Raw genomic sequence first — 55,551 nt, 5'->3', positions numbered from 1 at the left:
CGCAAGTACGGCCTCGTGATCTCGGACTGGAACATGGAGCCGATGACGGGCTACGAGCTGCTCCGGCACGTGCGCGCCGACGAAAATCTGCGGACGACTCCGTTCATCATGGTCACGGCCGAATCGAAGACCGAGAACGTCATCGCCGCCAAGAAGGCCGGCGTGAACAACTACATCGTCAAGCCGTTCAACGCGGCGACGCTGAAATCGAAGATCGAAGCCGTCTGCGGCAGCTGATTGGGATCGATGAAACGCGCCCCGCGCCGTCCGGCCGCCTCGCCGATGCGTCGGAAGACGCCCGCTCGCGGCGCAGGCGATCCGGACGGCGGCCGATCTCAGGAGAACAGCATGTCGTTAGCCGTCCCCCGGCAGTCCGAAGTGCGACTCCGGGAACCCCAGGCCGTCATCGCCGAGTTGAGCGAGATCGCCGAATATATCGCCCATCTCCGCGAAGAGATCGGGGCGCTCCGCGCGAACGAGATGAGTCGCGACCGGATCCCCATGGCGCATGAGGAGCTCGGCAGCGTCGTCGCGGCGACAGCCGGCGCCACCAACACGATCATGGAGGCGGCCGAAGCCATGCTCAGCCTGCCCGATGGGCCGGGCTACCGCGAGGCAGTCGAGGAGCGCATCAACACGATCTTCGAGGCCTGCGCGTTCCAGGACATCACCGGGCAGCGGATCGCCAAGGTGGTCGAATCGCTGCGGCTGTTCGAGCAGCGCCTCGCTCGGTTCGTGGGCGCCGTGAAGGCGCGCGACGCCGCCACGACCGACCCGGCCGAGCGTGCCCGGCGGGCCCGCGCGGAGGATCTGATGCTCAACGGCCCCCAGGCGGACGGCGAGGTTCCGTCCCAGGACGACATCGACGCGCTGTTCGGCTGACGCGAATCGGGTCGGCGGACCGTCGACTTGCCGGCTCCGCACCGGCTACAGGATTCCGGTGCCCAGTCGCCCTCCGGCGGCAGGGGGGAGGTCCCGGCAGGCATGGCGGCGCGGTTCTGGTCCGATTTCACGACGGATGAATTGCGACACCGCGACATGCGGCGCGCGATCGCGGTCCTGCCGGTGGCCGCCATCGAGCAGCACGGCCCGCATCTGCCGCTCGCCACCGACACGATCATCGCGGAAGGCTACCTCGCCGGCGTGCGCGAGCGCAGTCCGGACCATCTCGACGTGCTGATCCTGCCCGTGCAGGCGATCGGCAAGTCCGACGAGCACGATGCCTTCCCGGGCACGCTCTCGCTGGAGACCGGGACGGCGCTCGCGGCCTGGACCGGGATCGGCGCCGCCCTCCACCGGGCGGGCTGCCGCAAGATCGTGATCGTCACGAGCCATGGCGGCAACAGCGCCGTCATCGACCTCGTGGCGGCCGAGCTGCGCGCCCGGTACGGCCTGGTGGCGGTCACGACCGCCTGGGCGCGGTTCGGCTATCCGGAGGGCTTGTTCCCGGCCGACGAGATCGCCCACGGCATCCATGCCGGCGGGGTCGAGACTGCGTTGATGCTGGCCCTGCGGCCGGATCTGGTGCGGACCGACCGGATCGCCGATTTCCCGCCGCGGACGCGCGCGATGATCCGCGATTTCACCCATCTGCGCGCGGGCCGACCTGCCGCCTTCGCCTGGAAGGCCGGGGACCTCCATCCCTCCGGCGCCATCGGCGACGCGCGGCTCGGCACCGCCGAGGCCGGCCGCGCCGCCCTGGCATACGGGGCGCAGGCCTTCGTAGCCCTGCTGCGCGACGTGGACGGGTTCGAACTCGACGGGGCCGGCCCGGCGTAACCGCCGCTACCTCGGAGCGAAGAGGCCGGTACGCCGGGTCGATCCGCCGGCGCGCAGGATTCTTGCCCATGCGCCCTGTCGTCCCGCTCGCCCTTGCCCTCGCTCTGCTCGGTGCCGCCTTCGGGCCGGTCGCGGCGGCTGAACGCCCCGTGGTCGTCGAACTCTTCACCTCGCAGAGCTGCTCCTCCTGTCCGCCCGCGGAGGCGCTGATCGGGCGCCTCGCCCATGAGGATAGCGAAATCCTGCCGCTCGCGTTCCACGTCACCTACTGGAACCACCTGAACTGGCGCGACCCCTACGCGCTGACGGAAGCGACCGCGCGTCAGGAGGCCTACGCGGCCCGGCTCGGCGGACCCGCCTACACGCCGCAAGCCGTGATCGACGGCACGGTCGGTCTCGTCGGATCCGACGAGGCGGCGTTGCGCGGTGCCGTCGCGCGCGCGCGGGGAGCCGGGCCGGACATTCCGGTGGCGCTGGCCCGCGAGGGCGACAGCTTCGTCGTGCGGATCGGCTCCGGAAATGGCGTTGCGCATGTCCTGCTGGTGGGCTTCGATCCGAGCCACACCACCCGGGTGCTGCGCGGCGAGAATGCCGGGCGGACCCTGGAGCAGGCCAACGTCGTCCGCGCGATCCAAGACCTCGGCCGATGGTCGGGGGCCGCCGCGACCTTCACGGCTGCGCGTCCGGAGGGTGACACGGCGGCCGTTCTGCTTCAGGCAGAGGATGGGCGCATCCTCGGCGCGGCCCGCCTCGGTCGGGACGGTGCGCACCGGGAGGCGCTGCGATGATCCTCGCGGTGCCGGCCGGGTGCGGCTGGTCGCTGGCACCGGGCTCCGAGGCCGGGCAAGATGCGGCGCGGGCCGGGGGGCGGAACGGCGGCGGAGCCCGGATGGTGCTCGAAGAGGAACTCGCGGGTCTGATGGCGTCGGCGCAGCGCGGCGACGCGGCCGCCTATCGCGCGCTGCTGAAGGCCTGCCTGCCCGTGGTCTCGGCGATCGCTCGGGCACAGGGCGTGCGCGGCGAGGCGGTGGACGACGTCGTGCAGGACACGCTGATGACCGTTCACCGGGCGCGGGCGAGTTACGATCCCGCCCGTCCGTTCATGCCCTGGCTGCGGGCCATCACCCAGCGTCGGGCGATCGACCGGCTGCGCCGCGCGGGCCGGCGCCCCCGGGAGGTCAACGATCCCCTCGCCTACGAGGCCGAGGTCGATCCCGGCCCGGCGCCCGGACAGGGTCTGGAGGCGCGCGACCGCGCCGCCTCCCTCGCCCGCGCGGTGGCGTCCCTGCCCGAGGGGCAGCGGCAGGCGGTGGAGCATCTTGGCCTGCGCGAATTGTCGCTTGAGGAAGCCGCCGCGCTCACCGGCCGCAGCAAGGGGGCGCTCAAGGTGAATCTGCACCGGGCGCTGAAGGCACTCCGGACCAGCCTGACGCGGGAGGCGGAGTGATGGCCGAGCGCGCCGGCTGCGAAGCCTCCCGTCACGACCGGCTCGTCGAAGCGCTTGCGGGTGGGCTGAAGCCGATCCGGCCGCTGCCGGCGCCGGGGGTCCGCGCGGCCCTGTGGCTCGGCGTGGCGTTGCTGGCCGGGCTGTTCCTGGTGGCGGAGGTCGGCGCGACGGGTTTCCTGCTGCGCATGCACGTGCCGGATCTTGCCCTGGAGGCGATCGGCGCCGTCCTGACGGCGGTCGCCGCGGCCTACGCGGCCTTCGCGACCAGCGTGCCGGGCCGCTCCGATCGATGGGCGCTGCTGCCGCTGCCGCCGTTCGCCCTCTGGATCGGCGCCAGCGGGCTGGGCTGCCTGCGGGAATGGATCGCCCCCGGAGCCGACATCCCCGGCGCCCACACCATCACGGGCTGCTTCAGCTTCCTGATCTGCGTCTCTGTGCCGCTGTCGGCGCTGATCGTCATCATGCTGCGCCGCGCCTGCCCGCTGCGGCCGAACCTGACGGCGGCGCTCGGAGGGCTCGCGGTGTCGGCGGCCGCGGCGGCACTCCTGATGCCGGTCCACCCGCACGACGCCACCGCGACGGATCTGCTGATGCACGCGGCGGCGGTCGCCATCATCATCGCGGCGAACGGTCTGGCCGGCGGACGGCTGCTCGCCCCGTCCGCGCGCGCGGACTCGGATCCTGTCTGACCGGGGCCTCGGGTTTCCAAAGGGCTCAGCCCTTTGGCGGGTTCTCAGGGCAGAGCCCTGAGATGATGACCAGGGCTCTGCCCTGGACCCACGAAAGGCCTCGGCCTTTCGAAACCGGGACTGATCGGTCCACTCGGATGGATCCCCGTCTTCAGCCGGCCTGCGGATCGCGCGCCGGCCAGTCCACGATCCGGTCCGGGTATTCCTCCTCCGAGAACTCCTCCTCGTTGCCGGCGAGCCGGCCGCGCACCGAGATGCCGGCCTCGTGCACGCTCGCGGCCCGGCCTGAGACCAGAGGATGCCAGGGATAGAGCGGCTCGCCGTCCCGCACGAGGCGGTAGGCGCAGGTCTGCGGCAGCCAGGCGATGGTCCGCACCGCCTCGGGCGTCAGCCGGACGCAATCGGGCACCCGCTTCTGGCGGCGGGCATAGTCGCGACACCGGCAGGTCAGGCCGTCGAGCAGCGTGCAGCCGATATCGGTGTGGTGGACCTCGCCGGTATCCTCGTCCTCGAGCTTCAGGAGGCAGCACCGGCCGCAGCCGTCGCACAGGCTCTCCCACTCGGCGGGGGTCATGGCGTCGAGCGTCTTGGTGCGCCAGAACGGCTCGGCCGCCCCGCGGCGCACCGCCTCGGGCTTGGGCATCGATGAGGTCTCTCGATCGGAAGGGCGTCTCTCTGCCCGAGCCGCGCCTGTGGATCAAGCGTCGCCGGGGCCGCGATCGTGCGACCGGATCGCGGTTGCACGCGTTAAGTCCAAGCTCGTCCGCGGCGATTCGCGAGACTGCGCAGAGCCTCGCCCGCGGTTCCGGATCCTGCTATGGATGAGGATGCCGTGCGGTGCCTCGGCCGCAGGTCCCGTGTCTGCGGTGCGGTCGCTCCACCATTCGCCGCAGAGGCGCTCGACAAGCCGGGTTCGACATCGTGCGCCTGCCGACGCTCACCGAGATCAAGGTCCACCTCGAGCGGGCCGCCCTCGCCTTCGATGCCTGGGTCAACGCCAGCCTGTACGACAGCGGCCGGTCGACCGGCGAAGCCTACGAGCGCTTCCGGCGCTTCATGGGCCGCTTCGCCGTGCGCGGCTGGAAGCGCGCCGTCCTCGACCTCACCAGCGAGGCTGTGACCATCGGGACCGGCGGCGCCGTGCTGATGCTGGCGCTCGCCCAGCCCGCCTTCCAGCTCACCAGCGAGAACTGGCTGAAGCAGCAGGATCTGGCCGTCACCTTCCTCGACCGCTACGGCACCGAGGTCGGCCGGCGCGGCATCAAGCACGACGACTCGCTCAAGCTCGACGAGTTTCCCGACATCATGATCAAGGCGCTGGTCTCCACCGAGGACCGGCGCTTCTACGAGCATTGGGGCATCGACCCGATCGGCACCCTGCGGGCGCTGGTCAACAATTCCCGCGGCGGCAACGGCACCCAGGGCGGCTCCTCGATCACCCAGCAGCTCGCCAAGAACCTGTTTCTGACGAACGAGCGCTCGCTTGAGAGAAAGATCAACGAGGCGTTCCTGGCGCTCTGGCTGGAGAGCCACCTCACCAAGAACGAGATCCTGAAGCTCTACCTCGACCGCGCCTATATGGGCGGCGGCACGTTCGGTGCCGTGGCGGCGGCGGATTACTATTTCGGCAAGCCGCTCAAGGACATCAGCCTCGCCGAGGCCGCCATGCTGGCAGGCCTGTTCAAGGCGCCGACCAAATACGCCCCGCACGTCAACCTGCCGGCGGCCCGCGCCCGGGCGGCGGACGTGCTGCACAACATGGTCGAGGCAGGCTTCGTCACCGAGGGGCAGATCCAGACCGCCCTGCGCAATCCCGCGACCCCGGTGACCCGCACCCGCGACATCACCGCCGACTACTACCTCGACTGGGCCTTCGGCGAGATCAAGGCCATGGCGGATGCCGGCAAGCTCCGCAACGACCGCGTGCTGACCGTGAAGACGCCGCTCGACCTCGCTATCCAGAAGCGGGCCGACGAGGTGGTGGCCGACATCCTGCGCAAATCCGGCGATGCCTACGACGTGGACGAGGCCGCGATGGTGATCCTCGATCCCGACGGGGCGCTGCGCGCCATGGTGGGCGGGGCCGATTACGGCGAGAGCCAGTTCAACCGCGCCACCGACGCGCTGCGCCAGCCCGGCTCCTCGTTCAAGCCCTACGTCTACTCGGCCGCCCTCAATTCGGGCCTGTTCAAGCCCGATACGACGGTCGTCGACAGCCCGGTCTGCATCGGCAACTGGTGCCCGCAGAATTACGGCCGCTCCTATGCCGGGCGCGTGCCGATGTGGCTCGCCGTGGCGAAGTCGATCAACACGATCCCGATCAAGATCTCGATCGCGCTCGGCAAGGGGATGGGCATCACCCACGAGGCGAAGGCCGCCAAGGCCGGCCGCGCCAAGATCATCGAGCTCGCCCACAAGATGGGCATCACCTCGAACCTGATCGACACGGTCTCGATGCCGATCGGCTCGGACGAGGTCACGGTGATCGATCAGGCGGCGGGCTACGCGGTGTTCGCCAATGGCGGCTTCCGCGCCAAGCCCTATGCCGCCATGGAGGTGAAGAACTCCTCCGGCGAGGTGATCTACCGCCACGCCGACGAGGCGCCCGAGCGGGTCCTGTCGCCCCAGGTGGTGGCCGATATGAACTTCATGCTCAACAAGGTTGTCGAGGAGGGCACCGGCAAGCGGGCGCAGCTCGAGGGCGTGAAGGTCGCCGGCAAGTCCGGCACCACGAACGCCTACCGGGACGCGTGGTTCGTCGGCTACACGGGCAACTACGTCGGCGCCGTCTGGTTCGGCAACGACGACCACACTTCCACCAACAAGCTGACCGGCGGCTCGCTCCCGGCCCAGACCTGGCACGACGTGATGGAGCCGGCCCACCAGGGCATCGAGATCAAGCCCCTCCCGGGCCTGAAGGAGAGCCCCCGCGCCGCCCAGCAGCAGGCCTCCGGCGGGCCCACCGCCCCGATCGATCCCAACGCCAGCGCCTACGGCAAGCTCTCGCGCCGCTCCTTCGAGGTCATCAGCGGCCTGAACGGCCTGTTCCGCACGGTCGAGCGCGTGCCGTCCGCCGAGCCGGCGAACCGGTCCGGCGCGGGCGACGCGCCGAAGAGCACCGCCAAGCCGGGCGACCGCGCCTCGGCCAGCCCCCTCGAGAGGGCGCGGGCGATGGCCGCGGGCGAGCGCGCGCCCGGCGGCTTCGTCGAAGTCCGGTGAGCGCATGAGGGAGGCGATCCCGGTGTCCGGCAGCCACGCGGCCGCGTCCGAGACGGCACCCCGCCGCGGCGTGATCCGGTTCGTCCGGCGCCTGTGGCGCAAGAGCTCGATTGCGGGACTTGCCGTCTACGCCCTGGCGCTCGGCGGCGCCCTCGGTCTCGCCAGTGCCGACTGGGCGACGAGCGGCGGCTATCCCTTCGGCGGCGTGCAGGTCGGCGCCTGGACGGCCTGGCCCCGGGCCGGCGCCGCGAACGCCGACCCCTATACCCGCGCGGTCAATGCCCGCCGGGGCGAGATCCCCCTCGCGGTGGGCGAGGGCCTGCTCCTGACCGCGGCCGTGGACGATGCCGGCCAGGCGCTCGACGCCACCTGCACCTACCGGATCGGGGGCGGGACGCCGCCGGCCCGGGCCTGGACCATCACGGTCGCCGGCCGCGGACCCCGGGAGCCCGGTCGGCCGATCCTGCGCGAGGGCTTCACCTCCACGGAGGTGCTCCGCTCGGCCGACGGACGGTTTGCGGTGATGCTGGCGCCCGACGTCCAGCCCGGCAACTGGCTCCCGAGCCCCCGGGCGAGCGGCCCGGTGCGGCTGGCTTTGCGCCTCTATGACACGCCGGCGGCCGCCAGCGTCGGCTCCCTCGACCGGGCCTCGGTGCCGGCCATCACCCGCCTGGGATGCGCCTCGTGAGCCTGCGCTTCGTCTACGCCACGCTGATCGGCCTCGTGCTGGCCGGGATCGTCCACATCGTGGCGGTGCTGGCGATCCCGGTCCTGTCGGAGAAGGACGCGGTTTCCCGCGCCCGGACCAGCGAGAGCCTGGACCATCCGCAGCCGATCTACACGGTGGCGACGGGCGACGACCCCTCCCCGCCCGAAGCGTGGCTGCCGATTCCGGACCCCGCCGTCGCGGTCGGCGTCTGCGCCTACGATCTGGCCGACGGGCCGATGCGCGTCTCGGCGCGGACCGGGTCGCTCGCCCTGTCGCTCGCGGCCCATGCCCGGCGCGGCGCCTTCTACGCGGTGACCGATCAGGCGGCGGTGCGGGGCGCGCTGGACCTCGTGATCCTCACCCGCGCCCAGTATGATGAGGCGCTGGCCGACGACGAGAACGACCCGAGCCGCGACGTGCGGATCGTGGCGCCGGATACGCGCGGCTTCGTGGTGGTTCGGGTGATCGCCGGCCTGCCGAGCCAGCGCCCGGCCGCCAACGCCGCGATCCAGGCGGTGTCCTGCACCACCGACACGGCCACGGACGATGCACCCACGGGGAAGGATTCTTCGGGTAAGGGTGCGGGGCGGTAGCGGGCCGCGGCCGGACGCATCGAAGGGCGTGACCGGCTGCCTTCGATCCTTCTCAGACCAGAGCCCCATCAGGTATCGTGACTTGAAGCCGCCGTTCGGCCCGATCGATTGAGCAGGGCGGCGATTCAGTCGAGGATGAGCGCGATCCCTGCGCAGTCGCTCTACACCTATGTCGCGCCTCTCGTCGCCAGGATCGCCTCGGCTGCCTCGACGAACCCGACGCCTCCGGGGCCATGTGCGATCCAACGCGGTGGAACCGGGATCTGATCGAGATAATCGATGACCGTGCTGACGCCCACTGTGTGACGGAAGAAGGAGAACATCGGCGCGTCGTTCGCGGAGTCGCCCACGTACAGGACGGCATCGGCGTCCTTATCAATATCGAGAGCATACTGGTCCAGGAGGATACGGCGTGCCATCGACAGCTTATCGTAGCCGCCAAGCCAGCCGAGGATCCAGAGATTGTTGATCGTGGCATCGGCCCCCTCCGCGCGAAGGGCCTGGAGGATCGCTGCCTGGGCGCCGTCTTCCTTGGGAAGAGCGAAGGCGATGCTAGTCTGGCGGAACGGCTGGTCATCGGCGAAGCGCAGCGCCGGCTTGGCCCTCTGAAGCTTCAGTGCGATGTGGTGTAGCCGGTCCTGCGCCATCTGGCGATCACGATCCGCATGCCAGAAGGATCGTTCCAGTTCATGCGCCGCCTCGGTACGGCGAAAGAACAGGCCGCCATTCTCCCCGATCACTCCGTCTATGGGCCAGAACCGAGCCATCTGATCGCACCAGCCCGCCGGCGCGGCAGTTACCGGAAGGACCGTGACGCCGGATTGCTGCAAGCGCTCCAGCGCGTGGTACGTCGCGGCCGCCAACCTGCCCTTGTAGGTCAGCGTCTCGTCCATGTCGGTCAGGACGAAACGCACGCCCTCGAAGGTCGAGGCCTCGGCTGTTCGAAGTGATTGCATGCGATGGCCCAAGGCTTCCGGGTGGCGGCCAGAATGGTACGGCGGCGCATACGCTGGAAGGTCGGCCTGTCCAAGTCCCTCAAATGGAAGTGCACTGGAAGCTCTTTACCCGAGCCGGCTGTCCCGCGCTCCGCAGGGATGGGTTCCCTTGCATGCACCGTCCGTCATGGAGTGCGCGACGGGTCCGACTGGCCCGAAGGCCTTGCCGCCGCCACCGCAGCCATTCAATCCTTCACGACGAGCGGCCCAGCCTGGGCGACCGGCAGCGGCGCGGCCTCCAGCCCGCATCGGGCGGCGGCGTCCGGGGGCAGGAGCGGGTCGAGCAGGTTGCGCCGGGCCGCCAGCATCAGGATGGCTCGCTCGGCCGAGACCGATTCCTGCGCCGGCGCGGCGGCGAACAGGTGTTCCAGGGCGAAGCGGTAGCGCGCCAGCCGCCGGCCGGCCTCGATCCGCACCCAGGCGATCAGGCAGCGATTCTCGGCGACGCGCTGGGCGGCATCCCGCACATCCGCCACGTCGAGGGTCTTGGCGAAGGGCAGGCTGCGCAGGCGCGCGGCATCCGCGTCGATCACCCGGGCGGCCAGCGCCGCGAAGAGCGGGATCAGCCGGGCATCCGCCGTGGCGTCGTCGCCGAGCTGCCGGTAGCGGGAGACCGGCGAGCGCGCGGGCGCGGCGGTCAGGGTGTCGTAATAGGCGCCGACCTCCTCGAAGCGCCAGGTCGGCGGCATCGCGTGGGCGCTCGCGAGGCCGAGCACCAGATCCTGGAAGGCCGAGAAGGTGCTGGCGGGCTGCACGAACCGCCACGCGCGGTCGCGCAGGGTCAGTTCGTCGTCGGTGAGCCCCGAATCGAGCAGGAGCCGCCCGCGATCATGGGTGCTGAAGCTGCCGGTCGTGTCGATCAGGCCGTTCCAGACCCCCGTCCGCGGGCGGCCGAAATCACCGCTCTGCGTGCAGGCGACGAGCAGCGCCAGCGCCGCACAGGCGGGCAGGAGACGGGCTGGCGCGGGCACGGCGCGTCGCGGCTCGGGCATCCTCCGGATACCGTCAGGACGCGAGGCGCTCGTAGCGCACGCCGAGGAACAGCAGGATCTCGCCCCGGGGCTCCCCCGAGCGCGGGATCCGGCCGGCCCGTCGTGCCTCCGGTCCCGGAAAGGGGATCACGATGGCGTGCGCGGCCGGTGCGGAAGGGCCCGTCGCGCCGACCCGGATGCGCGGGTGGTCGGCGGTCTCCTGCGGTTTGAAAGGCGTCATGGTCTCCGGCTCCTGTCGGCTGTCCGAGCATCCGGCCCGGGCCCAGCGAGGGCGTCGGCAAGGGCTACGAAGGCAATCCATCACGGGGTGGTTAACGGACTCTTTCCGTCCGATCGACCGGTATCGGGATCGTTAGACAGGTTGGCGTGCGACTTGCTTCGTCTCGTCGCCCATGGCGGGCGTTTCCTCCCTTCGACTTGCGGCCCTGCCCGATTTCGGGTGGGGCCTTTTCTTATCGGGCGAGCCCGCAGGCGGCCCGATCCGTCTCTGCGGCGCCGCGGCCACACTGCCGCGAAGCCGTGCTGCGACGGTGCTGCGCGGCACTCCGTCAAACCCCCGGCGCTTGCCTAGCGCCCGGCGCGACCGATATGCCGGATGCGGGTGGAGGGGGGACCGCCGCATCGGTTCTCCGCCCGAACGAGATTTGAGGACACCGCTGAATGCGACTGGTTCCGGAACGATCCCTGCACGCCGTCCGCCGCTGTGGGCTGTCTGCGCTGGCGCTGCTGGTGCTCGCCGCCGGCCCCGCCTACGCCCAGCGCGACGACCAGGGCCTCCAACTCGGCTGTGCGAACGACTATTTCCGCCTCTGCGCCGGCGTCGATCCGAACAGCCCGGACGCGGAGAAGTGCATGACGCGCAACCGCAAGCGCCTGTCGCCCGAGTGCCGTTCGGCGATCGGCGATTACGACAAGCGCACGGGCAGCAAGTCGCTGTCCGACGATTGAGCCGGCATCCGGACGCAATGCGCGTCGCGGACGAGGGGCGTTTCGGATGGGCCTGACCGTCGCCGTTCAGATGGACCCGATCCAGAACATCCGGATCGCGGGTGACACGACCTTCGCCCTGCTGCTGGAGGCCCAGCGGCGGGGACACACGCTCGTGTACTACACGCCGGACCGGCTCTCGATGCAGGGCCGCCGGGTGACGGCCCGGGTCGAGCGGTTGACCGTCCAGGACGTCGAGGGGGCGCATTTCACCCTGGCGCCGCCGGAGCGGATCGACCTCGCCGAGGCGGACGTGGTGCTGATGCGCCAGGATCCGCCCTTCGACATGGCCTACATCACGGCCACCCACATGCTGGAGCGGATCCATCCGGAGACGCTCGTGGTGAACGACCCCTTCGAGGTGCGCAACGCGCCCGAGAAGCTGTTCGTCCTCGACTTTCCCGAGCTGATGCCGCCGACCCTGATCAGCCGCGACAAGGCGGAGATCGAGGCGTTCCGGCTGGAGCACGGCACGGTGGCGATGAAGCCGCTGCACGGGCATGGCGGCGCCGCCGTGTTCAAGGTGACCGAGAAGGATCCGAATTTCGGCTCGATGTTCGATCTGTTCGCCACCACCTTCCGGGAGGCCTGGGTGATCCAGCGCTATCTCGACCGGGTGACCGAGGGCGACAAGCGCATCATCCTGGTGGACGGCGTCGCGATGGGCGCGGTCAACCGCGTGCCGGCGGCCAACGACATCCGCTCCAACATGGTCCGGGGCGGCGCCGCCTCCGCCTCCGAGCTGACCGAGCGCGAGCGCGAGATCTGCGCCACGATCGGCCCGGAACTGGCGCGCCGGGGGTTGATCCTCGTGGGGATCGACGTGATCGACGGCCATCTGACCGAGATCAACGTCACCTCCCCCACCGGCATCCGGGCGATCCGGCGGCTCGGCGGCCCGGACCTCTCCGTGGCGGTCTGGGACGCGATCGAGGCGCGGATCGCGGCGCGCAAGGGCGTGTGATCGCGCCCTCTCACGTCTCCGCCTTCGGCGTGGCGCTGAGTTCGGCCCAGTCGAACTCCTCCTCCAGCAGGTAATAGGCGTCGTCGCCGATCCGGCCGCCGCGGCGCAGGGTCAGCACCGCATCGCGGGCCGCCTCGACGGCCCGGCGCCGGGCGGCATCGGCCGGCAGGCTTTCCGGGGCGCGGCCCTCCTCGTGCTCCTCGGCCTCCGCGAGCGCCGCGCGGAACTCGGCCCGCAGGGCGTCGGTCGCCGGCTCGTCCTCGGCCTCCGCGAGCGAGTCGAGGGCGGCCTTGTAGGCGGCCGCCCGGGCGCGCCCCGTCTCGCGCCCCACGGGATCGTCGTCCTCCAGCTTCAGATGCGCCAGCAGCGGCCGCAGGGTCAGGCCCTGCACCACGAGCGTGCCCAGCACGGTGACGAAGGCCGCAACCACGACGAGATCCCGGCGCGGGAATTCGGCGGGCAGCGCCAGGGCGGCGGCCACGGTCACGATGCCGCGCATCCCCGCCCAGGAGAGCGCGAGGCCCGGTCCGAGCCGCGCCCGGGCACCCGCCTGCCGCAGGCCGAAACCGCGCAGGCCGGTGGTCGGCATCACCCAGGCGAGCCGGGTCACCACGACGGTCGCGAAGGTGGCGGCCGCGAGAATCAAGGCCTGCCACGCATCCGCGCCGGACAGCCGCTCCTGGATCGGGCCGATCTGGATGCCGATCAGCACGAAGGCCAGGACGTTGAGCACGAACACCGCCGTGTCCCAGACCGCGTAGGAGATCACCCGGGCGCGGGGCGCCGTGACTCCCGGGGCCTTGCGCGCGACCGTGACCGCGAAGGCCACGATCGTCAGGACGCCGGACAATTCCAGCCGCTCCGCCGCCAGCCAGATCCCGAACGCGACCACGAACTGCATCACGATGGCGCTCGCCGGGTCGGTGACGCGCCGGGTCAGGGCGACGAAGAGCAGGCCGAGGCCGGGTCCGACCAGGAGGCTCGCGACGACGCCGAGCAGGAAGGCCGGCGCCACCTCGGCCGGGTGGAAGCTGCCCGCCATCGCGGCGGCGACGGCGAGCCGGTAGATCAGCAGCGAGGCGGCGTCGTTCAGCAGGCTCTCGCCGCGCAGGATCGTGGCGAGCCGGTGGGGCATCGGGGCGTGCTTGAGCACCGCCAAAGCCGCCACCGCGTCGGGGGGCGCCACCACCGCGCCGAGGACGATGCAGGCGGAAAACGGCATGTCGGGCACGATCAGGCGGGCCACGATCGCGACCGCGAGCGTCGTCACCACGACCGCACCGACCGCGAGCCCGAGGATCGGGCGCCAGTTCACCTTCATGTCCCGCACCGAGGCGTCGAAGCCGGCATCGAGCAGGACGGGGGCCAGGAACAGCGCGAGGGCGAGTTCGGGATCGAGCCGCAGGTTCGGTACGCCCGGCACGAAGGCGAGGCCGATGCCGCCGAGCGCCAGGAAGGCCGGGTACGGTGCCCCCAGCCGCCGTGCCAGCCCCGCCAACAGGACGGCACCGAACAGCACGCCCACAACCCACTCGAAGATCAGCATCCTGTTGAAAGACCCGGCGTGCGGCGACCGTTCCAGTCCACGGCCCGGCGGAATGGGTGCCCCGCGCGCGCGTCCCGTTGCGGACCGGCTTTGCAGACGGCGCCGGCTCGCCTAACCCTGCAACTGGCACACCACAGGATCCCCGATGCCCGAGACCCCCGTCTTCACCGCCGCCGCCGTCGCCGCGCCCCACAGCCTCGCCGCCCAGGCGGGCCAGACCGTGCTCGCCCAGGGCGGCAACGCGATCGAGGCGATGGTGGCGATGGCCGCCTCCATCGCGGTGGTCTACCCGCATATGAACGGGATCGGGGGCGACGGCTTCTGGCTGGTGCGCGAGCGCGGCGGCCGGGTGCGCGGCATCGAGGCCTGCGGCCCGGCCGGGCGCCTCGCCACGATCCGGCGCTACCGCGAGAAGGGTTTTGACGCGATCCCCGCGCGCGGCCCCGACGCGATGGTGACGGTGGCCGGCGCGGTCGGCGGCTGGCGCCTCGCCCTGGAGCTGGCGCGGGCGCTGGGCAGCCGCCTGCCCCTGGAGACGCTGCTGGCGGATTCCATCAAGCAGGCGCGGGAGGGCGTGCCGGTCTCGCCCTCCGAGGCGCGCTACGTGCCCCAGGAACTCGACACGCTCCACGACGCCCCGAATTTTTCAAAAACCTTCCTGAAGGACGGAAAGCCCTACCCGGAAGGCGAGATCCGCGCCCTGCCCCGGCTCGCCGCCACCCTGGAGCAGCTCGCCCATGCGGGCCTCGGCGACTTCTACCGCGGCGATATCGGCCGGGAGATCGCCGCCGATCTGGAACGCCTCGGCGCGCCGGTGACCCGGGCGGATCTCGAAGCCTTCGCGGCGGCCGAGCGGGCGCCCCTGTCGATCCGCCGCCGCGACGCGACACTCTACAATTTCCCGCCCCCGACCCAGGGGCTCGCGGCGCTGCTGATCCTCGGCATCTTCGACCGTCTGAATGTCGCCGAGCCCGAGACCACCGCCCATTACCACGGGCTGATCGAGGCGACGAAGCGGGCCTTCGCGATCCGCGACCGGGTGGTGACCGACTTCGACCGCCTGCGGCACGACCCGGCCGCCTTCCTGACGCCGGACCGCCTCGCCCGGGAAGCCGCCCTCGTCGACATGGGCCGCGCCGCCCGGGTGCCCCTGCCCGATCCCGGCCATGGCGACACCGTCTGGATGGGGGCGATCGATGGGGACGGTCTCGCGGTCTCCTACATCCAGTCGGTCTATTGGGAGTACGGCTCCGGGACCGTGCTGCCGGCCACCGGCATCTGCTGGCAGAACCGGGGCATGTCGTTCTCCCTCGACCCGAAGGCCGTGAACCCGCTGGAGCCGGGACGGCGCCCGTTCCACACCCTGATCCCGGCGCTCGCGGCCTTCGACGACGGACGGGTGATGAGCTACGGCAGCATGGGCGGCGACGGCCAGCCGCAATTCCAGGCGCAGATCTTCACCCGCTACGCCGATTACGGGCGGTCGGTGGCGGATGCGGTCGACGCCCCGCGCCTCCTCTACGGGCGGACCTGGGGGGCGCCCTCGCTCAGCGTGAAGGTGGAGGACCGGTTCGATCCGGCCTGCATCGCGGCCCTCGGCCGCCTGGGCCACGAAATCGAGGAGCTGGGCGGGTCCTATATCGACTCGCTCGGCCATGCGGGGATGCTGGTGCGCCATCCGCGCGACGGGCGGATCGAGGCCACGCACGATCCGCGCTCGGATGGCGGCGCGCTGGGGCTCTGAGAGAAGGACAGGAGCCGCTTCGCGGCACGTCCTGTGCTGGTTCCCGGATCAGGTTCCGCTGTCGCTTCACCCGTCCGGGAAGGGCGGTTCAGGATCAAGCGCCCCCTTTCCCGGGCGCATGCAGCGCCAGCGGAATGCGTCCCGGGACCCAGCACACGAAGGGCCGCGAAGCGGCTCGAAGCCGAACCGCGGACGCCGCTCACGCAGCCTGAACGAGCCAGCACGCCGCGCGCAGATGCACCGTTCCACCCTCCGCGTGCCGGCGCAGGGCCTCCGTCACCGCCGCCTCGGCCCGCGCCTGGAGGTCCGGTTCGGCCTCACGGACGAGGTGAGAGGTCGGGCCGAGGTTCAGCGCCACATGAGCCGCCGCCTCGGCGGCGGCGGCATCGGTGTCGCCCCGGCCGAGGGCGACATCCCGGTCGACCGCCTCACAGGTGACGGTCTCGAACCCGGCGCCCCGCAGCAGCACGCTCAGCGCGTCCCCATCGGCGAAGCGGAACGGTCCCGGCGTATCGGGCGCCGGGGGCGGGGGCACCTCCGGCAGGAGCGGCATCACGGCCTCGCGCGGCACCTGCACCCACAGGTTCTCGGGGAGCGCCCGCCAGCACAGGAAGGTCAGCTGTCCGCCCGGCCGCAGCATGCGGCGGATGTTGGCGAAGGCGCGCCGCGAATCGGGAAAGAACATCACGCCGAAGCGGGACAGAGCCGCGTCGAAGCTGCCGAGATCGGCCCGCTCCACGTCGGCCTCCACGAAGGTGACCGGGGCGCCACCGGAGGCTTCGCTGCCGACGCGAGCCCGGGCGACCGCGAGGAGCGGCGCCGAGATATCCGCGCCGGTAACGCTGCCGGCCGCCGCGACCCGGCGCGCGGCCTCGACGGTCGTCGCGCCCGAGCCGCAGCCGATATCGAGCACCCGAGTCCCGGATTTCAGCCCCGCGCGGTCGAACAGGGCGTCGGTCAGCGGCGCGAACACGGCGTCGAGCACCGCCTGATTGCGGGCCCAGCGCGTGCCGACCTCGCCGTTCCAGTACTCGGCCTGGGTGATGCCGCCCGCCATGGCCCGATCCCCTCAGGCCGTGGTGGCGGCGACCGACAGCTCGGGCTTGTGGTTGAGCGTCTGAAACACCACGCAGTAGCGCTCGGTGAGCTTCAGGAGCTGCGCCAGTTTCTCCGCCGACGCATCCGTATCGAGCTGGAAGAACAGGCGGATGTTGCGGAAGCCGACCGGCGCCTCCTTGTCGACGCCGAGCGTCCCGCGAAAGTCGAGATCGCCCTCGGCGCTGACCGTGCCGGCCCGCAGCGGGATCTCTAGCGCCGTCGCCACCGCCTTGAGCGTGACGCCTGCGCAGGCGACCAGCGCCTCGAGCAGCATGTCGCCCGAGCACAGTTCCATCCCCGAGCCGCCCGTCGCCGGGTGAAGACCGGCTTCCGCGATCGCCCGGCCGGTCTCGACCTTGCAGGCGATCTTGGTGTCGTCGAGGGTGCCCTTCGCCTTCAGGGTGATTACCGCCGCGTCCGGATTCGACCGGTACTTGTCCTTGATCGGAGCCTGGAGGGTTCGCAGCGCGGTGGCGTCCATGGCGTCGTCCTCTCGATGATTGCGTCCCGATCTCGGGCGCGCCGGATCGGGTTTTCGCTGCGTGAAACACGTCAGACCAGCGGTATAGGGGCGGGTCGGGCGGACGGAAAGCGCGCCGCGCTCAACCGATGAGGGCCGCCAAGGCTTCAGCGAGGCCATCGACCTGCGCCGCGTCGTGCGCCGCCGAGAAGGCGACCCGTAGCCGCGCGGTCCCGGCCGGCACGGTCGGCGGGCGGATCGCCACCACGAGGTACCCTTCCGCCTCCAAGGCCGCCGAGATGTCGAGCGCCCGTTGCGCCTCGCCGACCAGCACCGGCACGACGGCGCTCTCGGCCTCGGGCAGGCCCAGGCGGGCGGTGAAGCGCCGGGCGAGGGCGAGGGGCCGGGCACGCCGCTCCGGCTCTTCTTCCAGGATTGCCAGCGCCTCCAGGGCGGCGGCGGCCGAAGCCGGCGGCAGGCCCGTCGTGTAGACGAAGCTGCGGGCGCGGCTCACCATCAGGTCGATCACAGGCCGCGAGGCGCAGAGATAGCCGCCATAGGAGCCCAGCGCCTTCGACAGGGTGCCCATCTCCAGGGGCGCCCGCGGCCCGTCCTCGACCACGCCGATCCCGTGGGCATCGTCCACCAGCGTCCAGGCATCGTGCGCCTCGGCGACCGCCAGGATGTCGGCCAGCGGCGCCCGGTCGCCGTCCATGCTGAAGACCCGCTCGGTCAGCACCAGGGTGCGGCCGTGCCGGGCGCGGTGCGCCGCGAGCGTCGCCGCGAGGTCGGCCGGGTCGTTGTGGCGAAAGGTCAGCACCCGCGCCCCGGACAGCCGCGCCCCGGCCCACATGCAGGCGTGGGACAGCTCGTCCAGCAGGACGAGATCGCCCCGGCCCGCGAGCGCCGGGGTGATGCCGAGATTGGCGAGATAACCGCTGCCGAAGACGAGCGCCGCCTCCTTGCCCTTGTGCCGTGCGAGCCCATCCTCGAGCGCGCCGAGATAGGGATGGTCGCCGGTCACGAGGCGGGACCCGCCCGCCCCCGCGCCGTAGGACGCCGCCGCCGCCTGGGCGGCCGCGATCACCCGCGGATGGTGCGACAGGCCGAGATAGTCGTTGCAGGAGAACGAGACGAGCGCCCTGCCCCGCCGGGACGCGGCGGCGCCGGCCCCACGCTCGGTCGGCACGAGGCGGCGGCGCAGGCTGCCGGCTTCCAGGGCGTCGAGTTTGGTGCGGGCGAAGGCGTCGAGGCTGTCCATCCGGTGGGGATGAGGCCGCGGGCCGGGCGGGTGTCAAGCCGGTGGGCGACCCGACACCACCGCCCCCTCCAGAGCCGTGCCCGATCGCGTTGCAATCGAGCGCGGCTCTAAGCCTTTGTTTCGACGCGCTCTCTTGCGCCGAACCGGCGGAGAGCGCTCTACGGGGCGATCCGGTGGCTATTGCCGGGCCCGAGGGTTTTCCGATCGTGCCACCGCGTGCCGCGCGTCGCCGTCACGAAGATGAACAGGCCGGCAGCGAGCGCGAGGATCGGGCCCAGCGCCATGAGATAAAGGTCTGACCCGCTCATTCCCGCAGGCTCCCGAGCAGGTACCGTGCTGCGAGATGTAAGACGCCGCCCCGTCACAAGCCGAGCAAGCGCGAACAGCGTCGTCGTCAATGCACCGCGGTCGGCCGAGCCCGGGACGTCGAAGGAGATGGCGGCCAGCGGCGTGATGAAGCCGGCGGCGATCGATGCCAGCGCAGTCCCATTCAGCGCCGTCGCCGGGAGCTTCGTCCGCTCGTTGTGGATCAAGCTGATCGTCGGTTGAGTCGGTCGGGAATCAGGTTTGCCGTGCCGGCACGATAGCGGAGCGACGCCCGCTTGACCCGCCCCATCCCAGCCGCGCATCCCCTCGGCATGACGTTCGATCGTTCCCGCACCCGTCTCTGGCGCCCCTACACCCAGATGCGCCACGCCGCCCCGCCCCTCGAAGCGGTGGCGACGCACGGCAGCCGCATCGTCCTCGCCGACGGCCGCGAACTCGTGGACGGCATCGCCTCCTGGTGGACTGCGGTCCACGGCTACAACCATCCCCACATTGCCGCCGCCGTCGCCGACCAGCTGGCGCGGATGCCTCACGTGATGTTCGGCGGCCTTACCCATGCGCCGGCCGAGCGGCTGGCGGCCCGGCTCGCGGCCCTGCTGCCGGGCGATCTCGACCACGTTTTCTTCAGCGATTCCGGCTCGGTCGCCGTCGAGGTCGCCCTCAAGATGGCCGCCCAGATGTGGCTCAACCGTGGGGTGAGCGGCCGCACGAAGGTGCTCAGCTTCCGCGGCGGCTACCATGGCGACACGATGGGGGCGATGTCGGTCTGCGATCCCGAGGAGGGCATGCACCGCCGCTTCGGCGCCTACCTGCCGACGCAGGTTTTTTGCGAGTTGCCGCGCAGCCGCGCCGACACCGAAGCGCTCGACGCCGCCCTCGCCGCCCATCGGGAAACGCTGGCGGCCGTGATCGTCGAGCCGCTGGTCCAGGGGGCGGGCGGCATGCGCATGCACCCGCCCGAGGTGCTGGCCACCGTGGCAAGCCTCGCCCGCCGCCACGGCCTGCCGCTGATCGCCGACGAGATCTTCACCGGCTTCGGCCGCACCGGCACCCTGTTCGCCTGCGAGCAGGCCGGGATCGTGCCCGACATCCTGTGCCTGTCGAAGGCGCTGACCGGCGGCACCATGGCGCTCGCCGCCACCATCGCCCGCACGGAGGTGTTCGAGGCGTTCTGGTCCGACGATCCCGCGGCCGCGCTGATGCACGGCCCGACCTTCATGGCCAATCCGCTGGCCTGCGCGGCCGCCAATGCCAGCCTCGACCTGTTCGAGACCGAGCCGCGCCTTGCCGAGGCCCGCACCATCGAGGCCCGGCTCGCGGACGGGCTTGAACCCTTGCGCGGCGCGCCCGGTGTCGCGGATGTCCGGGTGCTCGGCGCCATCGGGGCTGTTCAGTTCGCGCAGGCGCCGGATCTTGCCGGCCTCAAGGCCCGGCTGATCGAGCGGGGCGTCTGGGTGCGGCCGTTCGGCGACATCGTGTATCTCACGCCCGCGCTGACCATCGGGGCGGCGGATCTCGATCGGCTGATCGATGGCGTGTCGGCGGTGGTTCAAGGGGCATCCGCGGCGGTCTGAGCGCAGGATGCCGCCACCTGTCAGCACCCGCGGCGTCGGGCTGCAACCCGGAACCGTTTCTGCCGTTGGACCTCAGGCTGAAGACGCGTGCGGCGGCCCTCGCAGCCGGACGTTGCCGGAGGGAGTGCACAGTGGCGAGTGAGCAGACGGGTTCGGGTGGCAATCGGCCGGTGATCCTCATCGTCGAGGACGAGGCCCTGACGATCATGGACCTCGGCGACGTGCTGGAGGAAGGCGGCTACGACACCGTCCAGTGTGCCTCCGCCGAGCGGGCGCTCAGCATACTTCAGGTGCGCCCCGACATCTGCGGGCTCGTGACCGACGTCCAGCTCTCGGGCAAGACGGACGGGTTCGACCTCGCCAGCTCGGTCGCGGAGGCGCGTCCGAACCTGCCGATCCTGATCGTGTCCGGCCGCGCGGCACCCGACCCGGCCCGCATGCCCGAGCATGCCGACTTCATCGCGCGCCCCTGCACCGGCCAGGATATCCTCGATCGCCTCCAACGCCTCATGCACTGCTGAACGGGCGCGGGCGCGAACCCGTCATCTCACCGTCACCGGCCGCAGCCACAGGGTCCTGGGCGGTCGGCGAGGGGAGTGGATCGTGCAGACTCTGGATCTCCCGGCGGCCGCCGGAACAAACGCGGGCGCTCCGGTGGGCGACAAGCAGAAACGTGATCGTCAGGACAGCGAGGCGGCGGCTCAGGAGCTGACGTCCAAGAAGATGCGGCCGCCCGGCGTGCGGAGCGTCGGCTGGGCTCTCGTGCAGGCGGCGCGCCTGCATCGCGCCCGCACGGGCGATCGTCTCGCCAAGCTCGGCCTGTTCGCCGGGCAGGAGCAGGTGGTGCAGGCGCTCGCCAGCGCCGGCACGATGACGATGGGCGATCTCGCCGCCCTGCTCCGGGTGCGGCCGCCCACGGCCTCGAAGACCGTGACCCGGCTCGCCGCCCTCGGCATCGTCGAGCGCCGGGCCGAATCGGGCGACGGCCGCGTGGTCCGGGTCCAACTGACCCCGGCGGGCCTGGCGAAGGCCGAGGCGATCGAGCGGATCCAGGAGGAGGTCGAGGCGGAACTGCTCGACCATCTCGACAAGACCGACCGCCGCCGGCTCCGCAAACTCCTGCGCAAGGCCGCGCGCGGCCTCGCCGAGGCGGCGGGTGCCGCCGGCGAACCCACCGACATCGATGCCGAGATCGAGGCCGAGGTGGACGACGAGGCCGAGGCGCTGCCGACCTGACACGCGACGCACGAACGACGCCGCCCGCATCTCGGCGTCGCGAGCGGGACAGCTTGGCCGCACCGGCAGGATAGCGTGCCGGCCGCCTCGGTGGGTCAGCCGGGGCATCGTACCGCGTCGGGGGCTTCGCGATTCCCGAGCTGGCTTGCAGACGCGGCAGATCCGCGGCCGGTATCGATGCGAGGCGCGCTTCGCCCGCTTGCGGTCGCCGATCCGTCGCGAGGGACGGATCGGCGCAGGCAGAATTTGGCGCGTCACGGTGTTGCAACGATGTAACGTTGCCGATCCGCGTGTGCGACGTGGATGATCTTCGATTGCCTCTCCAGCGCGGAGCTCCAGAATGAAATGATATAACACTCGGTGAATCGTGATGTCTGCGCTGCGTCTGCCCGGTCTGCCTGCCGGAAGCATCCTGTCCTACATCCTCGGCGCGAGCGTGCTGACCGCTCCGGCGGCGCAGGCCCAAGAGGCCGTCACCCTCGACCAGATCAGCGTCACCAGCCCGAGCCCGATCCAGGCGCCGCCGGCGGCGGTCGCGGCCGATGCCGCCGTGCCGATCGGCATCCTTCCGGTGGCGACCAACACGTTCTCGCCTGTCACAGTGGTGACCCAGGAGCAGATCGCCCGCGACCAGCCGCGCACCCTCGGCGACGCCCTGTTCGACCGGCCGGGCATCTCCGGCACGACCTACGCGCCCGGCGCGGCGTCCCGGCCGATCATCCGCGGCCTCGACAACGCCCGGGTGCGGATCCAGGAGAACGGCATCGTCAATGGCGGCGTGTCGGATCTCGGCGAGGATCACGCGGTGCCGGTGAATCCGCTGGTCGCCGACCGGATCGAGGTGATCCGCGGCCCCGCGACCCTGCGCTACGGCTCCGGCGCCATCGGCGGCGTGGTCTCGGCCGACAACAACCGGGTGCCGACCTTCATCCCGGCGAACGGTATCCAGGGTCAGGTGACCAGCGGCTTCTCCAGCGTGGATAACGGCCGGCTCGGCGCCGCCACGGTCGATGCCGGCGGCGACGGCATCGCGGTCCACGCCGACGGGTTCAGGACCGCCAACGACAGCTATGCGATCCCCGGCGGGATCCAGCGCAACTCCTACAACGAATCGCAGGGCGGCGCGGTCGGCATCTCGGCGATCGGCGACCGCGGCTTCGTGGGCATCTCGTTCAGCCATTACGATGCGGTCTACGCGATCCCCGGCGGCGTGGCCGAGCAGGACCGGACCCGCCTCACCCCCAACCAGGACCGCGTCCTGTCGCGCGGCGAGTACCGCCCGCTCGACGGCCCGTTCGAGGTGATCCGCTACTGGGCCGGCTATTCCGTCTACCGCCACAACGAGGTCGGTTTCGGCGAGGATGGGATCGAGGGCGTCCAGGCGATCTTCAAGAACCGCGAGGCGGAAGGGCGCCTGGAACTCCAGCACGTGCCGGTCTTCACGGAACTCGGGAAACTCACCGGCGCGCTCGGCTTCCAGTCGGACCGGCGCGTGATCAACACGCAGCTCGAATCCTTCCTGCCCCAGACCGAGTCGCGCGCCAACGCGGTCTACCTGTTCGAGGAGCTGGAGCTGCGCCCGGGCACGCGACTCCAGGCGGCCGGGCGCTACGAGGTCGACCGGCTGTCGAGCACGGCGGCCCGATTCCCCACCGACTATGTGCCGGTCGACGGGCAGGAGCCGTTCCAGTACGCCCGGACCCGGCGCTTCGCCCCGAAGAGCGCCAGCCTCGGCGCCCTGCAGGACCTTCCCTCCGGCTTCGTGGCGAGCCTGACCGGCTCCTATGTCGAGCGCGGACCGACCGGCTACGAGCTGTTCTCGCAGGGGCCGCACGACGCCACCGCGACCTTCGAGATCGGCAATCCGGACCTCAAGAAGGAGCGCGCCCGCACGGTCGAGGCCAGCATCCGCCGGGCCGAAGGACCGTTCCGCCTCGACGCCACCGGCTATTACACGCGCTACACGGGCTTCATCTACCGCAACTACACGGGGCTCACCTGCGACGACGATTTCGCCTCCTGCGGCATCGGAACCGACAACCGGCAGATCGTCTATCAGCAGCAGAACGCCACCTTCTACGGCACCGAGATCATCGGCCAGTACGACCTCGTTCCGGTGGGCAACGGTTTTGCGGGCATCGAGGGGCAGTTCGACTTCGTCCGCGCCAAGTTCGACGACGGCACCAACGCGCCGCGGATCCCACCCTATCGCCTCGGCGGCGGCGTGTACCTGCGGGCCGATGGCTGGTTCGCCCGGGTGAACCTGCTCCACGCCTTCAGCCACGACGCCACGGCGGTCTACGAGACGCCGACTCCCGGCTATAACGACCTGCGGGCCGAGCTGAGCTACACCAAGGCCGTCGATCCCGCCGTCTACGGCGCGAGCGCGATCACCCTCGGGGTGCAGGGCCGTAACCTCCTGAACGACGCCATCCGCAACGCGACCTCGTTCAAGAAGGACGAGATCCTGCTGCCGGGGCGGACTGTGCGGGTGTTCCTGACGGCGCGGTTCTGAGCAGGTTTGCGTCGGCGGGCCGATGCTTCATCCGCGCAGAGCCTTGGGGCCCCGCAGGGTTCCGCCGCAAAACCGGCGGCCGCGCCTGCGGAATCGGCCGTCTTCGAGCCGGATGCACGCCGACACTCACTCATCGGCGAGCCGATCGGGCAAAAACTGATGTGGATCAATTGACCCGTGCGGTTTCGCCCCCTTCGTGGAGAGATGGCACAGGTTGGCACGCAATGGCCCGTCGGCGACGGCGAGATGGCCGGACGCATCCGTGATTTCGATTGGGCGTCGACGCCGCTGGGACCGATCGCGCGCTGGCCGCAGAGCCTGAAGACGATCGTCGACCTGATGCTCGGCTCGCCGAGCATGATGAGCCTGGTCTGGGGACCGGAGGCGATCCACCTCTACAACGACAGCTTCACCGAACTGCTTCGAGAGCATCGCACGGTGGCCTTGGGCCGGTCCGCCTACGAGACCTTTGCCCGGTCGCGCGCCGTCTTCGAGGGCGACCTCGCCGCCGGCATGGCCGGGAGGTCGTCGCGGCTGCCGGCGCAACGGTATCCCGTGCTCCGGCAGGGCCGGCTGGAGGATGCGTGGTTCGATGCGGATTATGCGCCGATCCGGGACGAGGCCGGGGTGGTTGCCGGCGTTCTCTGGACCCTGAAGGAGACGACAGCACAACACTTGGCGGAGCAGGCGCTTCGCGCGAGCGAGGCGCGGCACCGCCTTCTGATCGAGAGCTGGACGCAGGCCGAGTGGGAGACCGACGCTGACGGCGTCGTCGTCACCGACAGCCCGAGCTGGCGAGCCTATACGGGGCAGACCCTGGAGGAGTGGCTTGGCTACGGTTGGTTGGATGCGATCCACCCTGCCGACCGGGCCTTTGCCGAGCGGCAGTGGCGAGAGGCGACCGCGGGGCGCGGGCTGGTGAACGCCGAGTTTCGCCTGCGTGCCCCGACGGGGGCTGGCGCTGGACCAACGTCCGCGCCGCTCCGGTCCGCAATGCGCAGGGGGCCATCGAGACGTGGGCGGGGATGAACATCGACATCGACGCGCGCAAGCGCGCCGAGGCAGCCCTGCGTGAGAGCGAGGAACGCTACCGGGCCCTGTTCGAGTCGATGGATGAGGCTTACGCCGTCGTCGACGTGCTGAAGGACGAGGCGGGCGCCTGGGTCGATTTCCGCTTCGTCGAGGTCAACCCGGCGTTCATCGCCCATACCGGCATGCCCTGGCCGGTCGGCCGGACTGCCACTGAACTGCTCGGCAAGCCCAATCCCCGCTGGACGCAGCTCTACGGGCAGGCGGTGGACACCGGCCAGGCGATCCGCGTCGAGGAGGCTGAGCCGACGCTGAATCGCGTGTTCGACCTCAACATCTTCACGCTCGATCGCGACCGCAATCGGGTGGCGGTTCTCTTCACCAACATCACCGAGCGCAAGCGCGCCGAGGTGGCGCTGCGCGAGAGCGAGGAGCGCAACCGGCTGATGATCGAACTCGTCCCCGCCATGCTGTGGTCGATCGATCCCGAGGGGCGTATCGTCATCGCCGATCAGGAATGGCAGCGCCACACAGGCCAGCGAGCGGATGAGGATCACGCCTTCGGCTTGCTCGACGCCATCCACCCCGACGATCGGGACGCGGCGTTGGCGGCCTTCGCGCACGCCCTCGCGACCGGCGAGCCCCTGGAGCGCCAGCAGCGCAACCGCCAGCAGGAAGGCGATTACCGCTGGCACCTCGTCCGCCACGTGCCGGTCCGGGGCGCGGATGGTGCGATCACGCGCTGGTTCGGCGCCGCCATCGACATCCACGAACTGCACGACTTGCAGAGCCGCCAGGAGATCCTCGTCAACGAATTGCAGCACCGCTCGCGCAACCTCCTCGGCGTCATCACCGCCGTCGCGGACCGGACGGTGAAGCAGGGCGGGTCAGTCGAGGCGTTCGAGGAGCGGTTGCAGGCCCTGAGCCGGGCCCAGGGGCTGCTCAGTCAGACGGGCAGCGACACGGTCGAAGTCGGCGCACTCGCGCGCGCCGAGCTGGCCGCGCACGCGGATGGAGCGGACGATCGGATTACGATCTCGGGGCCGACGGTCCATCTCACGGCGCGGCAGATGCAGAACTTCGCGCTGGCCCTGCATGAGCTGACCACGAATGCGGTGAAGTACGGGGCCCTGAAGAGTGACACCGGCCGGCTCGTCATCAGCTGGGATAGTGTGCTGGACCGACGCGAGCGTCGCCGGCTGGCGCTGAATTGGGTCGAGAGCGGCGTTGCGATCGAACCGGACAAGATCACGCGCCGGGGCTACGGGACGGAGCTGATCCAGGAAGCGCTGGCCTACGCGCTTGAGGCGACGGTCGATTACGCCCTGGGCCCGGACGGCGTGCGCTGCCGGATCGAGATGCCCTTGGCCTGACCGGAGCGAACATCATGGGGCGTGGCGGGATTGACCCGTCGAGCACCCAGGGTTCCGGAGGGGTCGTGCCCGACGCTGTTCCGCCACTCGCCGGCCATCGCATCCTCGTGGTGGAGGACGAGTACCTCATCGCCACCGAGGTGAAGCGCTGGCTTCAGGCCGCCGGCTCCGAGGTGCTCGGGCCTGTCCCGACCGTGGAACGGGCTCTCGATCTGATCGACCAGGGGCGTCCCGACGCTGCCGTGCTCGACGTCAACCTGGGCGGCGGTCACACCGTGTACCCGGTCGCCTCCGAACTGGACGCTCTCAAGGTGCCGTACCTGTTCGCCACAGGGGACGTGAAGATGGCCGGCGCGGACGTCTGCCGCGGCCACCCGCGGCTGGAGAAGCCGTACTTGAAGGCGGAACTGGTGCGAGCCGTCCTGAAACTGCTATCCGGAGTCGCGTAGCCCGGCCAGGGACGCTCAAACGATCCGGGTTGGATCGGGAGCGACCGGAACAGCGAACTCCGCTTCGGGGCCCGCGCGGCTCGGAAGCGGACCGGCCGTGAGCCACCCTGAGCCGAAGGTGGCGGTTGACCGGCGGCTTTCTGCACGGCCTCGATCGGACGCAGCCACGGCGCCGGCTCCGATCACCCGACAACACCTGCGTCACCGCCTTCGCGCGACGAGGATCCGCCGCAGCCGGCGCCAGCCCGCAACGAGGCCCGTCACCACGATCCCGGCTGCCAGGAGGTTCAGGATCCACTGGGCCGCATCGTGCAGGTACCGATTGCCGGTGAGCCCTGGCAGGTCGAGCCGATGCGGGGCGTCGAACAGCCAGCGATTGATGCGCCCGGAGCGGTCCAGGCGCTGGAGGATCGTGCCGTCCCGGGGATCGACGTGGAGCCACGTGGCTGCCCGGTCGCCGAAGCGCAGGCGCAGCACCGGAAGCGGCCGGAGATCGGTCCCGTGCGGGTACCAGTAGGCGTCGTAAGCCGTTAGCCGGCGCATCGATCGCAGGGGAGCGTCCGCGAAACCCTGTGCGGCAGCCGCGATGGTGCGCGCATCGAGGGCGGTCGCCCCGTCTTCCCCTACCGCGCGAGGTCCGTCGATCTCTTCGGCGATGACCCACCAGCGGCTGCCGATGGCCGCAAACCGCAGGGCGCGCGTATCCGGCACGGCGAAGTCACGCAGGCGCCCCGGGTCGAGCCCCAGGGCCGGCGGGGTTCCCGCATAGGCGGCGCGCAGCTCCGCGGGCGGGCTGGATGCGGCGAACCAGCGGTTCGGGTTCATCGAGATCCAGCCGCTGACGATGAACGTGCTCAGCCCGAGACCGCCCGCGAGGCCGAACAGGTGATGCCAGCGCGCGAGCCCGCGATAGGGCGTCACCGACCCGCCCGCGTAGCGCCGCCGGAGGCGCAGGCGCCAGATCCCGATCGTGAGCCCGCTCAGCGCGCCGAGGGCCGCGAAGCCCGAGAGCCACAGAAGCACCGTTCGCCACAGCTCCGCGCGGGCGCGCAGCGGCGTCAGGTAGATCCAGTGCGTCACCGCGCCGACCCAGTTCCAGGCCCGTTCGGACCGGGTCGTGTCGAGAGCGATCGCGCCGGTGACCTGCGAGACGTAGAGTTCGGTCCCGGCCGCATCCCCGAGAGCGACTTTCAGGAACGGCCGGAGCGGGTCGTAGCGGGCCGTCACGGTCCATTGATCGCGCTCGACCGTCTCGACATGCGCCTCCGGTGCCCCGCCGGCCACGAGATGCCGCGCCTCTGCGGGCGTCAACGGGCCGAGGTGGGCGCCGGTCCGTGCCGAGACCGTCGCTCGGGTGCCGTCGTGGCCGGCGATCCGATAGACCGGCTCGTCGGCCCGCATCTCCAACCCGAATTCGGCCGGCACGCCGGCGAGCCCTCCGCGGCGGAGCGCGTCATCCGGCGCGACCGTGACCTGATCCCACGCGATCGGGGCGAGCCGCGCCAGGCGCTCGGGCTGGGTAAGCGCCGGGAACGGCACGGAGAGCATCACCAGCCCGGAAAAGACCCACAGGGCGAAGAACAGCCCCGCGGTGATCCCGGCCCAGCGGTGGATCAGGAGCAGCCAGCGCCGCCCCGCCTTGCCGAGCTGTCGCCTCACCACGTCACGGTATAGGCGACCTCGACCGAGCGCGGTCGCCCGAGCAGCCAGTTGGTGCCGATTCCGTTCGCGGCGTTGCCCGAGATCGCGTAAACCTTGTCGAACAGGTTGTAGACGCGCACGGACAGGCGTGACTCCGCCGTGACCTGATGGTCGAGCACGAGATTGACGAGATTGTAGGCCGGCCGCCGCGCCGTGTTGGCGAAGTCGCTGTAGACTTGGCCGACGTTCTGGAGCCCGACCCGCGCGGTCCAGTCGCGGTCGAGGTCCCAGGTCAGCCAGAGGTTGGCCACCCGCTCGGGCACGTCGATCGGCTGGTTTCCGGCATACGAGACGGTGGCGCCGTTCGCCGTCTGGCTGAACGTGTCGTACTGCGCGTGCAGGAGCGCCAAGTTGCCGTCGAGCCGCCAGCCCGGAGCGAAATGCCAGCCGAGCGCCAGCTCGAACCCCTGCGACGACTGGCTGCCCACCTGCGCGGAGAGCGTCGGCTGTCCCGGCACGGCCGAGATCAGGTTGTCCTTGACGATCCGGTAGCCGGCAATCGTCCAGTCCAGCGCGCCGTCGAGGGCCAGCCCCTTGGCGCCGATCTCGATCTGATCGCCGGTGGCGAGCCTGAAGCCCGCGAGCGACTGCGACAGCGTGATCAGGCTGTTCACCGGGTCGGCGGCGACGCTGTACTGGGTGTAGAGCGCGCTGTCCGGCGTCGGGTTGTAGACGAGGCCGAACCGGTAGCCGAGCGCGCGGTAGGTCTTCGCGAACCGCGAGCCGGTCTGCAGATCCTCCCGGTTCAGCGTCGGCACGTCGAGGCGCACGCCCGTGAGGAGCGAGAGGTTTTCCGCGAGGATCACCCGGTCTTCGGCGAAGACCGAGGCCTGATTCGTCTGCGTGGCATAGGCCGGACGCGCCCGGCCGTTCTGCGGGAAGAAGCCCGGATCGTAGCCGGTGAGCGGCACGCTGGTCGTCTGGCCGAAATTGAAGTTGTTGGTGTGCCGGAAGTCGATGTGGTTCACGTCGAAGCCGGCTACGAATTGGTTCGGCAACCCGAACAGGCTGCCCCGGACGGTCGCGTCGAGCCGGTCCCCGACCTGCTCCTGGCCGTGATAGATCTCGAGATAGTCTCCCCGGTCCACCAGCCCGGTGCCGCGGTTGTAGGAATACTGCTCGGCATCGAGCCAGTGGCGCCGGCTGGTGAGCCGGTAGGCGGTGTTGCGGATCGTGACGTCGGCCGAGGGGGTCCACTCGGTCTTGAACTGGGTCCAGTTGTCGGCCCAGGTAATCTTTGGGTCTCGGACGTTGTAGTTGCGGAACCGGATCAGGTCCGGGATCCGTCCCTCGACCAGCGGCGTGCCCCAGTAGCGCGTGGGCTCCTGATAGCCGATATCGTGGCTCAGGGTGAAGGCGAGGTCCGGGCTCGGCTGGAACAGCAGGGCGGCCGAGACCGCGAGGTTGCGGAAGTCGCCCTCCGGCCGGATCCAGCCGTCGCCGCGGTTGCCGCTGACGGTGAGGCGATACGCGAAGGTGTCGCCGAATTCCGCTTGGCCCAGCGCGCCGCCGGAATCGAGGGCGAGGCGCGCCACGCCGTCGGTGCCCACGATCGCGCGGGCGGCATTGATCGGCACGAAGACCGGCTTCTTCGGCACGACGTTAATCACGCCGCCGATTGCACCGTCGCCGTAGAGCACCGAGGACGGCCCGCGCAGCACCTGGATCCGCTCGACGTTCCACGTATCGAACGGGAAGGTCACGGTGTTGGCGCCCACGAAGAAGCGCGTTCCGTCGTAGAGCTGCTGAATCGAGTTCGGCCCCGCGAAGCCGCGGGACGTGAACGCGCCGTTGCCGTTTCCGGGCGCTGCGATCGTGGTGATGCCGGTGGCGTCCTGGGTCACGGCCTCGGCGATCGTGTCCTGGCCGCGCAGCCGCGCGGTCTCGCCCGACACGATGTCGAGGCTGGCCGGCGTCCCCAGCGGCGTCAGGCCGATCCGGCTCGCGGTCCGGTCCCGGGTGCGCAGGTTGAGGCCGGTCGGGCTGGCGCGGTTCGGGTCCCCACCCTCACCCTCGACGGAGAGCTGGTCCAGGGTGACAGTCTCCTGCGCGGCAGCCGGACTGGCCAGGAACGCGAGGAGGAGACCGCAAAGCGGAGCGGCGCCGGAGCGGGCGCGATGAATCGAGGACGGCATGAGGGCTGGGATCCTGGCGCGATCGCGGCAGCCTGATATCCATCACCGCATCGTAATAACATTACGCATGCGAAGCCATCCGCAAGCTTCGGCGTATCCGGGAGCCCAACGGCGCGCCGAATGGGCGGAAACGGGATCGCGGTGGCACGGATGGACATCGGATCAGGCGTCGCGGGCGCGCTTTCTGTGGCACGTCACCGCGAACGAGGCCTCGCCGACCGCGCTCACGCACGGGCGTCTCGACACCCGTCAGGACACCCCGCCCGACGCGTTTCGCGTGTGACCACGGCTGACGGCAGGTCTCCTGGCTCGCGGGTCGTCGCCCTGGCACCGTCTTCCCGGATCTGTCGATCCAGTGACGTGGTGGTGAAGGGCTCTCCGCTTACAGTTGCGGGGGCAGCCGCGGCTTCGGGACGTGTCCCTCACCGCGTTCCCTTTTGATCCCCGAGGGGAACCGTCACGGTCGTGTTTGGGTGTCTCGCCCCTTAACGTCAAGTTTGTGGATATCTCTGGCGACGTGTTGGCGCGACGCGGAACGATTTCAAGGGCGGATACGGGATCAGGATGCCCCTAATCTGGCTATCTGTCTATCAAAGTTCGCTCAAGCTATCTAAGCATTCCGAAGAATTTAGCCTCAACGCGGATTTGTAACCCGAGCACATCCTATGAAAAGCTGCAGAAAATTCGCCGCCATCAGCCTCTGATTGCTTGACGTGTGTTCGCGAGCTTGTTAACTCACCCGCCTCTCAGCATCTGACCACACGAATACAGCATAAAAGAATACGACTGCTGAGATTTCTCGGTAATAAGAATAAAAAACGTGTGTTATGCATCAAGGAACTGAACATCATTTCACGTGACTAAAGCGGGCCCGTTATCGTAAAATTTGTCTTCGGAGCGCATGTGCCGAGTAACAAATCTAAAAATTTGTCCCCGTGTCGCTAAAGTTGAAGTAGGTGGGTTTGGCTTAGTTATCGCACAAAAACTGGAAGGGACTGTATGATGAATGCGGGTTACACACTGGCGAAGCCTTTTCACCCCGGCGGCTTCGTCCGCCGCAAGATTTTCGAGCCGCGTAATCTGACGATTATGGGGGCCGCCGCGGCACTGGGTGTGACACGGCAGGGGTTGTCCGACTTCCTGGCAGAGCGGGCGAGTCTGACGGTCGAGATCGCCTTCCAAATCGAGAAAGCTTTCGGGTTCAACGCAGAAGCCTTGATGGAAATGCAGACGCGCTTCGATCTCGCGATCCTGCGTCAGCGCGACCGCGCCGCTCAGCTTCATCTGGTCGGTAAGCAAGGCTCGCAGCCGAACAAGTTCTCGCGCCGATCAGTTGCCTGAAGGCCGCGGGACAGAACCATTTAGATGGCGCGCCCGCCGCGGATGATCCAGCGCTGTTCCCAATCTGGTCGAAGCAGGAACGGCTCCCTGGTATTGTTGCGGTGAGCGCGCGTCCGTTCGTCCTGTGGCGGGGGTGAGCGCAGCGACATTGACCCGCTCCGGCGCGTGTATCGCTGCTCGCGAGGCGATCACGCAGAAACGATATTCAAGCTTTTCAAAAACGGGTAGTTTCAAAATATCGATTCGGTAGAATTTTTTATAATACGACTTGATCAAAATCAGATCGTCTCATCACGGAAAGAAGTTCATACTTTGTGATATTTTGATTGTGGAACCGTTTGAAAGGTTCTGCGTCATACGGTCATCTGCTTCATCTATCGGGAAGGGCAGACGCTTTCTGGGCGCTGATTTCGGTCTACGGCTATCAGGCCGATAAATCGAAAGTATCTCTCGAGGAAGATATGCCAATCATGAGCTATCGACTTCAAAATCCCGGGCATCCCGGCGGCTACGTCCTTCGAAATGTGATCGAGCCGCGCGACTTGACCGTCATGGACGCCGCCAGCCTGCTGGACGTTCCGCGGCAGGCCCTGTTCGATTTCCTGAACGAGAAGGTTCCCCTGACTGCTGAATTGGCGTTCCGCATCGAGACGGTGTTCGGCATCGAGATGGAAACGCTGATGGACATGCAAACCCAGTTCGATATCGCCGAAGCGCGCAAGCAATTCCAACCGCTCCGGACCGAACTCGCCGCCAAGGCAAGAGCCCCGATGCCCGGATCCGCGCAGCAACCGGCCGATATCCCGATGCGGACGGTCGTCAGACGGAGCTCGGCCCTGGCCTGATCGCCGATGATCGGGGATCGAAGCAGGATAGCCTGACGGCCGAAGCCCGCGCCGCGCGAGAGCGCACTCCGCCGGAACAGGAGCGCGCTGAACCAGAGGCCCGAAGCGACGCCCGATCGCAACGCGATCGGTCTCGTGCCTGTTGCGCAGCAGGTCGATCGTCGTGGCGGTGGCGATGAGGAGCGCGTATCGCTGCGCGGCTGGATCGCCCTGCCCCGGCATCGCGCCTTTGCCGCGGCCTGTCGGCGATGCTAGAGCGTCCCTTTCCTCGGTGTGCACGATCCCGCGAAGCGGCGGGCGTTGCGCCCGGATGGTCCGTCCGCAACGGCGACGGGTTCTGGCAGAGTCATGACGACACGACCCCCCTCACGCGGCGGCCCGAAGGGACGCAGATCCCCGCCCGGCGCCCCGCGCGCTGACGGGCGCGCCCGCACGGGCCCGCGCACCAGCGCCCGCGACGCTGCCGAACGCGCCGCCCGGAACCGCGGCGACGACGCCGGCACCCGCGACCCCTGGACCGCCCGCACCGCCGATCGGGCGGCCGCAGCCCCGAAGCCGTCGACGCCCCGCGCGGCCTCCGGCGAGGCGCGGGGCCAAGCCGCCGCCCCGCGGAAGGGGCCATCCCGGTCCGGGATCAAGCCCGCGCCACGGCCGGGTCCGGCCGAGCGTGCCCCTGCCCCGCAGCCCGCCCCGACCCGGCGTGAGCAGCGTGCCGCCGCCTCCGCGACCCTCGCCTCCGGCGTGCAGACCCTCACGGTCGAGCCGGATGAGGCCGGCATGCGCATCGACCGGTTCCTCACCGCCCGGTTCCCGCTCCTGCCCTTCACCCGCGTGCAGAGCATCGTCCGCAAGGGCGAATTGCGGGTCGACGGCAAGCGCGCCAAGCCCAATGACCGGCTGGAGCCGGGCATGAGCGTGCGCGTGCCGCCGCTGCGCCTCGACCAGCCCTCGGAGCGGCCGCGCAACGCCGCGCGCGAGCAGGACGACGCCGAATTCATCCGGTCGCTGATCCTCTACGAGGATGCCGACATGATGATCCTCAACAAGCCCTTCGGCCTCGCGGTCCAGGGCGGTTCGGGGACGGTCCGGCACGTGGACGGGCTGCTCGCGGCGCTCACCGGCCCGGACGGCCAGAAGCCGCGCCTCGTCCACCGGCTCGACAAGGATACGGCCGGCTGCCTGATCGTCGCCAAGACCCGGCTGGCCGCCGCGACGCTCGCCAAGAGTTTTCGCTCGCGCGCCGCGCGAAAAATCTACTGGGCGCTCACCGCCGGGGTGCCGCGGGTGCGCCAGGGGCGCGTCTCGACCTATCTCGCCAAGGAGGAGCCGACCGATGCCGACGCGCGGATGCGGGTCGCCAAGCACGGCGACGAGGGGGCGAGCCACGCGCTGACCTACTACGCGATGGTCGATCAGGCGGCCCAGAAGCTGTCCTGGCTGTCGTTCAAGCCGGTGACGGGCCGTACCCACCAGCTGCGCGCCCACGCGGCCCATATCGGCCATCCGATCGTGGGAGACCCCAAATATTTCTCGGTCGAGAACTGGGAACTGCCGGGCGGCATCCAGAACCGCCTCCACCTGCTGGCCCGGCGGATCGTGATCCCGCACCCGCGCACCGGCAAGCCCGTGGACGTCAGCGCGCCGCTGCCGCCCCACATGGCCCAGAGCTGGAACCTGCTCGGCTTCGACGCCGCCCGCTACGACCCGATCGTCGAGGCGCCGGAGGCCTGAGCGCGCAGCCAGGGCACGATCGCCGCCGCCAGGGCGTCGGGGGCTTCCAGCGGCAGCATGTGGCCCGACCCCTCGATCACCGTCAGGGTCGCGCCGGGTATGCCGTCCCGGAGTTCCCGCGCCTCGTCGAGGCTGCGCAGGGCGTCCTGCGCGGCCGCGACCACGAGGGTCGGGCAGGCGATCCGCCCGAGCTGTTCGCGGTCGGTCTCGCGGGCCTGCCCGGCCTGACGCAGGAAGACTTCGCCGCCGAGCCGGTCGCCCATCGCCCGGATGCGCGCGATCAGCGCGGCATCGCCCGCGCGCGCCGGATGCACCGATTGCAGGATCGCGCCCCGGCTGAGCCCGGCGAAGCCCCGCTGGCGCACATGGGCGACCGCGGCGGCCTTCCGCTGCGCCTGAGCCGGCGTGTCGGCCCGGGCCGAGGTGGCGATGAGCACGAGGGCGCGCACCCGGTCCGGCACGCGGCGGGCGATGGCGCGGGCCACGTAGCCGCCCATGGAGAAGCCCACCAGGGCGAATCGGTCCGGCGCCTCGGCGATCGCTCGCTCCGCCATGGCGCCAATCGTGGCGTCCCGGCTCGGATCGCCGTACGTGATCGGGCCGACCTGCGAGAGGTCGTCGGCGAGATCCGACCACAGGTCGCGGTCCGTCATGAAGCCCGGAAGCAGCAGAAGATTCATCACGGGATCAACCTGTCATCGCTCGGCCGCGTTCGCGCCCGGTCTCAGCGCCGGCCGTACGCGGATCACGATCCGGATGCGGCCCGGGTTTCCTGTCTTGCCCACCCCTCGGCCAGGGAGCGTCGCCAAGGGAGTTTTGGCAAATAAGTCCCGGCGCGGGGAGCCCGCGCAGGCGGAGTTTTGGCAAGGTCTTGGCAAGCGGAGCCGCCGCCTCATATGCTGCCCCGCGCCGCGGATCCGTCGCGGCCGTCTTCCCCGGATCGAGACCCTGACGCATGAAGCTCGCGATGCTGGCCTGCCTCGCCGCCCTGTGCCTCGTTGGGCCGATCGCACAGGCGGCTCCGGGCGAGGCGTCCAAGCCGGCGCTCCCGTCGACCGGCGCCAAACCGGTCGAGACCGCGATGCCGCATTCGTCCGCGGCGCCCGGCGAGGCGGCGCCCGTGCAGGCGCGGCCGGGCACGAGCGCCCGGGTCGAGCGCCGCCGCCGCTCCTACGCGGCCTGCAATCGCGCCTCGCATCAGCGCGGGCTGCGCGGGGGCAAGCGCCGACGCTTCCTGATCCGCTGCCGACTCGGCTACGAGCGGACCCGCGGTCAATCGGGTCAATCTGCGGGTCAATCTGCGGGTCAATCTGCGGGTCAATCCAGCGGGCAGCCGGCCGGACAGGCGGCGCAGCCGGGCCGGAAGCCGTGACGCTGTTCGGGAGGCGCGCATCCCGATCGGTCGGCCCCTCATCGGCCCGGGACCGGCGATGAGGCTGGTGGTCTTCGATGTCGATGGAACGCTCGTCGACAGCCAACACCTGATCGTCGCGGCGCAGGGGCTCGCCTTCGCGGAGAACGGCCTGCCCGCCCCCGGGCGACGGGAGGCCCTGTCGGTCGTGGGCCTCTCGCTGCCGCAGGCGTTCCGCCGCCTCGTCGGGGAGGATGGGCCGGTCGCCGAACTCTCCGAGAGCTACAAGCTGGCCTACAACCGGCTCCGGCTCGATCCTGCCTACGAGGAGCCGCTGTTCCCCGGGATGGCCGATCTCCTGGCCCGGCTGCGGGCGCGCGACGACGTGCTGATCGGGCTGGCCACCGGCAAGTCGCGGCGCGGGGTCGACCGGCTCGTCGCGCATCACGGCTGGACCGACTGGTTCGTCACCACGCAGAGCGCCGACGACGCGCCGTCCAAGCCCGATCCGACCATGCTGCAGCAGGCCATGGACGAAGCGGGCTGTCCGCCGGAGGCCACCGTGATGGTCGGCGACACCACCTTCGACATCGCCATGGGGGTCGCGGCGGGTGCCGAGGCCGTCGGCGTGGCCTGGGGCTACCACCCGCCCGAGGCACTCTACGGAGCGGGGGCCGCCACCGTGGTGCCGAGCGCCGGAGCACTGGAGGCCCGGCTCCTCGACGCCGTGGCGCCGCGTCCCTGAGACCCTGTTTGACGGGCGTGCGGGCAGCTCCAGTCCAGGTTTCGAAAGGTCGGGACCCGTCGCGGGTCCAGGGCAGAGCCCTGGAGTCCGTCAGGGCTTTGCCCTGACAGCCCACCAAAGAGCTCGGCCCTTTGGAAACCCGGTTGCGGGCCGGACAGGCTTCGGAGGCCGGGAGGCTCGCGCACGGACCCGGGAAGGCCTATCTCGGCTTCATGAGCGATGAGACGACAGACTGGCTCGGCCAGCCCCGCGACGGCGCGACATCCGATCCGGTGCGGGCCGCCCGCGGACACGCCAAGCCCACCCTGCCCCGGCGGTTCTACACGGAAGCCGGCTTCGCGGAGGATCCGGACGGGTTCCGCCTGACCCTGGACGGCCGCCCGGCCAACACGCCCGCCCGCAACCCGCTGCGGCTGCCCACCCGCGCCCTGGCCGAGCGGGTCGCGGCCGAGTGGGCGGCGCAGGAGGAGCAGATCGATCCGTCCCGGATGCCCCTGACGCGGCTCGTCAACACCGCGATCGACGGCGTCGCGCCGCGGCTGGAGGCGGTCGCCGCCGACCTGCACGCCTATGCCGGCACCGATCTCGTCGCCTACCGGGCCGGGGATCCGGAGCGACTGGTGACGGCGCAGGCTGCGGCCTGGGATCCGATCCTCGCCTGGGCGCGGGAGACGTTCGGCGCGCGGGTGATCCTGAGCGAGGGCGTGATGCACGTCACCCAGCCGACCGACACTGTTCAGGCGCTCGCCGCCGCGGTCTCGGAGGTGACCGACCCGTTCCGCCTCGCCGGCCTGCACACGCTGACGACGCTGAGCGGCTCCCTCCTGATCGCGCTGGCGGTGCTCAAGGGCCGCCTGACGCCGGCCGAGGCCTGGGCCGCCGCCCATGTCGACGAGACCTATCAGGCGGAGGTCTGGGGCCGCGATGCCGAAGCGGAGGCGCGTCTCGAGGCCCGCCGCGCCGAGTTCGAGGCCGCGGCCGAACTCGTGGCGCTCCGGCATTGACCGGGAAGGTTCGATCCGGACGATGCGCCCGCGCAACAATCCGAAACTTGCGGGGCGAGGGCCGATCCGTCGGCTGACATTGCCCCAAGACTGATTTAAGATCCGGGCTCGTTGTGTTCGGATCGACAATGCGCATCGCCGAGCCTCTGAAATGTACTTTTGAGCGCGAAATGGCCGTGATCATGGCGCGTATGCAGTCATGCTGTGAGCGGCGAGACCGCTATGCAGTCTTCGATGCCTTGCTGGACCTCGAAGATCGCGCGTGTGCCGGGGGCGCTTCGACGCCGACCAGGCGAAAGATCGCGGAAGTCCGCTTCCTCGTCGGGATCCTGCGCGAGGCGGTGCGGCCCTGTCCGACGATGTCCCTGCGGACGATGCTGCGGATGTGCGGGAGCGCCAAGGGAGGCTGAGCGACGACGCTGAGATGCGGCGCCGGACCGGCCTCACGCCGGCACGGAGAGGGCGGCCTGAATCTTCGCCTCCAGGGCGTCCGGCTTCGTCCTGGGGGCGTAGCGGGCCAGGACCCGGCCGTCGCGCCCCACGAGGAACTTCGTGAAGTTCCACTTCACGGCCCGCGTGCCGAGCAGCCCGCGTCGGGCGTGGGTGAGATAGTCGTACAGCGGCTCGGCCCCGGTTCCGTTCACCGCGATCTTCGCGAGCACCGGGAAGCTGACATCGTATTGCAGGGAGCAGAAGCGCGCGATCTCCGCGGCGTCGCCGGGCTCCTGCGCCGCGAACTGGTTGCAGGGAAAGCCCAGGATCGTCAGGCCTGCATCCCGGTGCCGCCGCCAGAGCGCTTCGAGCCCCTCGTATTGCGAGGTGAAGCCGCAGCGCGAGGCTGTGTTCACGATCAGCAGCACCTCGCCGCGATGCTGCGCCAGGGGATAGGGTGTTCCGTCGGCAGCGGTGACGCTGAAATCGTAGACCGTCGTCATGCGGGCTCTCTCGGGCAAACCGTTCCGGTCCGCAAGAGGGGCGGCGCCGCCGCATGTCACGCGCGGCAGCCCGGCAGGGCGGAGCGTCGCATCCTCGGCAAGAGGTTAACGTGGATTATAGTCACACCGGCCTTTGATCGGTATGGATCCTGCAATCGCAGCATGGAGCGATGGCAGGCTGCGAGTGAGGGTTGACCGTACCCCCCGCCTGGACTTCATCAGGGTACGTGGATGCCGCGCTTTTACTTCCATGTCCATGATGGCTGTTCCGTGCTGGACCCGGACGGGACCGAGCTGGCGGACCCGCAGGCCGCCCGGCTCGAAGCCATCCGGATCGCCGGCGACATCCTGAAACACGACGCCCATCGGATCGCCCTGGGCGAGGACTGGCGCATCGAGGTGACCGACGATACGGGCCTCATCCTGTTCCAGATGACCTTCCTCGTGATCGAATCCCCCGTGATGCGGCGGGCCGCCCGCGCGGACTACTGAGAGGGGGCTGCCCGCTCAGGCCGGGACCTTCTCCACGTCGAAGCTCGGTCCCTGCGGCGTCATCCGCTCCCGCGTGACGATGCGCTCCGCGGCCGAGACCACGCCGAGGCTGACGTCGCGGTCGGGCAGCACCACCGTGGTGGTCTTGTTCACATGCACCAGAACGTGCCGGCGCAGCGGCACCGAGGCCGCGGCCCAGCGCTTGAGCTGCCCGTAATAGGGCTCGCGCCGCCACGCATTCGCCTGTCCGGGATCGACCTGCACGTTCATGTTGCGGGTGAGCGGATCCAGGGCGAGCACCATCTTGGCACGATCGGGTTTCCATTCCGGCCCGAGCCAGCTCTCCGTCATCCACAGGCAGTGGAAGGCGCGGCAATGGTCGGGGCGGGTGGCGTGGATCGCGCAGCCCTGCCCGGCCCGCGTGTGCCGGCACCATTGGCCGGCCACGCTCTCGACCGCCGGCACGTCGTAGACCTTGCAGCAGAGCGTGCAGGCGCCGCAGGCGCGGCCGGGAGCGGGCTGGGCGACGAAGGCTTCGGGGCTGAGCATCGGGTATACAGCGCGTCCGGCATGCATCCGACAACGGCCGGAGGCGGGTCCGTTGGGCTACCTGCCGGTGCATCGGGTCGGTAGTGTGGCGGATCCCTTCGGCACGAGGACCTGCCGCCGATGCTCTCGAATCTCGCGACCCGCGACGTCGAAACCCTGCTTCATCCCTACACCAACCTGTCGACGCACCGGCAGACGGGCCCGCTGGTCCTGGAGCGCGGCCAGGGCGTCCACGTCTACGACACGGAGGGGCGATCCTACATCGAGGGCATGTCGGGCCTGTGGTGCACGGCGCTCGGCTATTCGAACGATGAGTTGGTCGAGGCGGCGCGGGCACAGATGGCGCGCCTGCCCTTCACCCACCTGTTCTCCGGCCGCAGCCACGATCCGGGGATCGAGCTCGCCGAGACGCTCAAGGAGCTGATGCCGGCCCCGACTTCGAAGATCTTTTTTACGTCTTCCGGGTCGGAGGCCAACGATACGCAGGTCAAGCTGACGTGGTACTACAACAACGCCCTCGGCCGACCGAACAAGAAAAAAATCATCGCCCGGCAGAAGGGCTATCACGGCGTCACGGTGGCGAGCGCCTCGATGACCGGGCTGACGGCGAACCATGCCGATTGGGACTTGCCGCTGCCGGGCTTTCTGCACGTCTCCGCCGCCCACCATTACCGGGGTGCCGAGCCGGGGGAGAGCGAGGAATCCTATTCGGCCCGGCTCGCCGCCGAGCTGGAGGAGACGATCCTGCGCGAGGGGCCCGAGACGGTGGCGGCCTTCATCGCCGAGCCGGTGATGGGCGCGGGCGGCGCGATCGTGCCGCCGCGCGGTTACTTCGCTGCGATCCAGGCCGTGCTGGCGAAATACGACGTGCGTTTCATCGCCGACGAGGTGATCTGCGGCTTCGGCCGCTGCGGCACGTGGTTCGGCAGTGAGGCGCTGGGCATCCGGCCGGACTCGATCTCCTTCGCCAAGGCGCTCACCTCCGCCTACATGCCGCTCGGCGGCGTGAGCATCGACGCGCCGCTCTACGACGCGATGGTGAGCCAGAGCGAGAAGCTCGGCACCTTCGGCCACGGCACCACCTATTCCGGCCACCCGGTGGCGGCCGCGGTGGCGCTGAAGACGATCGAGATCTACCGGCGCGACCGGATCATCGAGGGCGCGGCGGAGAAGGCGCCGCACTTCCAGCGGCGGCTCTCGGCGCTGGCCGACCATGACATCGTGGGCGAGGCCCACGGCATCGGGCTGATCGGCGGGTTGGAGATCGTCGCCGACAAGGCGAGCAAGCGGCAATACGACCCGAAGAAGGGCGTGGCCGCCCGCTGCGTCGCCTTCGCGCAAGGAGAGGGCCTGATCGTGCGGGCGCTCGCCGGCGACCGCCTGGCCGTCTGCCCGCCGCTGATCATCGCGCCGGACGAGATCGACGCCCTGTTCGACCGCCTCGGCCGGGCGCTCGACCGGACCCGCGACTGGATCCGCGCCGAGGGTCTGGAAGCGATGCCCGGCTAGCCTGCGATCGGCCTTTCGAGAGGCCGAATCCTGATCAGGTCCGCAAGCCCTCCGACGCCAAATGGAGCGCCAGCGCCTCCACGAACAGGCGCGTGCGTGGCGGTGTCCCCGTCGCTCCGAGCCACACGGCCTGAACCGGGATCGGCGGGGGTTCGAACTCCGCGAGAACGATCGTCAGGCGACCCCGATTGAGATCCCCCTGGATCTGCCAGAGCGGTGCGAGGCCGAGGCCGGCGCCGGCTGCGACGGCCGTGTTCGCCGCGGTGGCGTCGTTGCAGCGCAGGGTCCCGCGCACAGGCACGTGTGCGGGACGGCCATCGATCATAACCGGCCACGAATCGCCTTCGGGTCCGAAGGTGCGGACGACGCAGACGTGACCGGCGAGATCCTCCGGTCGCTGTGGGACGCCATGGCGTGCGAGGTATTCGGGCGCGGCGACCATCACGCGGCGCAGTTGCGCGAGATGGCGAATTTTGAGCTGGGGCGGACCGGGATCACCGATCCGAATCGCGAGATCGAGCCGGTCGTCGACGAGGTTGGCCCGCGCATCCGACAGGACCAGCTCGATCTCCAGGCCCGCGTGCCGTTCGAGAAACGTCACGCAGGCCGGAACGACATAACGGGGCGCGAACAGGACGGGGGCGCCGACCCGCAACGTGCCGGCAATGCGCTCACTCTCGCTTCCAATCTCCGCGCAGGCGCGTTCAATCTCGGTCAGCGCCGCTTTGATACGGGCCTGAAACGCGAGGCCCGCCGCGGTCGGCTGCAGACGGCGGGTGGTGCGACGGACCAGTTCGACCCCGAGGTCGCTCTCCAATCCCGAGAGCGCGCGGCTCACCGACTGCAGTGACACGCCGAGATGCCGGGCGGCAGCCGTCAGGCTGCCGCGATCGACGATTTCGACAAAGGCTCGGTAGCGTTCCAGGCTCGACATCAGTCTCACGCATTTCGCAAGAGTCTATCTTGAGCCAAGTTTATTGTCATCCAAAAAATCAAGCCCTAAGATTTGATGATCATCAAGATCAGATCCGGCAGGTTTCCGTGAGTGCATCGGCTCGTCTTCAATCGATTGACACGCAGGACACACCAGCGATCTCGAATCGCATCGTCCTGATGCTCGCGATAGCGGCCGGCGTCATTGTCCTGAGCCTGTTCGCGTCGCAACCGCTCGCCGGCGTGATCGGGCCATCGCTTGGCCTCGACGCGGCGGGGACCGGCCTCGTCACCACGGTCACGCTGCTGGGCTACGCGAGCGGGTTGTTCTTTCTCGTGCCACTGGCGGACCTCATCGAGAACCGACGGCTGATCCGGCGCACGCTCACCGCCGGTACACTGGCGCTCCTCGCGGCCGCCATGGCGCCCTCGGCGCCGCTTTTTCTGCTCGCATCGTTCCTGATCGGGCTGACGGCCAGCGCGATCCAGATGCTCGTGCCGGTCGCCGCCAGCCTCGCGCCGGAAGCCGAGCGCGGGCGCGTCGTCGGCAACGTCATGACCGGCCTGATGCTCGGAATTCTGCTGTCCCGGCCGAGCGCGAGCGTCATCGCCGAGTATGCCGGATGGCGCTGGTTCTACGGGGTCCTCGCGGGCCTCGTCGGATTGCTCACGATCGTCATTGTCCGGGTCGTGCCGGAGCGTCGGCCGTCCCAGACCGTCTCCTATTCCGGCCTGATCGCGTCCTTGTTCGTGCTCCTTAAGGATGAACTGGTGCTCCGGCGCCGCGCCGCGTATCAGGGGCTCTGCATGGCGGCCTTCGGGATCTTCTGGACCTCGGTGGCCCTGCGGCTCGCGCTGCCGCCCTTCGGCCTCGGCCAGACAGGCATCGCGGTCTTCGCCCTGACCGGCGCGGCGGGCGCCGTGATCGCGCCGATCGCGGGCCGCGCCGGCGACCGGGGGCAGACGCGGCCCGCCACGATCCTCGCGCATCTGGGCGTCGTTGCCGCCATGGCGCTGGCGGCGATCGGCGGGGCGGGAACCGCCGGCGACATACCGGGGGTGGTCGCACTCTCCGTGATGGCGCTGGCGGCCGTGATCCTCGACCTGGGCGTCATCGCCGATCAGGCGCTCGGCCGGCGGGCGATCAACATGCTGCGGCCGGAGGCCCGTGGACGCCTGAACGGGCTGTTTACCGGCCTGTTCTTCATCGGAGCGGCGCTGGGGTCGAGCCTCTCGGGCCTCGCCTGGGTCCTGGTCGGCTGGTCCGGTACCTGCGCGCTCGGCGGCCTGTTCGGCCTTGCGGCGCTCGCCCTATCCTTCAGGGAGGGCCGCCCGCCGCAGGTCTGATGCGGCGGTGCCCTCACACCGCGCTGCGCGGCCCCTCGATCTGGCCGCTCGCCTGCACCCCGGTCGCGGTCAGCGGCGTGATGCGCAAGGTGGTGATCCGGTTCTTGGCCTTGCGCAGCACCTGGAAGCGGAAGCCGTGGAAATTGAAGGCCGTTCCCTGGTCGGGGATGGTCCGGGCCTCGTGGATCACGAGGCCCGCGATGGTGGTGGCCTCCTCGTCGGGCAGGTTCCAGTCCATCGCCCGGTTGAGGTCGCGGATCGGCACGCCGCCATCGACATTGACCGAGCCATCCCCCTGCGGCCGCACCCCGGAGACCGCGACGTCGTGCTCGTCGGCGATCTCGCCGACGATCTCCTCCAGGATGTCCTCCAGGGTCACCAGCCCCATCACCTCGCCGTACTCGTCGACCACCAGGGCGAAGTGGGTCTTCTTGGTCAGGAACGCCTTGAGCTGGGCGCGCAGCGACGTCGTGCCCGGCACGAACCACGTCTCCAGCGCCAGCGCCTCGACCTTGAGGCCCGAGGCGTCGCCCCCCGCGGCATCGAGCGCCCGCAGCAGGTCCTTGGCGTGGAGCACCCCGATGATGTTCTCCGGCGTCCCCCGCCACAGGGGCATCCGCGTGTAGGGCGAGGACAGCACCGCCCGCACGATGTCCTCGGAGGGCTGGTCGGCGTCGATCGCGCGCATCTTGGTTCGGTGGACCATCACGTCGGAGACGGTCAGCTCCGACAGGTCGAGGAGGCCGCCCAGCATGTCGCGCTCGGCCTTGGCGACCCCGCCCTCCCGGTGCATCAGCGCCACCTGCCCGCGCAATTCCTCGGCGGCGGTGAGGATCGACTGGTGCTCGCCGATCGTCACGCCGAACGGCTTCAGCATCAGCCGCACCACCTGCTCGATGGCGATGGCCAGCGGCCCCATCAGCGCCACCGCGAAGGCGACCGGCCGGGCCGTGATCAGCGCGGTCTGGTCGGGCTTGGAGATGGCGAGCGTCTTCGGCAGCACCTCGGCGAAGACGATGACCAGCACCGACATGCCGATCGTGGCGTAGATCACGCCGCTCTTGCCGAACAAAGCCGTCAGCACGCTGGTGGTGAAGGCCGAGGCGCCGATCGCCACGATGTTGTAGCCGATCAGCATGGCGCCGATGAAGCGCTCGCGGATCGCCAGGATGCGGTTGACGATCGCCGCCCGCGGATCGCCCGCCTGCTCCAGCGTGTGCATCCGCGCCCGGGATGCGGCCGTGAAGGCGGTCTCGGCCCCCGCGAAGAAGGCCGAGAGCAGGAGCGAGATCACCACGATGCTCGCGGCGAACCACAGGTCGATTTCGGTGTCCATCGGTTCCGTCAGGCCAGCCCACAACGGCGAGTCGGCCGCCCATATAGCGGCTCGCGCGGTTTATTGCGCGCCGATCCGCCGGACCGTCCACGTCGCCCAGTAGACCGGCCGGCCGTAGAGGCTCGACGTGTCGCGGCCGGAGGCGGTCGGGGCGAGCCGGTCGAGCCAGGTCAGGAAGCCGGCCTTGTTGGGGTAGATCGCGGGCGTGTCGAGGTTTCCTTCCGCGTCCGTCATCCAGAAATGGGCGCTCCGGTCGAAGCGGCCGCTGCCGTCGCCCCCCGAGCGCAGGCCGAGATAGGCCGGCGAGCGGCCCGCCTCCACCGGGTCGGCGTAGAGCTTGAGGGCACCGATCCCGTCGAGGTTCATGTCGGCGGTGTATTGCAGGCAGATATCAGCCACCGGGCCGCCCGGCGCGTTGGCCGGCCGCTGGCAGGTATAGGACACCGCCCAGCGCTGCATCCCCTTGGCGCGCGCCACCCGCACGAGGCTCCCCGGCGGCAGGGGGCCGGCGAGCTTCTTCGCCACCGACCAGACCTTCGGGCCGGAGAGGTCCTGCGCGGTGCGCAGGTAGAGCGCGGTGCGCCGCTTCTCGGGGGCGAGGCCGCAATCCTCCGGCAGCACGTCCGTGTAGACGTAGTGATAGGTGCGATCGACGATGCTGATCGAGCCGGCGAGCCCGTGCGTCTCGAAGGCCGGGGCCGTGCAGGCGGAGGCCACCGGCTTGCCGGCCGCGTCGATCACCGGCGCGGGATTGGGCGGGTCGCTCCGCCCGCGGCCGGTGCCGGCCTGGAACGGCGTCCAGGTCAGCCCGTAGCCGTCGGCGGTGCGGGTGCGGATCTCGAAGCTCTGGAAGTCCAGGGTGCGGGCCTCGATCTGGACCCGGCGCCGGACATCGGCCGGCCCCTGCCCGGTCTCGTCCGGCTCGGTCCGCCGACGCCCGCGCCGACGGCGCGGCGGCGCGTCGTCCTGGGCGGCGGCCACGCCCACCCGCTCCTGCCCGAGCAGGAAGACGTAGCTGTAGGCCTCGCCGGCCCAGTCGCGGCCGGCGATCGCGATCGGATCGCGCGGGCCGATCCCCTCGGCCGAGGGCGTCGGCTCGGACCAGCCGCGGGACCGGGTGCGTTCCTCCGGCAGGTCCACCCAGAACCGGTCGGCCGAGGGCGGCAGCGTCGTGACCAGAGCCTCGAAGGTGCGGCCCGTGCGCAGCGACCCGCCGTCCCGGCTGTCGGTGGCGCGGCGCTCGGGGCAGGGCTCCTCGCGGCGGGACGCGACCGGGGTCTGGCCCTGGAACACGGCCTGGAGCGGCCCGGGCGCCTCGGTGCGCGGGAGCTTCAGGATCTGCACGCCGCGCACGAAGGCGCAGGGCGCCGGCGCGATCAGCACGCCCTCGGCCTCCGAGCCGTCGCGGCAGATTTCCAGGCCCCCGCCGCCGGTCACGTAGCAGCTCGGCGCGCTGCCCTCGAAGCCCGCGGACCGCGCCGCCCCCCGATCCGGTGCCACCAGGGCGGAGGCGGCCAGGATGCCGAGGCCGCAGAGGGCCGGAAGCAGCGCGGCCGCGCGCCGGGACCTGCAATCATGAGCTCGGGGATCGACGGTATCGGCGGGCGATATGCGGGCAGTCTTCTGAGAAACCACGTCAATCGCCAGTTTTGATCCGGTCGTCGGGGAAATCTCGCTGGCTCTAGCCCACGACCACCCGGCCGGGAAGGGGCGCCGACCACGCATGCACCGTTCGGTGGGGATGGGGCGAACCCGGCGCCCGCTCGCCCGTTGTCGCGGCTTGAGGGCCCAGCGGGGCCGACCGTCTCAGCGTTTGGAGAGCAGCGCATGGATATCGCCGTCGAAACCGTCACCGACATCGTCATGCGGCTGCGGGCCATCGAGGTGAAGGAGGGGAACACCGATCCGGATTCGGGCTCCAACCCGATCGATGACGGCTCCACCGACGTACTGATCTCCGGCACCGACGACGCCACGGAGGACGAGGTCCGCGGCATGATCGCCGGGCTCGACGACGATGCCCGCGCGGAGCTGCTGGCCCTGCTCTATATCGGGCGCGGCGACATGGAGCCGGAGGAATGGGGTGAGGCGGTCCGCTTCGCCCGGGAGCGCGAGGCGGCCGGCGACGGCGCCGTGAAGGAACTGCTGGGCTCGCCCGATGCCGGGGACCTCCTGGAAGAAGGCCTGGACGCCCTGGGGCTGAGCCCCGAGCTCCCGCAGGCCTGATCGCCGCCGCCGTGGCGATCCGGGTGGCCTCCCGCGTGCGCCGGGGCGCCGGCAAGGCGCTTCGGGTCCTCGTCCGGCCCGTCCGCCGGGCGCAGGGGCATGGCGGCAAGGGCCGCGGCGGACTCGTGGTCGAGCCTTATCGCGGCTACGGCTCGCGGGAGGCGATCTTCCTGATCGGCCGGGTCTTTCGCCAATCCCCCGGCATTCCCGGCGAGGATCCGGACTCCCTGCGGGCGCAGTGGCGCGACCTGCGTCGCCGCGTAGCCCGGCGGACGGTCGCTGGGGCCTGCATCGCCGCCCGGTTCGGCGGCGATGCGGTGCGGGTCGAGACCGACCGGGACGGCTATTTCCGCGTGCACCTGCACCCGCACGACCCGCCCGCCGACCCGGGGGGGTGGCATCCGGTCGAGCTGGTCCTCGAAAGCGATCCGCCGATCCCGGCCGAGGGTGCGGTGTTCATCCCGCCCGACGATTGCCGCTGCGTCGTGGTCAGCGACATCGACGACACGGTGATGCGCACCGGCGTCGCCAACAAGCTGAAGATGCTCTGGCGGCTCTTCGTGGAGGATGCCGAGAGCCGCGTCGCCTTCCCGGGCGTCGCCGCCCTGTACCGCGCCCTGCACGCGGGCGCGGGCGGCGCGGAGGGCAACCCGATGCTCTATGTCTCCCGCGCCCCCTGGGGCCTCTACGAGATGCTGTCGGAGTTCTTCCAGCGGCACGGCATCCCGGCGGGGCCGGTGCTGTTCCTGCGGGAATGGGGCCTCTCCTGGACGCACCCGCTGCCGCGCCGGGCGACCGACCACAAGCAGGCGCTGATCCGGCACATGCTCGCCCTCTACCGGGACCTGCCCTTCGTGCTGATCGGCGACAGCGGCCAGCACGATCCGGAGGTCTACGCGCAGATCGTGGAGGAGAATCCCGGGCGGGTGCTGGCGGTCTACATCCGCAACGTGTCCCGCAATGCCGCGCGGATCGAGGAGATCGTGCGCCTGGCGGGCGCCGTCGCCCGGGCCGGGTCCAGCCTCGTGCTCGCCGCCGACAGCGTCGCCATGGCCGAGCACGCGGCCGCGATCGGCCTGATCGCCCCGGATTCCGTCGCGGGGGTCGCCGACGAGCACGCTGCCGCCGCCGAGACCGGGCCGCGCGGCGAGACCGCTCGGATCACGCCGGAGCCCGCGGGACCTGCCGCCGAGGCCCCCATCGCGCCGGAGGCGATCGCCGACGCTTTGGCGGGCGACGACACGGTGCCGGCGACCCTCGTGGTCGAGCCGCAAACGCCGGCCACGCTCCCGCGCCTCGACGCCTGAACGCGCGGTCGCGAACGTCATTCGCGGCGCTGGCCGAGCCCGATCCCTCCGATATCTGCTGTGCACGCGCAGTCCGCCCCCGCCGAGACGGGGTTCGCAGACCGGACTGCCGCATGAGGAACCGAGATGCGCCTGAGCCTGTCCGCGCTGCTGTTGATCGCCTGTGGCACCCAAGCGGCCTTCGGGCAGGCCGCGCCCGCGGCGGGGGCCGAGCGCCCCTTCGCGCAGCTGGAGGCCGAGATCGGGGCGGCCAATGCCGCGCCGGGTCCGCGGACCGTCCCGGCCAAGGTCGTGCCGGTGCCGGACACGGTGAGCCCGCAATTCCGCACGGCCGTGGCGGCGCCCTACCGCGCGCCGGCCTGGAATGCGAACCCGCCGGATGCCGCGGCCTGGAAGGCGCTGGTCGACAAGCTCGCCGCCGCCGGGACCGCCGCCCTCCCCGCTTTGCGCGAAAAACTCGGCGTCACCAGCGAGGCTGCGGTGATCGGCGGCGTGAAGGCCTTCGTGATCCAGCCCCGGCAGATCCCCGAGGCCAACCGCAACCGGCTGCTCCTGCACATCCACGGCGGCGGCTACGTCTACAATCCCGGCGAGGCCGGCACGCTTGAGGCGATCCTGATGGCCGGCCTCGGCGGCTTCAGGATCATCTCCGTGGATTACCGGATGCCGCCCGATGCCCCCTACCCCGCCGCCATGGACGACGCGACGGCGGTCTGGCGCGCCATGCAGACCATGCAGAAGCCGCAGAACATGGCGGTGTTCGGCACCTCGACCGGCGGCGGCATGACCCTGGCTCTGATGCTGCGCGCCAAGGCCGAGGGGCTGGCGCTGCCGGCCGCCATCGGCCTCGGCACGCCCTGGGCCGACATGACCGAGACCGGCGACAGCTACCGGACCAACGAATGGATCGACAACGTCCTCGTCAGCTATTCCGGCTACCTCACGCCGGCCGCCAGGCTCTACGCCAACGGCCGCGACCTGAAGGACCCGCAGCTCTCGCCGATCAACGGCGACTTCTCAGGCCTGCCGCCTGCGCTCCTGATCACGGGTACCCGCGACCTGTTCCTGTCGAACACGGTGCGCACCCACCGCAAGCTGCGCGCCGCCGGGATCGAGGCCTCCCTGCAGGTGTTCGAGGGGATGTCGCACGCCCAATACCTGATGACGCCGGACGCGCCTGAGACCAAGGAGGCGTTCGGCGAGATGGCCCGGTTCTTCGACGCTCATCTGGAGCGCTGACGGCCGCGAGCCCGGCACGGTCCTCACGAAATGGTGCAATGCAGCATCGCGATCGGGAGGGTTCACATCCCGGTCGCGGTGCCTAGGTTCGGGCGCTCGCATGCTGGTCCATGCCCTGGAATCCGCTGGAGCCCATTCGTGCAAACCTACACCCTGGCCATTTCCGACGGCGTCCTGTTCGCCTGCCTGCCCGATGAGGCCGACATCGCCTCCGCCATCACGGAGGCGACGGCCGTCAGCTACGGCTTCGGCCTGAACCTCGACATCGTCCGCGGCGCGACCCTGACCAATGCCACCGGGCCGGACGACGAGGTCGTCTGGCAGGAGGGGCCGGACAGCGAATTGCTGGACGAGACGGGGCGCCGCTACCGTTACGCCGTCCGCCGCGCCTGCTGACGCCTTCGCCCCGGCCCTGACGCCGGGCCACGCACCGGTGCTACGCTCCGCCGATGGGGGCGGAAACGACCAGCGCGGGGTGGAGGAGCGGCCTGGTTCGCTTCCTCGTCCTCTACGGCACGCTCTACGGGGCTTACGGCGTCCTTTCGCCGATCCTGCCCGGCTTCCTGGCGGCCCGCGGCCTCGACCCCGGCGAGATCGGAATCCTGCTCGCCGCGGCGGGCGCCCTGCGCCTCGTCATCGGCCCGCTGGCCGGATCCTGGTCCGACCGGCGGCAGGCGGCCCGCCCGATCCTGGCGGCGAGCCTCGCCGTAGCGGGCTTTGCCGTCCTGGCCCACCTGCCCGGCGCCGGGTTCGCGCAGCTGATCGGGCCGGGCCTGCTCTACGCGGCGGGGACGGCCGCCCCCGCCCCGCTCGCCGACGCGCTGGCGCTGGCGGCCGCCCGCGGCGGGGCGGCCTTCCAGTATGGCTGGGTCCGCGCCGCCGGCTCGGCGGCCTTCATCGCGGCGACCGTGGCGGCGGGCTGGCTGATCGCGGCCCTCGGCCTCTCCGCGGCGCTGTGGGCCAGCGGTGCCCTGTTTCTCGCCGCCTCCGCCGCATCCCTCGCCCTGCCGGCCAACCGGGCGAAGGCGGCGGCCGTCGAACCGCCCGGGCGGGGATTCGCAGATCTCGTGGCGCTGCCGCGCTTCCGCCGCACGGTGCTGGCTGCCGCCCTGGTGATCGGCGCACACGCCCTGCATGACGGGTTCGCGATGATCCTGTGGCGCTCCGCCGGGATCCCGGCGGGCACCGCCGGCCTGCTCTGGTCGGTCTCGGTGGCGGCCGAAATCCTCGTCTTCCTGCTCCTTGGGCCGCCCCTCCTGGCGCGGATCGGGCTCCCGGCCGGCATCGCCGTGGCGGCCTGTGCGGGAGCGCTCCGCTGGGCGGCACTCACTTCCACCGTCGTGGTGCCGGCCCTCGCCGCCGTCGAGGCGCTGCACGGCTTGAGCTTCGCGCTCCTGCACCTCGCCTGCCTCGGCCTGATCGAGGAGACGACGCCCCCGGAGCGGCGTGCCACCGCGCTCGCCCTCTACGGGACGCTCGGCCTCGGCCTGTCCGGCGTGCTCGCGACGCTGGCCTCGGGCCTGCTCTACGGCGCCTTCGGTCGGGCGGCCTTCTGGGCGATGGCGGGCCTGAGCCTCGCCGCCCTGCCCCTGGTGCCCGGCCTGCGGACGCGCTGAAGCTGTGGTACGGACCCGGAACGGAGCCGCCCGAAAGCCCGCATGCCCTCTGTCGCCGAGATCCTGATCCCGCTCGCCCTGGACACGCCCTACAGCTACGTGGTGCCGGCGGGGCTCGACCTCGCCCTGGGCGACGTCGTCCAGGTGCCGCTGGGCCCGCGCGAGATCGTCGGCGTCGTCTGGAGCCTCGCCGAGACCGCCGGCGGCTCGAATCTGCGGCCGGTGACGGGCCGCCTGCCCTACCCGCCCCTGTCGGAGCCGCTGCGCAGCCTCGTCGACTGGATCGCCCGCTACACCCTGGCGCCCAAGGGCTCGGCGCTCGCCATGGTGCTGCGCCTGCCCGACGAGGCCAACGCCGCCGAGACGATCCGGGTCGCGGTGCGCATCACCGACAAGCCCCCGTCCCGGCCGACCGCCGCCCGCACCAAGGTCCTGGCGGTGGCCGCCGACGGCGCCCTGCGCGGCAAGAGCGCGCTTGCCAAGGAGGCCGGCGTCTCCCTCTCGGTGGTCGATGGGCTCATCGACGACGGCGCCCTGGAGACCGTGGCGGTCGAGCCCGAGCCGGTCGCCCCGCGTCCCGATCCCGACTTCCCGCGGACGCCGCTCTCCCCCGCGCAGGGCGAGGCGGTCGATGAACTCCTGACGGGCTTCCCCTGGCACCGGCCACCCGCCGACGCCGCGCCCGCCGACCTGCGGCCGGTCCTGCTGGAGGGCGTCACCGGTTCAGGCAAGACCGAGGTCTATTTCGAGGCGGTGGCGGCCTGCATCCGGGCGGGGCTCCAGGCGCTGATCCTGATGCCCGAGATCGCGCTCACGGCGCAGTTCCTCGACCGGTTCGCGGCGCGGTTCGGGGTGCGGCCGGCGGCGTGGCATTCCGGGATCGGTGGCAAACGGCGCGAGCGGCTGCGGGCCGCGGTCGCCGAGGGCGAGGCTTTGGTGGTGGTCGGCGCCCGCTCGGCCCTGTTCCTGCCCTTCGCGCGGCTCGGCCTGATCGTGGTCGATGAGGAGCACGAGACCGCCTACAAGCAGGAGGACGGCGTCCACTACCATGCTCGCGACATGGCGGTGGTGCGCGGGCGCCTCGAAGGCTGCCCGGTGGTGCTGACCTCGGCGACGCCCGCCATCGAGACGCGGGTGAATGCGGCGCGCGGCCGCTACCGGCACGTGCTCCTGCCCGAGCGCTTCGGCGGCCGGCAGATGCCCGATATCGCGGCGATCGACATGCGCCGGGACCAGCCCGAGCGCGGGCGCTTCCTCAGCCCGCCGCTGGTCAACGCGGTCAAGCATACGCTGGAGCGCGGCGAGCAGGCGCTATTGTTCCTCAACCGCCGGGGCTACGCGCCGCTGACCCTGTGCCGGGCCTGCGGCCACCGCTATCAGTGCAAGAACTGCTCGACCTGGCTCGTGGAGCACCGCTTCCGCCGGGCGCTCGTCTGCCACCAATGCGGCTACGCCGAGCGGCGGCCGGAGGCCTGCACCGAGTGCGGCACCTTCGACAACCTCACCGCCTGCGGCCCCGGCGTCGAGCGGATCGCCGAGGAGGCGGCCGAGGTGTTTCCGGGCCGGCGCATCGTCGTGCTGTCGAGCGACTTCCCCGGGGGCGCCGAGCGCCTGCGGCAGGAGCTCGACGCCGTGGCGGCCGGCGAGTGCGACGTCGTGATCGGTACGCAGCTCGTGGCCAAGGGCCACAACTTCCCGTTCCTGACGCTGGTCGGCGTGCTCGACGCCGATATCGGCCTGACCTCGGGCGACCCTCGGGCCGCGGAGCGCACCTTCCAGCTGCTCCAGCAGGTCACCGGCCGGGCCGGGCGCGGCGAGAAGCCGGGGCGGGCGCTGGTCCAGACCTACCAGCCGGACCATCCGGTGATCGCCGCCTTGTTATCGGGGGATGCCGAGCGGTTCTATCAGGAGGAGATCCAGGCCCGCGAGGCGGCCGGTCTGCCGCCCTTCGGGCGGCTCGCCGCGCTGATCGTCTCGGCGAGCGACCGCGCGGTCGCGGAGGCGCATGGGCAGGCGCTCGCCCGCGCGGCGGATCCGCCGGAGGGCGTGATGGTGCTGGGACCCGCCGAGGCGCCGCTCGCCCTGGTGCGGGGGCGCTACCGCTTCCGGCTGCTGGTGAAGACCGAGCGCAACGTCGATCTCCAGGGCTACCTGCGGGCCTGGCTCGTCCGGGGGCCGAAGGTGCGCGGCAATGTCCGGGTCGCGATCGATGTCGACCCGCAGAGCTTTTTGTAGGAGACTCGTCTACACGGGCCGCGGATCCCGGGCCGGAGACCGGCTCAGGGGCGCGGGCGGTTCCCGGAGGAGCGATCAGTGCTGACCTACACCAAGACGCCGGATTCGAATGTCGCCGAGATCGTGGTCGACGGGAAGATCACCGACGAGGAGATGAACGCGGCGATGACCGCCATGAAGGCCGACCTCGACAAGGGCGGCAAGATCAAGCTGCTCGAGGACATCCGCACCTTCGAGGGCATGGAGCCGGCGGCCTTCTTCAAGGACCCGCGCTTCGGCTTCTCGATGATGAAGAGCGTGAGCCACGTCGCCCTGGTCACGGACGCGCCCTGGCTGAAGGCTTTGGCCGAGACCTTCAACTTCGTCTCGCCGACGCAGATCAAGGTGTTCGAGCGCGCCCGCCTCGACGAGGCGCGCAGCTGGCTCGCCGCGGCGGCCTGAGCGGGCTATTCGGCCTGCGCGGTGCGGGTGTCGCTGCGCCGCGCGGTCCAGTGGCCGGAGCAGAGCGACGAGACCCTCCAGGTGCCGGCGCCGGTTCCGGCCTGAAGCCGGCCCGTCCCGGTGCCGCTCGCCGTACCGTTGCTCACGGTGAGCCCGACGGTGCCGTCGGCGCCGACATGGCCGTTCACCCGGGCTCCCGCGCTGCCCGACACGAGCTGAACCTGTCCCTCCCGGATGGCGAGCGCGTAGCTGTAGCGCGCGTTGCACAGGCCGCTCTCGGTCACCAGTTCCACCGACCACGTGCCGTTATGCGCATCGGGCTCCGCGGAGGCGGGAGCATGGATCGGCAGGGACAGGCCGGTGGCGAGGGCCGCGAGGGCGAGGGATTTGATCATGCAGGGTCGTCTTTCAGCGATGCGGGTGCCGCACAGGACGGCCCGCAGAATCGTCGATCGAGGATGACTCGACGCTGAACGCGCGGCGCGGCAAGACTATGGCCGGTGAGGATGTCCGGCGAGATCAGATCTTATAGCGGAGCTGGATCCGATAGTCGACCCGCGGCGACCCGATGCTTGGCCGTATCCTGCGGGAGCGCAGAGCGTTGCTTGTGCTCAGGCGGTTGATCGGACCTGAGCGTCGAGGTGTACCCGAGCCGCGGATCTCCCCTCTCCCCGCACGCGGGGAGAGGCCCGCACGGACCTCGTCGTCCGTGCGGGAAGCGAGAGGCGAAGCCGGAGCGGCGGTGAGGGGGCGATTCCGGAAGAGACTCCTTCGTTCAAGCCCCCTCACCTTCGGCTGCCGCCTCGCTCCGGCGACGACAAGGTCGCCGGAGCCCTCTCCCCGCACGCGGGGAGAGGGGTTTTCCCGGGGCTCTCGTTAGCGCAGTGGGCGATGTGTGAAGCCGCAAGCTTCTGCGCAGGAGGGAAGAAGGGGCGAGCCGCGCGTTCTCCCCCGCGAGCGCCCCGCCCTCAATCCACCAGCGGCCGCGCCTCCTCCGGCAGCATGATCGGGATGCCGTCGCGGATCGGGTAGGCGAGCTTGGCGGAACGGCTGATCAGTTCCTGGCGGGCGGAATCGTATTCCAGAGTGCCCTTGGTCAGCGGACAGACCAGGATCTCCAGGAGCTTCGGGTCGACGCGGGTCGCCTCGACGGGGGCTGTCAGCTCGTTGCTCATCGTGCCTGAAACCTACTGCATCGTCGATTCGGGGCCTGCGCCGCGAACCAGTTCCATCTGGGTGACCGCGATCAGGATCTCCGCCCGGGTCTTCAGGTCCGGGGCCTCCAGCATCGCCTGCTTCTCGCGGACGCCGAACGGGCTCATCATGCAGAGGGCGTTGACCAGCGCCTCGTCGGGCGCCTCGTCGATCCCCGCCCAATCCACCTTGAGGTCGTTCGACTCCACGAAGTCGCGGAGCGCCTTCAGCACGCCCGCACGGTCGACATGCTCCTCGCCCGCCCGGGGCGCGAAGTCCACCGCGAAGGCGTCGTACGAGACATGGCAGCGCCGGTAGAGGCTGGCGGAGGCCAGCTCGCTCTCGACCCGGAA

The 55,551-nt window shown here is 70.5% G+C and carries 56 protein-coding genes and 1 riboswitch (2 of these 57 running past the window's edge); of the genes, 36 read left to right on the top strand and 20 right to left on the bottom strand.

Annotated elements, in window-relative coordinates:
- From FVE89_RS29210 to FVE89_RS29185, 6 genes are all read left to right on the top strand, one after another.
- Positions 1-237: the 3' portion of a response regulator gene (locus tag FVE89_RS29210; protein WP_091719055.1), read on the top strand. 147 nt of this gene lie to the left of the window's left edge; 237 of the gene's 384 nt are visible here — the last part of the coding sequence; its start codon lies off the left edge, out of view; the stop codon is at positions 235-237.
- A 111-nt stretch (positions 238-348) separates the two neighbouring features.
- A complete protein-coding gene (locus tag FVE89_RS29205; protein ID WP_161393653.1) occupies positions 349-882 on the top strand; it encodes a protein phosphatase CheZ in 534 nt (177 codons plus the stop codon).
- Positions 883-984: 102 nt separating this feature from the next.
- Entirely contained in the window at positions 985-1,779 is a 795-nt protein-coding gene (locus FVE89_RS29200; protein ID WP_161393652.1) for a creatininase family protein, read from the top strand.
- 68 nt (positions 1,780-1,847) lie between these two features.
- Positions 1,848-2,567, top strand: coding sequence for a DUF1223 domain-containing protein (locus tag FVE89_RS29195; protein ID WP_161393651.1), 720 nt, complete (start codon positions 1,848-1,850; stop codon positions 2,565-2,567).
- A gap of 101 nt (positions 2,568-2,668) precedes the next feature.
- Entirely contained in the window at positions 2,669-3,226 is a 558-nt protein-coding gene (locus FVE89_RS29190; protein WP_161393733.1) for a sigma-70 family RNA polymerase sigma factor, read from the top strand.
- The gene (locus FVE89_RS29185; protein WP_161393650.1) at positions 3,226-3,915 is read left to right on the top strand and encodes an NrsF family protein; all 690 of its coding nucleotides are present in this window, start codon (positions 3,226-3,228) and stop codon (positions 3,913-3,915) included. Before FVE89_RS29190 ends, FVE89_RS29185 begins: the two co-directional genes overlap by 1 nt.
- A gap of 151 nt (positions 3,916-4,066) precedes the next feature.
- Here the strand turns inward: FVE89_RS29185 and FVE89_RS29180 are convergent, their stop codons facing one another.
- A complete protein-coding gene (locus FVE89_RS29180; protein ID WP_161393649.1) occupies positions 4,067-4,558 on the bottom strand; it encodes a YcgN family cysteine cluster protein in 492 nt (163 codons plus the stop codon).
- 278 nt (positions 4,559-4,836) lie between these two features.
- On the opposite strand from FVE89_RS29180, the gene FVE89_RS29175 reads away from it, so the two are divergent.
- From FVE89_RS29175 to FVE89_RS29165, 3 genes are read left to right on the top strand one after another with little or no spacing between them, the layout of a single operon-like run.
- Positions 4,837-7,134, top strand: coding sequence for a PBP1A family penicillin-binding protein (locus tag FVE89_RS29175; protein ID WP_161393648.1), 2,298 nt, complete (start codon positions 4,837-4,839; stop codon positions 7,132-7,134).
- Positions 7,135-7,138: 4 nt separating this feature from the next.
- Positions 7,139-7,822: a DUF1214 domain-containing protein gene (locus tag FVE89_RS29170; protein WP_161393647.1), complete on the top strand. Its 684-nt coding sequence runs from the start codon at positions 7,139-7,141 to the stop codon at positions 7,820-7,822.
- Entirely contained in the window at positions 7,810-8,436 is a 627-nt protein-coding gene (locus tag FVE89_RS29165; protein ID WP_161393646.1) for a hypothetical protein, read from the top strand. Before FVE89_RS29170 ends, FVE89_RS29165 begins: the two co-directional genes overlap by 13 nt.
- Positions 8,437-8,603: 167 nt before the next feature.
- On the opposite strand, the gene FVE89_RS29160 is transcribed toward FVE89_RS29165, so the two are convergent.
- The 3 genes from FVE89_RS29160 to FVE89_RS29150 form a co-directional block, all read right to left on the bottom strand.
- Complete coding sequence (locus FVE89_RS29160) at positions 8,604-9,392, bottom strand: HAD-IIB family hydrolase (RefSeq protein ID WP_161393645.1); 789 nt, start codon at positions 9,390-9,392, stop codon at positions 8,604-8,606.
- Positions 9,393-9,616: 224 nt separating this feature from the next.
- The gene (locus FVE89_RS29155; RefSeq protein ID WP_161393644.1) at positions 9,617-10,402 is read right to left on the bottom strand and encodes a hypothetical protein; all 786 of its coding nucleotides are present in this window, start codon (positions 10,400-10,402) and stop codon (positions 9,617-9,619) included.
- Positions 10,403-10,436: 34 nt separating this feature from the next.
- Positions 10,437-10,643, bottom strand: coding sequence for a hypothetical protein (locus tag FVE89_RS29150; protein WP_161393643.1), 207 nt, complete (start codon positions 10,641-10,643; stop codon positions 10,437-10,439).
- Between the two features lie 440 nt (positions 10,644-11,083).
- Here FVE89_RS29150 and FVE89_RS29145 point away from each other — a divergent pair, with 440 nt between their 5' ends.
- Positions 11,084-11,371, top strand: a complete 288-nt coding sequence (locus FVE89_RS29145; RefSeq protein ID WP_161393642.1) for a hypothetical protein — start codon at positions 11,084-11,086, stop codon at positions 11,369-11,371.
- 46 nt (positions 11,372-11,417) lie between these two features.
- Positions 11,418-12,374, top strand: coding sequence for a glutathione synthase (gene gshB, locus FVE89_RS29140; RefSeq protein WP_161393641.1), 957 nt, complete (start codon positions 11,418-11,420; stop codon positions 12,372-12,374).
- A gap of 10 nt (positions 12,375-12,384) precedes the next feature.
- On the opposite strand, the gene FVE89_RS29135 is transcribed toward gshB, so the two are convergent.
- Complete coding sequence (locus FVE89_RS29135; RefSeq protein ID WP_161393640.1) at positions 12,385-13,920, bottom strand: sodium:proton antiporter; 1,536 nt, start codon at positions 13,918-13,920, stop codon at positions 12,385-12,387.
- Positions 13,921-14,065: 145 nt separating this feature from the next.
- Between FVE89_RS29135 and FVE89_RS29130 the strand changes: the two genes are divergently transcribed.
- The gene (locus tag FVE89_RS29130; RefSeq protein ID WP_161393639.1) at positions 14,066-15,664 is read left to right on the top strand and encodes a gamma-glutamyltransferase family protein; all 1,599 of its coding nucleotides are present in this window, start codon (positions 14,066-14,068) and stop codon (positions 15,662-15,664) included.
- Between the two features lie 199 nt (positions 15,665-15,863).
- Here FVE89_RS29130 and FVE89_RS29125 read toward each other — a convergent pair whose 3' ends face one another.
- From FVE89_RS29125 to FVE89_RS29110, 4 genes are all read right to left on the bottom strand, one after another.
- Positions 15,864-16,721 carry a class I SAM-dependent methyltransferase gene (locus FVE89_RS29125; protein ID WP_161393638.1) on the bottom strand — a complete coding sequence of 286 codons (858 nt, stop codon included), beginning with the start codon at positions 16,719-16,721 and terminating at the stop codon, positions 15,864-15,866.
- Between the two features lie 12 nt (positions 16,722-16,733).
- Positions 16,734-17,243 carry an OsmC family protein gene (locus FVE89_RS29120; RefSeq protein WP_161393637.1) on the bottom strand — a complete coding sequence of 170 codons (510 nt, stop codon included), beginning with the start codon at positions 17,241-17,243 and terminating at the stop codon, positions 16,734-16,736.
- A 121-nt stretch (positions 17,244-17,364) separates the two neighbouring features.
- Positions 17,365-18,483, bottom strand: coding sequence for an 8-amino-7-oxononanoate synthase (locus FVE89_RS29115; protein WP_161393636.1), 1,119 nt, complete (start codon positions 18,481-18,483; stop codon positions 17,365-17,367).
- Positions 18,484-18,641: 158 nt separating this feature from the next.
- Positions 18,642-19,016, bottom strand: a complete 375-nt coding sequence (locus FVE89_RS29110; RefSeq protein ID WP_161393635.1) for a hypothetical protein — start codon at positions 19,014-19,016, stop codon at positions 18,642-18,644.
- Positions 19,017-19,121: 105 nt separating this feature from the next.
- On the opposite strand from FVE89_RS29110, the gene FVE89_RS29105 reads away from it, so the two are divergent.
- From FVE89_RS29105 to FVE89_RS29075, 7 genes are all read left to right on the top strand, one after another.
- Entirely contained in the window at positions 19,122-20,384 is a 1,263-nt protein-coding gene (locus FVE89_RS29105; RefSeq protein ID WP_161393634.1) for an adenosylmethionine--8-amino-7-oxononanoate transaminase, read from the top strand.
- Between the two features lie 131 nt (positions 20,385-20,515).
- Positions 20,516-20,905 (top strand): response regulator, encoded by a 390-nt coding sequence (locus FVE89_RS29100; RefSeq protein ID WP_161393633.1) that lies wholly within the window; start codon positions 20,516-20,518, stop codon positions 20,903-20,905.
- Between the two features lie 82 nt (positions 20,906-20,987).
- Positions 20,988-21,620: a MarR family transcriptional regulator gene (locus FVE89_RS29095; protein WP_161393632.1), complete on the top strand. Its 633-nt coding sequence runs from the start codon at positions 20,988-20,990 to the stop codon at positions 21,618-21,620.
- Positions 21,621-21,990: 370 nt separating this feature from the next.
- The gene (locus FVE89_RS29090) at positions 21,991-24,135 is read left to right on the top strand and encodes a TonB-dependent receptor (RefSeq protein WP_161393631.1); all 2,145 of its coding nucleotides are present in this window, start codon (positions 21,991-21,993) and stop codon (positions 24,133-24,135) included.
- A 204-nt stretch (positions 24,136-24,339) separates the two neighbouring features.
- Entirely contained in the window at positions 24,340-25,164 is an 825-nt protein-coding gene (locus FVE89_RS29085; RefSeq protein ID WP_161393630.1) for a PAS domain-containing protein, read from the top strand.
- A complete protein-coding gene (locus tag FVE89_RS29080; protein WP_161393629.1) occupies positions 25,161-26,537 on the top strand; it encodes a PAS domain S-box protein in 1,377 nt (458 codons plus the stop codon). Before FVE89_RS29085 ends, FVE89_RS29080 begins: the two co-directional genes overlap by 4 nt.
- Before the next feature lie 65 nt (positions 26,538-26,602).
- Positions 26,603-26,986, top strand: a complete 384-nt coding sequence (locus FVE89_RS29075; RefSeq protein WP_161393628.1) for a response regulator — start codon at positions 26,603-26,605, stop codon at positions 26,984-26,986.
- Positions 26,987-27,187: 201 nt separating this feature from the next.
- On the opposite strand, the gene FVE89_RS29070 is transcribed toward FVE89_RS29075, so the two are convergent.
- Complete coding sequence (locus tag FVE89_RS29070) at positions 27,188-28,648, bottom strand: PepSY domain-containing protein (RefSeq protein ID WP_161393627.1); 1,461 nt, start codon at positions 28,646-28,648, stop codon at positions 27,188-27,190.
- Positions 28,642-30,822, bottom strand: coding sequence for a TonB-dependent receptor (locus tag FVE89_RS29065; RefSeq protein ID WP_161393626.1), 2,181 nt, complete (start codon positions 30,820-30,822; stop codon positions 28,642-28,644). Before FVE89_RS29065 ends, FVE89_RS29070 begins: the two co-directional genes overlap by 7 nt.
- A 276-nt stretch (positions 30,823-31,098) precedes the next feature.
- Positions 31,099-31,296, bottom strand: a riboswitch (cobalamin riboswitch).
- A gap of 525 nt (positions 31,297-31,821) precedes the next feature.
- Between FVE89_RS29065 and FVE89_RS29055 the strand changes: the two genes are divergently transcribed.
- From FVE89_RS29055 to FVE89_RS29045, 3 genes are all read left to right on the top strand, one after another.
- On the top strand, positions 31,822-32,163 hold the full coding sequence (locus tag FVE89_RS29055; protein ID WP_161393624.1) for a HigA family addiction module antitoxin: 342 nt from the start codon (positions 31,822-31,824) through the stop codon (positions 32,161-32,163).
- 326 nt (positions 32,164-32,489) lie between these two features.
- Positions 32,490-33,008, top strand: coding sequence for a HigA family addiction module antitoxin (locus tag FVE89_RS29050; protein WP_246731227.1), 519 nt, complete (start codon positions 32,490-32,492; stop codon positions 33,006-33,008).
- Between the two features lie 348 nt (positions 33,009-33,356).
- On the top strand, positions 33,357-34,739 hold the full coding sequence (locus tag FVE89_RS29045) for an RluA family pseudouridine synthase (protein ID WP_161393623.1): 1,383 nt from the start codon (positions 33,357-33,359) through the stop codon (positions 34,737-34,739).
- On the opposite strand, the gene FVE89_RS29040 is transcribed toward FVE89_RS29045, so the two are convergent.
- Complete coding sequence (locus FVE89_RS29040; RefSeq protein WP_161393731.1) at positions 34,706-35,419, bottom strand: alpha/beta fold hydrolase; 714 nt, start codon at positions 35,417-35,419, stop codon at positions 34,706-34,708. The genes FVE89_RS29045 and FVE89_RS29040 overlap by 34 nt on opposite strands.
- Before the next feature lie 275 nt (positions 35,420-35,694).
- On the opposite strand from FVE89_RS29040, the gene FVE89_RS29035 reads away from it, so the two are divergent.
- From FVE89_RS29035 to FVE89_RS30740, 4 genes are all read left to right on the top strand, one after another.
- The gene (locus FVE89_RS29035) at positions 35,695-36,111 is read left to right on the top strand and encodes a hypothetical protein (RefSeq protein ID WP_246731226.1); all 417 of its coding nucleotides are present in this window, start codon (positions 35,695-35,697) and stop codon (positions 36,109-36,111) included.
- Positions 36,112-36,169: 58 nt separating this feature from the next.
- On the top strand, positions 36,170-36,835 hold the full coding sequence (locus FVE89_RS29030; protein WP_161393622.1) for an HAD-IA family hydrolase: 666 nt from the start codon (positions 36,170-36,172) through the stop codon (positions 36,833-36,835).
- A 212-nt stretch (positions 36,836-37,047) separates the two neighbouring features.
- Complete coding sequence (locus FVE89_RS29025) at positions 37,048-37,839, top strand: ATP12 family protein (protein WP_161393621.1); 792 nt, start codon at positions 37,048-37,050, stop codon at positions 37,837-37,839.
- A gap of 128 nt (positions 37,840-37,967) precedes the next feature.
- Positions 37,968-38,249, top strand: a complete 282-nt coding sequence (locus tag FVE89_RS30740) for a hypothetical protein (RefSeq protein WP_202131186.1) — start codon at positions 37,968-37,970, stop codon at positions 38,247-38,249.
- Positions 38,250-38,282: 33 nt separating this feature from the next.
- On the opposite strand, the gene FVE89_RS29020 is transcribed toward FVE89_RS30740, so the two are convergent.
- Entirely contained in the window at positions 38,283-38,774 is a 492-nt protein-coding gene (locus FVE89_RS29020; protein ID WP_161393620.1) for a glutathione peroxidase, read from the bottom strand.
- Between the two features lie 231 nt (positions 38,775-39,005).
- Here FVE89_RS29020 and FVE89_RS29015 point away from each other — a divergent pair, with 231 nt between their 5' ends.
- Entirely contained in the window at positions 39,006-39,266 is a 261-nt protein-coding gene (locus tag FVE89_RS29015) for a hypothetical protein (RefSeq protein ID WP_161393619.1), read from the top strand.
- Positions 39,267-39,281: 15 nt separating this feature from the next.
- Here FVE89_RS29015 and FVE89_RS29010 read toward each other — a convergent pair whose 3' ends face one another.
- Positions 39,282-39,815 carry a hypothetical protein gene (locus FVE89_RS29010; RefSeq protein ID WP_161393618.1) on the bottom strand — a complete coding sequence of 178 codons (534 nt, stop codon included), beginning with the start codon at positions 39,813-39,815 and terminating at the stop codon, positions 39,282-39,284.
- Between the two features lie 120 nt (positions 39,816-39,935).
- On the opposite strand from FVE89_RS29010, the gene FVE89_RS29005 reads away from it, so the two are divergent.
- Positions 39,936-41,324, top strand: a complete 1,389-nt coding sequence (locus tag FVE89_RS29005) for an aminotransferase (protein WP_161393617.1) — start codon at positions 39,936-39,938, stop codon at positions 41,322-41,324.
- 34 nt (positions 41,325-41,358) lie between these two features.
- Here the strand turns inward: FVE89_RS29005 and FVE89_RS29000 are convergent, their stop codons facing one another.
- Entirely contained in the window at positions 41,359-42,258 is a 900-nt protein-coding gene (locus FVE89_RS29000; protein WP_161393616.1) for a LysR family transcriptional regulator, read from the bottom strand.
- A 179-nt stretch (positions 42,259-42,437) separates the two neighbouring features.
- Here FVE89_RS29000 and FVE89_RS28995 point away from each other — a divergent pair, with 179 nt between their 5' ends.
- A complete protein-coding gene (locus tag FVE89_RS28995) occupies positions 42,438-43,604 on the top strand; it encodes an MFS transporter (protein WP_161393615.1) in 1,167 nt (388 codons plus the stop codon).
- Positions 43,605-43,617: 13 nt separating this feature from the next.
- Here FVE89_RS28995 and FVE89_RS28990 read toward each other — a convergent pair whose 3' ends face one another.
- Complete coding sequence (locus FVE89_RS28990) at positions 43,618-44,940, bottom strand: HlyC/CorC family transporter (RefSeq protein WP_161393614.1); 1,323 nt, start codon at positions 44,938-44,940, stop codon at positions 43,618-43,620.
- A 60-nt stretch (positions 44,941-45,000) separates the two neighbouring features.
- Positions 45,001-46,575 (bottom strand): hypothetical protein, encoded by a 1,575-nt coding sequence (locus FVE89_RS28985; RefSeq protein WP_161393613.1) that lies wholly within the window; start codon positions 46,573-46,575, stop codon positions 45,001-45,003.
- 192 nt (positions 46,576-46,767) lie between these two features.
- On the opposite strand from FVE89_RS28985, the gene FVE89_RS28980 reads away from it, so the two are divergent.
- From FVE89_RS28980 to FVE89_RS28950, 7 genes are all read left to right on the top strand, one after another.
- Complete coding sequence (locus FVE89_RS28980; protein ID WP_161393612.1) at positions 46,768-47,166, top strand: DUF3775 domain-containing protein; 399 nt, start codon at positions 46,768-46,770, stop codon at positions 47,164-47,166.
- Positions 47,167-47,189: 23 nt separating this feature from the next.
- Entirely contained in the window at positions 47,190-48,473 is a 1,284-nt protein-coding gene (locus tag FVE89_RS28975; RefSeq protein WP_161393730.1) for a phosphatase domain-containing protein, read from the top strand.
- Positions 48,474-48,599: 126 nt separating this feature from the next.
- Positions 48,600-49,712: an alpha/beta hydrolase gene (locus FVE89_RS28970; RefSeq protein WP_161393611.1), complete on the top strand. Its 1,113-nt coding sequence runs from the start codon at positions 48,600-48,602 to the stop codon at positions 49,710-49,712.
- Positions 49,713-49,850: 138 nt separating this feature from the next.
- Positions 49,851-50,108, top strand: a complete 258-nt coding sequence (locus tag FVE89_RS28965) for a hypothetical protein (RefSeq protein ID WP_161393610.1) — start codon at positions 49,851-49,853, stop codon at positions 50,106-50,108.
- Between the two features lie 53 nt (positions 50,109-50,161).
- The gene (locus FVE89_RS28960) at positions 50,162-51,328 is read left to right on the top strand and encodes an MFS transporter (protein ID WP_161393609.1); all 1,167 of its coding nucleotides are present in this window, start codon (positions 50,162-50,164) and stop codon (positions 51,326-51,328) included.
- Positions 51,329-51,370: 42 nt separating this feature from the next.
- Entirely contained in the window at positions 51,371-53,563 is a 2,193-nt protein-coding gene (locus FVE89_RS28955; protein ID WP_161393608.1) for a primosomal protein N', read from the top strand.
- A 78-nt stretch (positions 53,564-53,641) separates the two neighbouring features.
- The gene (locus FVE89_RS28950; protein ID WP_161393607.1) at positions 53,642-54,004 is read left to right on the top strand and encodes an STAS/SEC14 domain-containing protein; all 363 of its coding nucleotides are present in this window, start codon (positions 53,642-53,644) and stop codon (positions 54,002-54,004) included.
- 5 nt (positions 54,005-54,009) lie between these two features.
- Here FVE89_RS28950 and FVE89_RS28945 read toward each other — a convergent pair whose 3' ends face one another.
- The 3 genes from FVE89_RS28945 to FVE89_RS28935 form a co-directional block, all read right to left on the bottom strand.
- Entirely contained in the window at positions 54,010-54,399 is a 390-nt protein-coding gene (locus tag FVE89_RS28945; RefSeq protein WP_161393606.1) for a hypothetical protein, read from the bottom strand.
- A gap of 573 nt (positions 54,400-54,972) precedes the next feature.
- Positions 54,973-55,179: a Trm112 family protein gene (locus tag FVE89_RS28940; RefSeq protein ID WP_091719133.1), complete on the bottom strand. Its 207-nt coding sequence runs from the start codon at positions 55,177-55,179 to the stop codon at positions 54,973-54,975.
- Between the two features lie 12 nt (positions 55,180-55,191).
- Positions 55,192-55,551: the 3' portion of an LON peptidase substrate-binding domain-containing protein gene (locus FVE89_RS28935; protein WP_161393605.1), read on the bottom strand. 306 nt of this gene lie beyond the right edge of the window; 360 of the gene's 666 nt are visible here — the last part of the coding sequence; its start codon lies off the right edge, out of view; the stop codon is at positions 55,192-55,194.

The sequence above is a fragment of the Methylobacterium sp. 2A genome (assembly GCF_009806555.1).
In the GTDB taxonomy this organism is placed as follows: Bacteria; Pseudomonadota; Alphaproteobacteria; order Rhizobiales; family Beijerinckiaceae; genus Methylobacterium.
Note: the sequence above shows the minus strand (reverse complement) of the source record. Positions and strands in the feature narration are given on the sequence as shown.

Coding starts and splice junctions, on each gene's coding strand:
- FVE89_RS28995 (WP_161393615.1), top strand. CDS start 42,438: ATGCTCGCGATAGCGGCCGGCGTCATTGTCCTGAGCCTGTTCGCGTCG.
- FVE89_RS29125 (WP_161393638.1), bottom strand. CDS start 16,721: ATGGCGGGCGGCATCACCCAGGCCGAGTACTGGAACGGCGAGGTCGGC.
- FVE89_RS28970 (WP_161393611.1), top strand. CDS start 48,600: ATGCGCCTGAGCCTGTCCGCGCTGCTGTTGATCGCCTGTGGCACCCAA.
- FVE89_RS29010 (WP_161393618.1), bottom strand. CDS start 39,815: ATGCTCAGCCCCGAAGCCTTCGTCGCCCAGCCCGCTCCCGGCCGCGCC.
- FVE89_RS29020 (WP_161393620.1), bottom strand. CDS start 38,774: ATGACGACGGTCTACGATTTCAGCGTCACCGCTGCCGACGGAACACCC.
- FVE89_RS29080 (WP_161393629.1), top strand. CDS start 25,161: ATGAACATCGACATCGACGCGCGCAAGCGCGCCGAGGCAGCCCTGCGT.
- FVE89_RS28990 (WP_161393614.1), bottom strand. CDS start 44,940: ATGGACACCGAAATCGACCTGTGGTTCGCCGCGAGCATCGTGGTGATC.
- FVE89_RS28960 (WP_161393609.1), top strand. CDS start 50,162: ATGGGGGCGGAAACGACCAGCGCGGGGTGGAGGAGCGGCCTGGTTCGC.
- FVE89_RS29130 (WP_161393639.1), top strand. CDS start 14,066: ATGCCCGAGACCCCCGTCTTCACCGCCGCCGCCGTCGCCGCGCCCCAC.
- FVE89_RS29065 (WP_161393626.1), bottom strand. CDS start 30,822: ATGCCGTCCTCGATTCATCGCGCCCGCTCCGGCGCCGCTCCGCTTTGC.
- FVE89_RS28940 (WP_091719133.1), bottom strand. CDS start 55,179: ATGAGCAACGAGCTGACAGCCCCCGTCGAGGCGACCCGCGTCGACCCG.
- FVE89_RS29195 (WP_161393651.1), top strand. CDS start 1,848: ATGCGCCCTGTCGTCCCGCTCGCCCTTGCCCTCGCTCTGCTCGGTGCC.
- FVE89_RS29185 (WP_161393650.1), top strand. CDS start 3,226: ATGGCCGAGCGCGCCGGCTGCGAAGCCTCCCGTCACGACCGGCTCGTC.
- FVE89_RS30740 (WP_202131186.1), top strand. CDS start 37,968: ATGCGCATCGCCGAGCCTCTGAAATGTACTTTTGAGCGCGAAATGGCC.
- FVE89_RS29085 (WP_161393630.1), top strand. CDS start 24,340: ATGGCACAGGTTGGCACGCAATGGCCCGTCGGCGACGGCGAGATGGCC.
- FVE89_RS28980 (WP_161393612.1), top strand. CDS start 46,768: ATGGATATCGCCGTCGAAACCGTCACCGACATCGTCATGCGGCTGCGG.
- FVE89_RS29025 (WP_161393621.1), top strand. CDS start 37,048: ATGAGCGATGAGACGACAGACTGGCTCGGCCAGCCCCGCGACGGCGCG.
- FVE89_RS29000 (WP_161393616.1), bottom strand. CDS start 42,258: ATGTCGAGCCTGGAACGCTACCGAGCCTTTGTCGAAATCGTCGATCGC.
- FVE89_RS29165 (WP_161393646.1), top strand. CDS start 7,810: ATGCGCCTCGTGAGCCTGCGCTTCGTCTACGCCACGCTGATCGGCCTC.
- FVE89_RS29205 (WP_161393653.1), top strand. CDS start 349: ATGTCGTTAGCCGTCCCCCGGCAGTCCGAAGTGCGACTCCGGGAACCC.
- FVE89_RS28955 (WP_161393608.1), top strand. CDS start 51,371: ATGCCCTCTGTCGCCGAGATCCTGATCCCGCTCGCCCTGGACACGCCC.
- FVE89_RS29045 (WP_161393623.1), top strand. CDS start 33,357: ATGACGACACGACCCCCCTCACGCGGCGGCCCGAAGGGACGCAGATCC.
- FVE89_RS29170 (WP_161393647.1), top strand. CDS start 7,139: ATGAGGGAGGCGATCCCGGTGTCCGGCAGCCACGCGGCCGCGTCCGAG.
- FVE89_RS28945 (WP_161393606.1), bottom strand. CDS start 54,399: ATGATCAAATCCCTCGCCCTCGCGGCCCTCGCCACCGGCCTGTCCCTG.
- FVE89_RS29105 (WP_161393634.1), top strand. CDS start 19,122: ATGACGTTCGATCGTTCCCGCACCCGTCTCTGGCGCCCCTACACCCAG.
- FVE89_RS29005 (WP_161393617.1), top strand. CDS start 39,936: ATGCTCTCGAATCTCGCGACCCGCGACGTCGAAACCCTGCTTCATCCC.
- FVE89_RS29135 (WP_161393640.1), bottom strand. CDS start 13,920: ATGCTGATCTTCGAGTGGGTTGTGGGCGTGCTGTTCGGTGCCGTCCTG.
- FVE89_RS29160 (WP_161393645.1), bottom strand. CDS start 9,392: ATGCAATCACTTCGAACAGCCGAGGCCTCGACCTTCGAGGGCGTGCGT.
- FVE89_RS29035 (WP_246731226.1), top strand. CDS start 35,695: ATGAAGCTCGCGATGCTGGCCTGCCTCGCCGCCCTGTGCCTCGTTGGG.
- gshB (WP_161393641.1), top strand. CDS start 11,418: ATGGGCCTGACCGTCGCCGTTCAGATGGACCCGATCCAGAACATCCGG.
- FVE89_RS29030 (WP_161393622.1), top strand. CDS start 36,170: ATGAGGCTGGTGGTCTTCGATGTCGATGGAACGCTCGTCGACAGCCAA.
- FVE89_RS29150 (WP_161393643.1), bottom strand. CDS start 10,643: ATGACGCCTTTCAAACCGCAGGAGACCGCCGACCACCCGCGCATCCGG.
- FVE89_RS29040 (WP_161393731.1), bottom strand. CDS start 35,419: ATGAATCTTCTGCTGCTTCCGGGCTTCATGACGGACCGCGACCTGTGG.
- FVE89_RS29200 (WP_161393652.1), top strand. CDS start 985: ATGGCGGCGCGGTTCTGGTCCGATTTCACGACGGATGAATTGCGACAC.
- FVE89_RS29015 (WP_161393619.1), top strand. CDS start 39,006: ATGCCGCGCTTTTACTTCCATGTCCATGATGGCTGTTCCGTGCTGGAC.
- FVE89_RS29145 (WP_161393642.1), top strand. CDS start 11,084: ATGCGACTGGTTCCGGAACGATCCCTGCACGCCGTCCGCCGCTGTGGG.
- FVE89_RS29115 (WP_161393636.1), bottom strand. CDS start 18,483: ATGGACAGCCTCGACGCCTTCGCCCGCACCAAACTCGACGCCCTGGAA.
- FVE89_RS29055 (WP_161393624.1), top strand. CDS start 31,822: ATGATGAATGCGGGTTACACACTGGCGAAGCCTTTTCACCCCGGCGGC.
- FVE89_RS29120 (WP_161393637.1), bottom strand. CDS start 17,243: ATGGACGCCACCGCGCTGCGAACCCTCCAGGCTCCGATCAAGGACAAG.
- FVE89_RS29180 (WP_161393649.1), bottom strand. CDS start 4,558: ATGCCCAAGCCCGAGGCGGTGCGCCGCGGGGCGGCCGAGCCGTTCTGG.
- FVE89_RS29190 (WP_161393733.1), top strand. CDS start 2,669: ATGGTGCTCGAAGAGGAACTCGCGGGTCTGATGGCGTCGGCGCAGCGC.
- FVE89_RS29090 (WP_161393631.1), top strand. CDS start 21,991: ATGTCTGCGCTGCGTCTGCCCGGTCTGCCTGCCGGAAGCATCCTGTCC.